We start from the raw sequence: 57,190 nt of genomic DNA, 5'->3' as shown, positions 1-57,190 counted from the left end.
TTGCAGCCGGTCCGAATCGATCCCGGCTTCGGCACATTTCCTGGAATAGAATACAAGCGTTCCTTTTTAAAACGCATATCCGGAACAGACTCTAACAGCCCTCTTGTATATGGATGCTGCGGATCTTTGAAAATGGTATGTACTGGCCCTTCTTCCACTACTTTTCCTGCGTACATGACAATGACCCGTTCGCAAGTCTCTGCCACAACCCCTAAATCATGGGTGATCAACAACACGGCCGTATTTAAGGTTTCGTTCAAGTTTTTGATCAATTTTAAGATTTGGGCTTGGATGGTTACGTCAAGTGCAGTTGTCGGTTCATCGGCAATCAAGACTTTCGGATCACACAGCAAAGCCATGGCAATCATGACACGCTGCCTCATGCCGCCAGACAATTGGTGAGGATATTCTTTCATCAAGTCTTCCGCACGGGGAAGGCCGACTAATTTCATCATTTCGACTGCCCGTTCCTGAATCTGTTTTTTTGACCAGTCGCGTTTGTGGATTTTAATCGCTTCGCGTAACTGATCACCGATGGTAAACAAAGGATTGAGCGATGTCATCGGCTCCTGGAAAATCATTGCGATATCATTCCCACGGATTGCACGCATTTTTTTCTCGCTCAATTTCGTCAAATCTTTATCTTGAAATAAAATTTCTCCCCCTGTAATTTTTCCGGGAGGGCTTGGCACAAGGCCCATAATTGATAAAGATGTAACACTCTTCCCGCACCCTGACTCGCCGACGATGCCTAGAACTTCGCCTTCGCGTATATGAAAATCAATATTGTCTACAGCTGGAATCTCTCCATCATCTGTGAAAAAAGATGTCTTCAATCCTTTAACGTCCAGTATGGTTTTCCGTTCTCTCATGGTGTCACCCCTTATAATCGCTGATTAAATCAGAAAATTCTATGTGTTTTTATTATACGTAATATTAGTATTATTGCAATAGCTTTTTCAGATATAAAGCTCTTTTTATGATACATATCAAAAAAAGACCCTCGAAATGTCCGAGGGTCTAAAGAACTATCAATTAAAATGTTGAACTTGGAATAAATTATAGTACACTCCCTGTTTTTTCATCAGTTCATCGTGAGTGCCTCTCTCTTCTAATTTCCCGTGGTCAATCACGAGAATTTGGTCTGCATGGGTAATCGTTGATAGACGGTGGGCGACAATCAATGTCGTCCGGTCGTGGGCTAACCGCTCCAAGGAATCCTGGATCAGCGCTTCACTTTCTAAATCCAAGGCAGAAGTTGCTTCATCCAAAATTAAAATCGGCGGATTTTTTAGGAAGACGCGTGCAATCGCGATACGCTGCTTTTGGCCGCCTGATAATTTCACGCCGCGTTCACCGACTTTTGTATCGTAGCCGTTTGGAAGCATTTCGATAAAGTCATGCGCATTCGCTGCCCTAGCAGCTGCGATGACTTCTTCATCGCTGGCTCCTGGTTTCCCCATTAAAATATTGGATTTAACCGAATCGCTGAAAAGGATGGAATCTTGCAAAACCAGCCCGATCTGGTCGCGCAGCGTATGGATGGTGACTTCTTTCAAGTCATGGTCATCCATTAAAATGGCGCCTTCCGTCACATCGTAAAAACGGGGGATAAGCGAAACAATCGTCGACTTTCCGCCGCCGCTCATTCCGACAAAGGCTACAGTTTCACCAGGCTTCACCGTGAAATTCAAGTTTGAGAGCACTTCGGTCTCTCCATCATTGTAATGGAAAGAAACCCCTCTGAACTCAAGCTTTCCATCCACAATCCCTAAATCCTTCGCCCCTTCCTTATCCGTCACTTCGTATTCTTCGTCGACCAGTTCAAAGACGCGGTCCATCGAAGCAAAAGATTGCGTCAATGTCGTCGATGAGTTGACCAGACGGCGAAGTGGATTGTAAAGACGTTCGATATAGGCGATAAAGGCAACCATGGTACCTAATGTGAGATTACCCTGGATGACTTGGTATCCTGCGTAGCCGATGACCAGTAACGGAGCAATATCAGTAATCGTATTAACGACCGCAAATGCTTTCGCGTTCCATTTTGTATGGTCAATCGCTTTTTCTAAAAATCCATCGTTCGTTTCATCAAAAATCTTTTGTTCGTGCTTTTCTAAGGCAAAGCTTTTAATGATGCTCATTCCTTGGACGCGTTCATGCAAATAACTCTGCACATTGGCAAGTGCCTGTGAACGCTCCCGGGTAAGATCCCTTAATCTTCCAAAGAAGTACTTGACGCTGAATGCATAGAACGGGAATGCCAAGAGCGCCACGATTGTCAGCGGCACATCCATTGTCAGCATGATGCCGATCGCGATTAAAATCGTCGCAAGATCCAGCCACAAATTCATTAAGCCGATCATCACAAAGTTTTTCGTTTGCTCCACATCATTGATGACGCGTGAAATGATTTCACCTGCACGTGTGTTGGCGTAGTAGCGCAGACTTAAACGCTGCAGATGTCCATACAGGTGCTGCCGGATATCGTACAGAATTTTGTTGCTGACATATTGTGCATAATACTGCCGGTAATATTCAATCGGCGGACGCAATAGAAAGAATAAGATCGCTGTCCCCCCGAGCCATAAATACAGCTGGGTCAGTTTTTCATCACTTGATAATCCTTCTGCCCCAATAATGTCGTCAATTACGATTTTGATCAGCAGCGGGATAAATAAGGGAATCGCGAATTTAAAAATCCCAATAACGATGGTTAACGCAATTTGCCAATAATACGGTTTTACAAATTGCATATAGCGTTTTGTCGGGCTCAATCTGTTCACTCCAATCTCTTCAAAATGAAAAACCTGTTGGCTGGCAACAGGTTTTCATTTCACTCAGTGAGCCGGTACTGCCTATGGAATTCATAGCGGCTCGTCCAAACTTCAATGAAGTCAGGGGCAAAGGGGCCTCTTCGCTGTTTAATCCAGCCGATCAATTTCTCCACGTTCCGGTGGAGGATTTGGTCGATCACTTCTGGATAGCCCATCTGCCGTTTATGATCTTCATATTCATCTTCGTCCAGCAAGGTGTACGACATATCAGGAAACACTTTAACATCCAAATCATAGTCGATATACTTCAATGATCCGTTATTATAAACAAATGGAGAACTGACATTGCAATAATAATAAACGCCGTCGTCACGAAGCATGCAAATGATATTGAACCAATGCTCCGCATGGAAATAGCAGATGGAAGGTTCCCGCGTAATCCATGTTCTTCCATCGGATTCGGTTACCATCGTCCGCTCATTTGCACCAATTACGATGTTGTTCGTTCCTTTCAATACCGTTGTTTCTTGCCAGACACGGTGGATTCGGCCGTTGTGTTTGTAGCTGTGGATCTGTATCGTTTCTCCCTCAGTGGGAACCGCCATGTCTATCACACCTTTTCGTCTAAGCCGTTTATATATTTTCTGCTATTTCATCATTATATCAATCAATTCTGAAAACATACAGTAAAAAGCCGGCTAAGCTAAAGGCTTACAACATGACTGAGCGTCCGCCATCGACAATGATCGTTTGTCCGCGGATCATATCGGCCTGGTCCGAAATCAAGAATAAAGCGGTTTTCACCATGTCATCAATTTCCACCATGCGGCCAGCAGGCGTGTTGACGCGCGCATCATTCAACAATTCTTCGCGGTTCGGAAAATGTTTTAATGCTTCCGTATCCAATGCGCCGCCAGAAACTGTATTGACCGAAATTCCTTTTGGTGCAAGTTCTACGGCCAAATAACGCGTAATCGATTCCACGGCAGCTTTTGACACGCCGATTGTCGTATAATTTTCCAAATAGCGGATCGACCCAAGAGAACTGACACCAACGATTTTTCCGCCTTCGTCCATTAATTTCGCTGCTTCCTGCGCACCGAATAGCATCGCTTTTGCATTAATGTTCATCGTCCAGTCCCAATGCGTTTCTTCGAGTTCCATAATCGGGCGCAAAACGCCGGATGCTGCATTCGATACGAATACATCCAAGCGGCCAAATTCTTCTTTTATGGTTTCGAACATGGCACGCAATTTATCGACATCTCCAACATTCGCACGGACCAATAATGCTTTTTGTCCTCTTGCTTCAATTTCTTTCACCGTATCAAGCGCTGCACTTTTGCTTCGCGCGTAGTTGACCACAATATCATAGCCTTGTTCAGCGAGTGCAATCGCCAAAGCTTTTCCTAGACCTCGGCTGCTCCCTGTTACTAATGCCACTTTTTGTTCTGCCATGTTCAAACATCTCCTTTTTGTAATAAAGCTGTTTTCATTTTCTGGGCTGGGCCTGCAATCGGCAGCAATTCCAATTCTTCAGCTGTCACCCATCTCATATGGGCAGGCAACGTTAAATCCCCTGCTTTTGCTGTGTAAGCATCCACATTCCATGTTAAATGAGAAAACACATGTTTAAAAGAAGTAAATTTTTCTGCCGACTGTATTTCACCCGCGAAACTTTCAGAAAGCTGCTCTTCAATTTCAAGCGGAAGTGTTTCTGCAGTCACTTCCATCATCGGGAATTGCCACATATTTGCAAGCAATCCTGTTGATGGGCGTTTCTCCATTAAAACTTTATCGTCTTTTTCGATGGCGAGCATAGCGAATTGATACGCTTTCGTCTTTTTCGCTTTTGTCTTGATCGGCAGCTCTTGCTGTTTACCTTCATGAAAAGCTGCGCAATGTTCCCGCACCGGGCAAAGCAAACATTTCGGGGAAGTCGGTGTACAAATCAGCGCACCCAATTCCATTAGCCCCTGATTAAAAGAAGAGGGGTCTTCATGGCTGATGATGTCAGTTACCGCCTCTTCGAAAATTTTTCGGGTTTTCGGTTTAGCGATATCTTCTTCGATCAAGAGGATCCTTGACAAGACACGCATCACGTTCCCGTCCACTGCATGTTCCGGAATGCCGTAAGCAATGCTGAGAACGGCTCCGGCCGTATAAGGGCCGACACCTTTTAAGGCAGAAATGTCCTGCCGGTTTGACGGAACAATTCCGCCATATTTCTCCGCCACTTCTTTTACTCCAGCCTGGAGATTTCGGGCACGTGAATAATAGCCCAGTCCTTCCCATTGTTTCAGCAGAATTTCTTCATCTGCTGCTGCCAAATCATATAACGTGGGAAATTTTTCGACAAAGCGTTTATAGTATGGAATGACGGTATCGACCCGGGTTTGCTGCAGCATGATTTCAGAAATCCAAATTTGGTAGGGATCGGCTGTCCGACGCCATGGCAAATCTCGCTTCTCTGCTGAAAACCATTGAATTAAATCCTGTTGAAATAAGCTTTTATTGAATTCTATGGGGATTGCCTCCGTTCGGTTTGATTATCCGCCTTTCATAGCGGGTATATACTGTAATAAAGTGCGTTAACACGTGTAAGTCAGAAACAAAATTAAGACGACGCTTTTATATGATTAGAGAGGGGGCGCGCCTATGGACACTGGAACGCATATCGTCATGGGAATAGCCCTTGGCGGCCTTGCCATGGCAGACTCGGCAGTCGCCGGAAGCACAATTACTACCACAGCAGTCATTGCTGGAACCATCATTGGTTCACAGGCGCCGGACATTGACACGGTTCTTAAACTTAGAGACAACGCAGTCTATATCCGCCATCATCGCGGCGTGACCCATTCCATACCGGCTGTCTTGCTTTGGCCGATTTTAATTTCGGGCGCTTTATGGCTGATTTTCCCGGAAGCCAATCTTCTCCATTTATGGCTTTGGACATTTTTAGCGGTATTCTTGCATGTATTTGTCGACATTTTCAATTCATATGGAACGCAGGCATTGCGGCCATTTTCCAATAAATGGGTCGCTTTAGGCGTCATCAATACTTTTGACCCCATTATATTTGGTGCGCATTTACTCGCTTTGATGTGTTGGGCATTTGGTGCAAACCCTGTATGGACCATGGCGATTTTATACATCGTCCTGTTTTTCTACTATGTAGCCCGATTTGCGGTCCAACATGCGGTAAAAAAAGCGGTGCAGCATACCATTCCGGGTACGACGAATATCATTGTCGCTCCGACGATGCGCTTTTTCCAATGGCGCATCGCTGCTGACACGGCAACCCATCACTATGTCGGCCGTGCTTACGGACGTTCGATCAATATTTACGATAAGTTCATGAAAAAGCCGCTTCCTGATTCAAACTTATTCCAAGCAGCGATGAAAGACAAGAACCTGGCGGCTTTCGTCTCTTTTTCTCCGCTATACCGCTGGGAAATCACAAAATACGATTCAATCTATGAAGTGCGCCTGATCGACCTTCGCTACCGGAGCAACGATTATTATCCATTCGTGGCAGTTGCCCATCTAGATGAAAAATGCAAAGTCCTCAATTCCTATACCGGCTGGATTTTCAGCGAAGATAAGTTAAGGAAAAAACTCGACTTTAGCCACAACTAGCAACTATAGAAAAACGCACACAGCATTGTGTGCGTTTTTTTAATCTTCTAGAAGATGTGTGTATTTGGGATTAGTCCCGGCAAATTCATGGATTTTATCGCCATAGCTTGAAATCCACTGGCGAATGACTTTTTCTACAACAGCTGTGCCTTGGTAATCGTAGCCTGCTTTGGCATAAGAGGCTTCAAAATCCGAGACGAGCAGTTCAATCCAAGTCCGTGCCTTTTCTTCTGAGAGATTCGCGTTTTTTTCAAGCAATTCCATCACTAGCTGATCAATCGTTTCATTCATCGGTTTACTTCCCTTCCTTTAACGGCCGCAGCATGGAAATTGGCAGCGCTTCTGTATGCTTTTCTCCACCCATCCGATATCCCCAAGCAAATCGGCCTTTTAAATAGTCGATTTGGAAATAGACATTCGGATCTCCTTCGATGCGATAGACTTCGCCTTTTTTGAAGTCTTTCGGATCCATCAAATAAGCAGCCGCCATTACAGCTTTTCGCTCAAGTACGGCAAATTCATTAATGATGCCCAATTGCTCCGCTTTTCTTGCTTTTTCTTTCAGTCTGGCAATTTCATTGCGCAATTCATTTTCATCCATTTGGCTATAGCGTTTGTCATCCGTCATTTTCTTGCTCCTTTTTATCCAAGTAGTCATTGATCACTTCTGCAGGAAAGCCTTTCTGATAAAGGCCTTGCTTAACTTTTGATTTCAAATCGTAGCCCGTCAATTTATGGCTGTGCTTCCGCCACAATTTATCGCCTTGTTCAGTGACAATATCGGTCCACTGGTCTTCGTCTTTTTCAAGTTCCAACCCCTCGATAGCTTGGCTGATTAAGGTATAGGAATACCCTTTTCTCATCAGGAAATCACTGATTTTCTGTTTTACCTGGCTCGGGGTTTTCATTTTTTCTTTAGCGGCAATCTTTTCGGCGAGCCCTCTGGCAATTTCCAGCTGCTCTTCTTCGGTATAGGAATCTAAAACTTCTTTTTGCATCTGTTTATCAATCCCCTTCTTTTGCATATCCTGCTGGATGGCTCGCGGTCCCTTTTTGCCTGAATTCATCTGGGTCCGCATCAATGCTTCTGAAAAAGCCCGATCGTCGAGAAACTTGTGCTCATAGAGCTTTTTGATGGCTTCATCGATGACAGCTTCCCCAAACTCTTTTTCTTTCAGTTTCGTCCGCACTTCCCCTTCGCTTCGCATCCGAAAGCCAAGGTAATGAAGGGCTTTATTGTAGGCTTTGCGAATTTGGTCTTCGAAAGCCATTTCTTCAATTGTCCATTGGTCCAGTTCTTTTCCTTTGGTGAGCTGATACCTAACAAGTACCGCTTCATCGACACTGAATGCAAATTTATCCTCAAAGAAAATATTGTACCTTTCAGGATTCTTTTTGCCTTGTGTGATTTTCGAAATAATCGGCATTTACCGGCACCTCTCTTCCTTCATTATTATACCCTTTTGAGAGCTTAATTGCATGGATTGTGGGTACTATAGTAGAAACAGGAGGGATGATGATGAAGATAGCAATTACAGGCGGTTCGGGCTTTGTCGGCAAAGAATTGACAAGGCTTTTCCATGCGGGCGGACACATCGTCTACATTTTGACCCGAAACCCGAAACCTTCTACACCAAACACGAAGTATGTTGAATGGCTAAAAGCCGGAAGTACGCCTGAACGGGAACTTGAAGGAATCGATGCCATCATTAACCTTGCCGGCAGTTCGATCAATGACGGCCGGTGGAGCGACGAACAGAAAAAAGAGATTTACAGCAGCCGCATTGAATCGACGCATGAGCTAATCCGCATCATCGATCAGCTGAAGAAAAAGCCGCAAGTATTGATCAATGCAAGCGCGATTGGAATTTACCCTGCTTCCACGACTGTCACCTACACAGAAGCTTCAGGCGACAGAGGAAATGATTTCTTGGCAAAAACCGTAATCGATTGGGAAAAACTCGCGGACCACGCTTCCGTTTATGGCGTAAGAGTAGCATTTGCAAGGTTTGGCATCATTCTTGGTGAAAAAGATGGGGCCCTCCCTTTAATGGCTTTGCCTTATAAATTATTTGTTGGCGGCACTGTGGGCAGCGGCAGGCAGTGGCTGTCATGGGTCCATGTCAAAGACGCGGCAAGGGCCATCCAATTCGCCATCGAAACTCCCGGGCTTTCCGGTCCCTTTAATGTCGCCGCCCCGAACCCGAAAACGATGAAAGATTTCGGCAAGCAGATTGGCAAAACGCTGAATAAACCCCATTGGATTCCAGTTCCGGGATTTGCACTAAAGGCGGTACTCGGGGATAAGAGCCGTCTCGTCCTTGAAGGCCAGCGTGTTCTTCCGAAAGCACTCGAGCGGCACGGATTTCAATTCGACTATCCCAGTCTGCAATCGGCACTGGCTGATATCTATAAATAAGACTATAATGGAGGGATGATTACAAAAAGGACGTGAAAAAATGAACGATAAACCCATAATCGAGGAAGGCCAAAAGTTCCCTTTAACGATTAAACGGCTAGGAATCAATGGTGAAGGCATCGGTTTCTTTAAACGCAATGTCATTTTTGTTCAAGGCGCATTGCCTGGCGAAGAAATCACCGCCCAAGTCACGAACATCAAACGGAATTTTGCCGAAGCCCGCATTTTAAAATTGCGCAAACCTTCTCCACACCGCCAGACGCCGCCTTGTCCGATCTATGATTCATGCGGCGGCTGCCAGTTGCAGCATATGACGTATGGCCAGCAATTGGTTGAAAAAAGAGATTTGGTTGTTCAAGCGTTGGAGCGCTATTTGAAAGGGGTCAATGTCCAAGTCGAAAAAACGATTGGCATGGAAGACCCGTGGTATTACCGCAACAAAAGCCAGTTCCAAACACGCTTAAAAGGAAATCGCGTAATTGCCGGGCTGTTTGCAGAAGGCTCCCATCAATTATTGGACATTGAGCAATGCATCGTCCAGCATCCGAATACGACCCGCATCACGAATGACGTAAAACGCGTATTGGAAGATTTGAAGATTCCAATCTACGACGGCAAAACGATGAAAGGCATCATACGCACAATCGTTGTCCGTACGGGAGTGGAAACAGGGGAAATCCAGATTGTCCTGATTACGACGCGCGCTAAAATTCCACAAAAAGAATTCCTGGTGGAACTTCTTAAAAACTTGGATCCGAAAATCGTGTCCATCGTCCAAAATGTCAATAAAGAAAAAACATCTTTAATTTTTGGCGAAGAGACTTTCACCCTTTACGGAAAAGATACGATTCACGAGAAACTCGGCGAACTGTCTTTCGATTTATCTGCCCGGGCTTTCTTCCAATTGAATCCGACACAGACCGTGACCCTCTACAATGAAATTAAACGTGCAGCTGATTTGACAGGTACAGAATCCGTCGTTGACGCTTATTGCGGTGTAGGGACTATCGGTATGTGGCTCGCTGATCGTGCGAAGGAAATACGCGGCATGGACTTGATCCATGAAAGTGTTGTGGATGCGAAAGCCAATGCGAAAAAGTTGGGCTATACGGCGAAGTACGTTACCGGCAGTGCCGAAAAATGGCTGGAAATCTGGCGTACGGATGGCTACACGCCTGACGTATTGACGGTGGATCCACCGCGCACCGGCCTTGGTGACTCGTTGATCCAGACAATCTTGAAAGTGAAGCCGAAGCGTTTCGTTTATACATCCTGCAACCCTTCTACATTAGCGAAGGATTTGCAGCAATTGACGAAGATCTACAAGATCGAATACATTCAGCCGGTCGACATGTTCCCGCAAACCGCGCAAGTGGAATCGGTGACAAAACTGGTATTGAAATAAGAAAAGCGGAGGCAGTCGTATAGATTCGCCGGACATTAGACGAATTGCCGAAGCGGCGCTATTTGCCGCACAGGCGAGGCGGCTTATGACCCAAGAATCTGGCTGCCGGAGTCTAAACAATAAGAAAAGGCACGGAAGCCATCCAAGCTTCCGCGCCTTTTTCCATTTAACTGTATTCCGCTGCCGCTTCTTTTTTCTTTCCGCCGAAAAGGAAGATAACCAAGAAAATGACGAGCAGCATGGCTGCGATCAGCAATAAGAAACTGAGCCCACCCGAATGTTGGACGAAAAGTCCGCCTAAAAACGGCCCGGTCAAGCTGCCGATGCTGAAAGCGATGCCGCAAAGCAAATTTCCTGTCGGAAGCAAGTCTTTTGGCATCAGATCGGCCATGAAAGAAATGCCCAACGAAAAAGTGGAGCCGACAAACATTCCTGCCAAGGCGAAAAATCCGACAGTGATCCAGGCATATTCTTCAAAAAAGCTGCCGATTCCAAATACGATTGCTCCACCGGATAAAGCGACAATCAAAACGTTTCTTCTGCCATACCGGTCGCTTAAATTTCCGAGCGGCAATTGAGTGGCAATAGCCCCCAATGAAAACGCAGCAAGCATAATCGAAACCATTCCAACATCAATCGACTGCCTCAACGCATACACGGGGTAGATGGAATTTAAAGATGCTTCCAAAAAACCGTATCCGAGCGGCGGCAAAAATGCGACCCAAGCGATAATGATTGCCGCTTTAAAACGGCCTAAGGTTCCAGTACTTGCCATGCTGCCGCCTGAAACTTCCGGAAAATCATTTCTTAAAAAGAATACTAATGACCAGGCAATCAGACAAAGGATGCCTGAAATGATAAAGGGCAGCGCTTCAAAAATATTCACTAAAGGAACAAACAAAGGCCCTGCTCCAAACCCTACGCTAAAGGACATGCCGTAAATGGCAATATTTCTGCCCAAACGGTGCTGAGGCGAAAAACTCGTAATCCAAGTTTGTGTAGAGAAATGCAAAGCTTGGTCCCCAATTCCAATCAATACACGCAAAATAAACCAGAACAATACGCTTTTCCATAAAGGAAATAAGAGCAGCGAGGCAATAACAAGCCCTCCGCCAAGGAGAATCAACGGCTTATAGCCGAAGCGCCGCAATTGCGGTTCCATGAAAGGCGCGATGATCAATGTTCCTATGTACAAGCCTGTAGCACTGAGGCCATTCAAGGTTGACGATATGCCGTCCTGCTCAAAAATAACCGCAATCAGCGGCAAGAGCATGCCCTGGGAAAAACCTGAAATCGATACAATGGCGACCAATATCCAGAACCTGGCGCGGTCGCTTTTTACAAATGTTTTCATGGATGCCTCCTTGATAAAGCGGGTTCGTTTAACTTCGGTAAGAATTCAGTTACAATTTTACCATAAGGAGGCGTTAACTAAATGAATTATTCAATGAACGAAAATGGATTTACTGGAAAATTGCCTTTTGGAGAAATGGCGATATCCGGCAACGAACAATATGGCTTCCGCCCATATCAATTGCTGGTTTCGTCGCTCGCTGTTTGCAGCGGCGGGGTGATGCGGAAAGTGTTGGAGAAAATGCGGATGCCGGCAGAAGATATTCAAATTGAAGTGAAAGAAGTGGTACGCGTCGAGGAAGAAGCCGATCGGGTTTCAAAAGTGCATATTCACTTTACCTTAAAAGGAAATATCGATGAAAACAAGATGGAGCGCGTCATGGAATTGACCCGGAAGAATTGCTCGATGGTTCAAAGTGTAAAAGATTCAATCGAAATCATTGAAACGTATGAATTGGTTCCCTCCACTTGAATGTTAAACCACAAAAGGTTCAGTCCGTATCTGCATGACAGAATGCGGCTGAACCTTTATGTTTTCATAATATCCAATTTTGTTATACCCATAATTAATTTCTTCGGCTAAGCTGCCGGTGAAATGTTCGAACCCCCTCCTTTGCCCTGTACAATGATTGGTTTCGACGATTCACTTCGGCCTCCCCTCTCATTTAATTAACATGAGCTTAACACAAAAAATAAATTAAGTAAATATTCTAAATAAATAAAATTGATAAATAATTAATTCTGCCTATATATTGTTGAAATTCCGGTCTTTTTCAGCTACTATTAACAAGCGAAACGAGGTGTATCCAATGGGGAAATCCATTACGAATAAAGAGCAGCAAGTATCTTATATGAAACAGCGATTGAATATGTTTTTAGAAGTCCTTGATGCCATTGAACCAGAAAATACTGAACTCGAAGATATCGATCGCTTAATTGCTATGGTTGATGATCTTGATGAGAAAATGCAGCAATTTAAATCACGTCCAGAAGATGAAAAATAACAACATCCCGTAAAAAAGCTTCTCCGCTATCACATCTTGATGGCGGAGAAGCTTTTTTAATCGGAACCGTTTTTATGAATGCTTTTCTTTTTGCTTCTGATCCAGGCTGTTTCGCCTGCCCTGCATCACGGCATTGATCTGGCCGCCGACCAGCAACAGCATCGCCGATAAGTAAAGCCAGATCATCAGCATGATAATGCCCCCGATACTGCCGTAAGTGGCAGAGAAAGTAGCAAAATTATTGATGTAAAGGGAAAAAATATAGGAAACGGTGATCCACCCAATGGAGGTAAAAGCAGCTCCCACCATCACGCTTCGCACATCCAGCCGGATATTCGGCGCTACCCAATAGATGACCGAACACACTGCAAAGATGATCAAAGGCGGTATCGTGAAGCGCAATTGGCTCCATACTTCTAGAAAACTATCTTCCAAACCTAAAAACGAGGAAAGGAAGAGCCCGGTTTGCTGGCCGAAAATCGGCAAGACAAGTGCCACAATCATGATAAAAATCATGAGGACCGTCGAAAGGATCGACATAGCGCGAGCAATAACAAATGGCCGGTTCTCTTCTACTCCGTAAGAATAGTTCAAAGATTTGATGAGTGCATCCATCCCTAAACTGGCTGACCAGATCGTTGCGATGATCCCAAATGACAACAGGCCGCCATTTTGGTTGGTCATAATATCCTGCAATGTTTCTTCAATGATGGCGTAGACTTCAGCTGGAGCTACTTCCTGCAAAAAGCCATAGATTTGGTCTGACGAAAGATTTAGATACGGCAGTAGTGTAACTAAGAAAATAAGCAAAGGAAAAATAGACAACAGGAAAAAGAACGCTAATTGCGCTCCCAGTCCTTGAACATCTATAACTTTAATCCGTTTGCCAAGTTCTTTCAAGAAGCCTTTGACCGTAGTTACGTCATGGCTTACTTGCAAATTGTTCGAACGCTCTTCGGATTGCCGGGATTCCTTATTAATTGGAATTACCCGTTTTTTGCAGAGCTTGAGTTAGAGGATGAACTGCTTTCATCTGTTAATGACGAAGAAGCAGAAGGGTTATCTTCTTTCAAAGCAGTTAAGACATCATCTTTTGAATCAAGAACTGCATCTTTCGTATCAACAAATGCTTCTTTTGTTTCTAAAGCCATATCTTTCACATGCGGTGTCAATTCTTTAAGTTCGTTAACTTTTTCTCCCACATAAGAGGCGTCATCGGAAATGCGGGCATATAGATTTTGAACTCTTTCCGTCTGCTGTTGGACAGCTGACACTAGTTCATCTCTGTTTGATGCATAGTATTTTGCATTGCTTGATAATTTCTTAGATTTGTCCATTACATCGTTTCGTGTATTTTTGTCGAAGAGGGATACAATAATCCCCATTGCTGCCCCTACTAATAATCCTGTTAATAATTTGTTTTGGCTCATCCTAAATTCCTCCCAATCGAATATGATACTTACATCTCTTATGGAAATTCCCTCTATTTCATAATTTTAAACTTTCATCCGTTTTTATTTTAAAAAAAAGTCTTGACTCTCGGTTTAATTTTTCGGAATATTAAATCTTAGGAGGTAATATTTTAACTGCCGAATTAGATTAGATACCTAAAGGGGATGAGAGCATGACGCAATTGGAAAATATTTTGGGCGAGATAAGTGGATTTATATGGGGCCCAGCTTTACTGGTCCTGATTGTCGGGACAGGTATTTACTTGACAGTCCGCTTAGGCCTCCTTCAGCTTCGGATGCTGCCATATGCATTAAAGCTGGTCTTCACTAAAAATCAGGATAAGACTTCTGAAGGGGATATCAGCCACTTTCAAGCTTTATCCACTGCTCTTGCAGCCACTGTTGGTACCGGTAATATTGTCGGAGTAGCGACAGCTGTTGTGCTAGGTGGACCAGGGGCTGTATTTTGGATGTGGTTCTCTGCATTCTTTGGTATGGCGACGAAATACGGTGAAGCGGTTTTGGCCGTTAAGTATCGGATCACAGATGCTAACGGGCAAATGGCCGGCGGACCGATGTATTATCTTGAACATGGGTTGAAACAAAAATGGCTTGGTGTGTTATTCGCGATTTTCGGAGCGATTGCAGCTTTCGGCATCGGAAACGGCACCCAATCAAACTCAGTAGCTGCCATCGTACGCGACACGTTCAGCGTGCCGACTTGGGTCACAGGCATTATTCTAACATTATTTGCTGGAGCAGTTATTTTGGGCGGCGTTAAGATGATCGGGAAAGTTACATCTTATTTTGTTCCAGTCATGGCATTGTTCTATATCATTGCAGGAGCTGCCATCATGCTTACGAATCTTGAGCTCATTTGGCCAGCCATCACGACTATCTTCAGTTCTGCCTTTACGGGCGAAGCGGCTGTCGGCGGTGCAATCGGTGCAGCGATCCGCTACGGAGTTGCTCGCGGGGTATTCTCGAACGAAGCGGGTCTCGGATCTGCGCCTATCGCAGCTGCTGCTGCCAAAACGGATATGCCTGGACGCCAGGCACTCGTTTCCATGACACAAGTATTTATCGATACATTGATCATCTGTTCAATCACAGGTATTACGATTGTCATGTCAGGGATGTACACGGATAAATCCCTGGAAGGTTCGGCATTGACAACTGCTGCTTTCGAACAATTCTTAGGACCGATTGGACCGATTGTTGTGGCCATCGGATTAATTTTCTTTGCTTCTTCTACCATCATTGGATGGTCGTATTACGGCGAGAAATGTTTCCAATATTTATTCAAGAACCCTGCTCTTCTGATTGTCTACCGCATTGCTTTCATTGCAATGGTATTTGTAGGAGCTACGGTTTCACTTGATTTGATCTGGATGTTCTCGGATATCATGAACGGACTTATGGCGATCCCGAACTTGATCGGATTGCTTGGATTATCCGGAGTCGTCGCTTTCGAAACAAGACGCATTGTCAAAAAAGTAAAAGAAGAAAAAGCAGAAGCCCGGGCTGGCAATTGACTTTTTTTTTGAACAGTGAAATGATGGGTTATACCCTTCGAAAGGCAGGAACCCATCATGGATCTATCAAAACCTTCAAATGAAAATATTACTTTTATGATCGAAGAGATCAAAACTAAATTGCGCATGGTCAATGTGGATGCGATGAAATCTGAGCATTTCAATGATTCCCAGTACGAAGATCTGCTCGATTTATATGAAATGGTCAAAAGCCGCGACAATATTACCCCAAATGAAATGCAGGCCATCGCTAAAGAACTTGGCTCTTTGCGCAAATAATTTCAAAACCCCCGAACTAGGCATCTGCCAAGGTTCGGGGGTTTGTTTTTATTATGTCGCTGTTCCTTAGCGAATCTAACAGGTCTCTCAGCTCCGCTTTTTGTATTGTGCAATATACCAGCTGCCTTCTTTGATGACGGTTTTGATGCCGAGCATCTGAAGGCCAGCTTGTTCTCCCCATTCTGCCAGTTCTTCTCTTGTCGGCAAACGGTAGAGATTGTCGAAGGAGGAAAAGAAACTATTGAAGACATTTGCGAAAGGGGGATCTTCTACACTTCCAGCAATCGGTGTCACGACTGAAAGGATGCCGCCGTCATTTAGCCAGCGAGCGAGTTCGGCAAAGAGCTCTTGCCGTTTTTCCAAATCGATATAGTGGATGACATTGTTCATCATGACCATATCCTGTTGCTTTTTTGGATGGTAATTCCATAAATCCGCATTTTCAATGGTGATGTTTTCATTTTCTTTCGTGTTTTCTTGAGCTTTTTCAGTTACTGCCGGGCTGATTTCGATTCCGGTAAATTCGGTATTCGGAAAGCGTTCCGCGAGCTTTTGGATATAGCCTGCTTCTCCGCATCCGATATCCAATACCGTCTTGCAATCATTCTCCCTGATTTTCTTAGACATTTTAGGCAAGGCTAACACTTCAAGGAGACGGCTTGTTTCTGCAACTGTCGGTGCATGCTTTTCTTCGTCAAAATGGTTGCGGCTTTGCTTGCGCATCATTTCGGGATAGCTTAAAAGAGTGGGAATATGAAGTTCCATCATTTCTTTCAACAGAACGCCCGAAGAATAATTCCCTTTCGGCTTTGGCAGCTTCCAAACATTGCTGATCTTATAGCGTCCTCTGCCTGCCTCTTTCAGATGGCCGATCGATAAGCCTACGCTGACCCATTGGTCCAATAAGTTTTCATCTAATTGATAGGCGTCCGCGACATCGAATTTTGACATTGGCCGTTCGAAGGCTTTAAATAAATCCAATTCGTAGCCGACATACGCATGCCAGCTATAGAGAAATGGCTCATTCCGCTTCATATACATTCTTGCTTTGAACATGTTCATTACGTCTATCATAGGAGTCCCTCCACTTTCCATGGGTAATCGTCTTCTCGGGTGAAATACTTTAATTCTTTTGTGCTTGGCGGCAAGTCTCTTATGCGGATCGGCATGATGCCGCCTTGGATAAAACGGTCACAGACATTTTCTTTCCACATGCCAAGGCCAGAAACGTTCAACATTTGCTTAAAGTGAAGGATGGGATCTTCTTCCATGCGCTCAAACGTTCTTTTCCGTAAATAACTGACGGGTTTAAATGGAAATGAGTAAGCTAAGGCCGCCAAATGGCTCAATTGGATTACATGGTCTGCCCGCTTATAGCGGACCTTTTCATACCAACTCAGATTGGAAGGATCTAATTTACCGGTCTCTTTCATATCCGCTACCAATTCACCTAGAATGTCAGCATCTTGAATGGCCATGTTCATTCCTTCCCCGGCCATCGGATGAACGGCATGGGCAGCATCTCCAATAATCGCTTTATTGTCTTTAACATAAGAAGAGACGTGATACATGATGGGAATCATCAACTGTATTTTCTTCCAATCGGTCAGTTGCTGCACATATCCGTCTACTACTGGCGCCAAATCTGTATACAATTTATGGAAATGGCTGATCGGTTTTTCTTTCAGCTCTTTATAGTCCCCTTCCGGAATCAAATAAACACTTCTCACCATATTATCCGGCAATGGGAATAGCCCAAGGAATCGATTGTATGTAGAGATGATTTTTCCGTCTTTGAAATTTTCGGCCCTTGGAAAAGTTACAGTCAGGAAATGATGGTTATAAGTCGTCTGCTTTACTTCGATTCCCATCGACTTCCGAGTAACAGATGCCCGTCCTTCCGCTCCAAAGAAAAAGCGGGCTTCCACTTCAAATGTTTCTTTGCCCTTTTGCAGAAGGGCTGTATTTTCGGTTAAGCTTTTACAGGTTGTCCCATTAAAGTAATGGAAGTTTGAAAACATTAAAGCCGCTTCTAAGATGATGGATTTCAGTTCTTCATGGTGGACCATATAAGCGGCATCGTATTTCCCAGGCAGTACACTATAATCCATGAACGATTGGTCCTGGACTTTTAAGGAACTGGACAATTCAAGCATATCCAGTACTTTTATTTCATTGGATCGATCGCAAATTTCCTCATAAATTCCGATACTATCGAATATTTGCATGCTTTTAGGCTGCAGCAATTCCCCTTTATAGGTAGGAGGTTTTTTCGAAAGCCTTTCAGCCAGCACAACATCGACTCCGCGCTGTACCAACTTCAAGGCTAATGTCAATCCGCCGATGCCGCCTCCGCTAATGAATACATCCGTTTTCATCTTCTTCAGCTCCTTATTTTTAACTACCCTTTTCCTCGTCACTTGAAAACATCTCCAAAATAAAAAAGCCCGGGAGGAAAAGCATTGCTTTTCCTCCCGGGCTTTCGTCATTGAACGTTTCTTTTTTTCTTATAGTTGGTTGTATGCAACAGCCAGTTTAGCGCCAACTTCTGCATTGTGTTTTACCAATTCAATATTGGCAACAAGGCTTGTTCCTTCAGTCAATTCTTTTACTTTGCCAAGCAAGAATGGCGTCGTGTCTTTTCCTTTGATGCCGTTCTCTTCAGCTTCAACCATTGCGCGGTCGATAATGCCATTGATGAATTCATCTTCGAGCGCGTGCTCTGCAGGAATCGGATTCGCAACAACTGCGCCGCCTTTCAAGCCAAGATCCCATTTCGCTTTCAAGACTTGTGCCAAGATTTCCGGGTTTTCTGCACTGAACGTCAAGCCGAAGCCGCTTGAACGTGTATAGAAAGCAGGCATTTCATCTGTTTGATAGCCGATGACCGGTACGCCCTTAGTTTCTAGGTACTCCAACGTCAGGCCGATATCAAGAATTGATTTCGCACCGGCACAAACGACCGCTACTCCAGTTGTCGCCAATTCTTCCAAGTCTGCCGAAATATCCATCGTCGTTTCAGCTCCGCGGTGCACACCGCCGATGCCGCCAGTAGCGAAGACGCGGATGCCTGCCAATTCCGCACAAATCATTGTAGCAGCAACCGTTGTGGCGCCAATCTTTTTCGTTGCAATCAATTGGCCAAGATCGCGGCGCGAAACTTTTGCTACATCCGGGCTATTCCCTAGAAGTTCAAGTTCTTCATCAGATAAACCGATTTTAATCTGGCCGTCCATGATAGCGATTGTAGCCGGAACTGCTCCGTTGTCGCGGATAATCTGTTCAACGATGCGCGCAGTTTCCACATTTTGCGGATAAGGCATACCATGTGAAATAATCGTCGACTCAAGTGCTACCACCGGTTTTTTTTGTTCCATTGCTTCTTGTACTTCTTTTGAATATGAAATCATTGTTGTCATTGTAATTCCTCCAATTCTTTTTTTAACTGCTCAGCAGTAAGTTCTGTTCTAACAGTTGTTTCACTTTGCAAAGTTTTTGTCGCATTCATTAAGCCGGAACGGATCGTCGCATCAAATTCCCTGCCATTCAGGAAACTGTGGATAACGCCACTTGAAAATGCATCGCCCGCACCGGTTACATCTTGCAGCGTTTCTGCCTGAAAGGCATCAAAATGCTGGACTGACGAATGGTTTGCGGCAATGACGCCTCTCTTGCCTCCGGTAATCAAGACATTTTCTGCTCCCAATTCACGCAGTTTCTTTGCGCTGTCTTGCCAATCTGCTGGCGTCTCAATCGATTTCCCCAAGTATTGTTCCGCTTCATCTCGGTTCAAAACAAGCCAGGTGATTCCCGTCAAATCTTCGGAAAGGCGATCCATTTTCGGTCCGGAAACCGGAATGACTGCAAGTGGGATATCTCGTGATTTTGCGAGCTTGCGAACATACTCGATCGTCTCTTTTGGACAGTTCAAATCGATGATGATGCATGAAGCCGCAAGCAAAGCATTTTCATTGCGCGCAACATAAGCGGGCGTCATTTTTTCATATATGTCCATATTCGCCATGGCTAGCAGCATTTCCCCGTCCGGCTCTAAAACAGCTGTATACGTGCCTGTCGAAAATTCATCAAAAGACTTGGTCAAATCCGTTGACATGAAGGGCGATGACACTTCTCCGATCAATTTCCACTCGGAATCATTTCCAGCAATCGATAATAATTTCACCTCGTGGCCAAGCCTGCCCAGGTTTTCAGCAATATTGCGGGCCACACCTCCGACACTTCCCGTAGCTGAAGCCGGATTCGAAGTCCCCATGAGCGCCTTTTTCTTCATTTTGAATTTACGGTCGACATTTGCTCCACCGATGCAAATGACCGTTCCTTCTTCAGGCAGTACATAGGCTCTTCCTAGAATCTTCCCTTCCCGGATCAATCCCGATATTAAATTCGCGATGGACGGCCTGGAAAGTTTCATCGCATCAGCCATTTCCTGCTGTGATAAATAAGGATCCCGGCGAATCAAAGCTAAGAGTTCTGCTTCTTTTTGATTCAATTCCTCGCCTCCTTTTTAAACATTTGTTTATATCATAAACTTTTGTTTTTAAAATTGCAAGCTTAAAAAGGCAAAGTGATGTTAAACCTTGCAGTACATGACTGAAGATTGCTAATATAATAATGATGAAAGGAGAGATTTACGTGACATCTTTTAATGAAAAATTAGTAAAGTATGCAGAATTGGCTGTAAAAGTGGGGGTAAATATTCAATCTGGACAACAATTGTATATCGCTGCCTCCCTTGATGCCGCACCGCTAGTCCGACTTATCACAAAACAAGCTTATGAGGCTGGCGCTAAGCAAGTCCATGTAGATTGGAACGACGATGAAATCTCTCGCCTTCGTTATGAACTGGCTCCTGAAGATTCATTCTCTGAATACCCAGAGTGGAAAATTCAAGAACGCGAACAGCTTGCAGAACAAGGTGCTGCATTTATCAGCATCATTTCGCAAAGCCCTGATCTATTAAACGGCATTGATCCGAAGAAGATTGCAGCCAATCAAAAGGCAGTGGGAACCGGATTGAAGAAATACCGCCAATACGTCCAGTCCGATAAAATCAGTTGGACTGTTTTGGCAGCGCCTTCAAAAGCTTGGGCGGCAAAAGTATTTGCAGACTTGCCGGAAGACCAGCAAGTGGATGCATTATGGGATGCCATTTTCAAAGCAGTCCGGGCCGATTTGCCTGAACCGATTGAAGAATGGGAAAAGCATAATGACACCCTTCACACAAAAGTGGATTATTTGAATAACAAAAAATATGCGAAGCTTCATTACACTTCACCAAAAACCGATTTGGAAGTGGCACTTCCAAAAGGCCATTTATGGTGTGGAGCTGGATCAGTCAATGAAAAAGGAAACACTTTCATGGCGAATATGCCGACTGAAGAAGTCTTCACGGTGCCGGATAAAACAGGCGTCAACGGTTTTGTCTCCAGCACAAAACCATTAAGCTACGGCGGGAATATCATCGATAATTTTAAAATCACTTTTGAAAACGGTAAAATTGTTGATGCATCTGCAGCACAAGGCGAAGATGTATTAAAGAATTTGATCGCTACGGATGAAGGATCGCATTTCTTAGGAGAAGTTGCACTCGTGCCGCATCACTCGCCAATTTCAAATTCGAATATTTTGTTCTACAACACGCTATTCGATGAAAATGCTTCAAATCACTTCGCGATCGGCAGTGCTTATGCATTCTGCTTAGAAGGCGGCAAAACCATGTCCCAAGAAGAATTGCTGGCTCATGGATTGAACCAAAGCATTACCCATGTTGACTTCATGGTCGGTTCAGAAGAAATGGATATCGATGGCATCTTGGAAGATGGCACTCGCGAACCCGTTTTCCGCAACGGCAACTGGGCCTTTTAATCATCAATAATTGGACACTTAATTTTTTCCGTTATATCATGTATACTGAGTAATGATGATTACAGTTCAGAGAGGAGTTATCATTATGTTAGAAGGTGTAACAATCACACTTGGTTTTATGGTCGTTATTTTCTTGTTTTTCTTCACCCTTTTGCATTTCCTTGGGAAAGAACTTCACTCTCATGATGCAGAAAAAGTAGACCCGATGCCTAAAAAGAGATTTTAAGAAAAAGCCGCTCTCCTCGGAGAAAGCGGCTTTTTTCAATTCTGCAAGACTTTCTCTTTACATTCTTAAATCATTTATTTTACATACGCATTACATTCTCTATCTATAGACCTGCCTTTTTGTAATTTTCCGCAACAATAGACCTTTCTTATGTATCATTTTATTTTTGCGTGCTTTTGAACCCCTCTTATACATGGTAAAATGCAGAATGGTAATTGTTTTATAATAGGAGGAGTTTAGGCATGTTTTCTTCAACGGATATCGGAATCGACTTAGGAACAGCAAATATTTTAGTATACACAAAAGCAAAAGGCATTATTTTAAATGAACCTTCAGTTGTTGCATTAGACACGAAGACGAATAAAGTCATCGCGATCGGCGAAGACGCAAAAGCAATGATTGGAAAAACCCCCGGATCGATCCGGGTTGTACGTCCATTAAAAGAAGGCGTCATCGCTGACTTTGATGTAACAACCGAGTTGCTGAAAATGGTTATGCAAAAAGCAGCCAAGCAAATGGGGGGATCTCTACGCAAACCCAACGTCATGGTATGCACCCCTTGTGGCGCTACATCTGTTGAACGCCGTGCCATTCATGATGCTGTCAAACAAAGTGGAGCAAAAAGTGTCCACTTGATCGAAGAACCTGTTGCCGCTGCAATCGGTGCTGACTTGCCCGTCAGCGAACCTATCGCGAGCGTAATTGTTGATATCGGGGGCGGCACTACCGAAGTCGGCATTATTTCATTCGGTGGGGTCGTTTCTGCAAATACGGTAAAAGTTGCCGGAGACCGTATGGATGAAGACATTGTCCAATATGTCCGCAAACATTATAATGTATTGATCGGCGAACGGACGGCTGAAAATATCAAAAAAGAAATCGGCTATGCGCTAATTCCGCATAAATCCGAATCGATGGAAATCCGCGGCCGCGATATCATGACTGGCCTGCCAAAAACCGTCACGTTAACATCTACGGAAATTCAGGAAACCTTAAAAGAATCCTTGCTTTCTATTTTGGAATGCATCCGGGCTACTCTTGAAAACTGTCCCGCTGAACTATCCGGTGATATCGTCGACCAAGGCGTTGTGATTTCCGGAGGAGGCGCTTTGTTGAAAGGCATGCAGCAATGGCTATCGGAAGAAATTTCCGTACCTGTCCATACTGCTCCCCAACCGCTTGAATCCGTCGCAATCGGTACTGGCCGCTCGCTTGTTATGCTGAACAAAATTGAAAAAATCTCTCGCTAATTTGTTTGAACAAACAGTTTGGAAGCCGGCGCTTCCAAACTGTTTTTTTGAATATTGAAGGTTTACAGTCGTGTTATCGGAAAATTTGTTTTAAAATAAAGGAAGTAACTTTAAGGAGGATTCACTATGTCGATGTTGGAAGATATCTTAGCTTATAACGATGAGTTTGTGAAAGAGAAGAAATACGAGCAATACATAACGACGAAGTTTCCAGACAAGAAAGTGGTCATCTTGACGTGTATGGATACCCGCCTTATTGAAATGCTGCCGAAAGCGATGAATTTAAAAAACGGCGACGTTAAAATTGTGAAAAGTGCCGGTGCGGTGATCAATCATCCGTTTGGCGGCATAATGCGCAGTTTGATCGTAGCTGTTTATGAACTGAAAGCAGACGAAATTTATATTATCGGCCATCATGATTGCGGAATGTCAGCAATCGATCCTCAATCCATTTTATCCAAAATGGAAGCAAGAGGAATTGAACGCAAAACCATTGAAATGATGCAATATTCCGGGGTCGACTTGGAAGGATGGCTTCGCGGCTTTGAAGACGTAACAGAAAGCGTTACACATAGTGTTCAGATGGTGAGAAACCATCCGTTGCTTGATAGCAAGGTTCCTGTACACGGCCTTGTAATAGATCCTACAACCGGCAAACTCGACGTTGTGGTTGATGGAAATGAAAACCGCTGAGACTTTCTCAGCGGTTTTTGTTTTGCTTTTTGTAATAGAGATAATCCAATGGAATACCCGCTTTGCCAAACTGGCGAAGAAAAGAAGTGATTTGCCCTCGATGATAGGAAGCATGATTGATGACCGTAAAGAGCATTTCTTCTCTCGTATTGTGAAATTCATCGCCGCGCAAGTTTTTAAAGAAAAGCATTTCCTGCCATTGTTCTTCTCCAAGAGATGCGAAATACAATTCCATTTCAGCATGCAAGAGCATAAACGCCTCAATCGCTTTTTCCGTCGTTGAGACCTCGTAACGTTCAAATGCCGGACTTTCTATGCCATTCATCCGCAACAGCCATAGTTTTTCCACACCAATCACATGCTCTACGGTTTTTTCGATCGACTCAAAAGAGTTATCGCCAATTTTGGTATAGAGGTCCTCCCCTATTGACTGAACATGCCGAAGACATGCCAAAGTAGCCCATTGATGATAAGAAAACAAATCTTTTCTATCCATCTCTCCTCTTCCTTTCACTGATGCCGTTATTCTGAAAACCATCGGACAACATCTTTCCACCATCTTTTATAGGCGGCCTTGCCCTTTCAAAATTCGCTTTCAAGCAAAGCAAATTGGTAATGGTCTTCCCAGACACCGTTGATGTACAAGAATTCGCGCAATAAGCCTTCATTCAGGAAGCCGGTCTTTTGCAGAACGCGGATTGATCCCATATTCCTCGGCGACACATATGCCTCGATCCGGTGCAGCCGCAATTGCTCGAAGCCGAACGTATTGACCAGCCGAACCGCTTCTGTCGCAATGCCTTTGCCGATATAAGCCTCATCGATTGAATAGCCGACCAACGCACTGAGGAACGGCAAACGTTTGATGCTGTACATGGAGATGTGGCCGATCATTTTATCCGTTCCGTGTTCAAAAATTCCAAAACTGTATTCCCGATTTTCACGTGCCTGGTAAATCGATTCCCGTATTTTTTCACGCTGCACCAATGCCGTAAAATAACTGTCTTGATGGCGCGGTTCATAGATGGCCCAGTAATCACGGTTTCGCACTAATAATTGGACCATCTCTTCCGCATCATCTACAGTAAGCGTCCGAAGGTAGCAAGTCTTTCCGTTGAATAATAGATTCATATCATTCGATAGAAGATGTTAGCGCATTAAACTCTTCTGCATCTTTCACACAAAGGGCGATGCCTTTTTCCCAGAAGGCTTCTTTTGTGATATCTTCCCCTAGATGCTTAAGCGCCAAATCTTCGGCTGTCATAATAGCGGTATCTCTCAACAATGCCATATACTTGCCTTCGAAATCGGCGCCTTCTTCCAATGCCTTTGCGTAGATGCTCAGCGAGAACAAATAGCCGAAAGTGTACGGGAAATTGTAAAATGGTACATCCGTAATATAGAAATGCAATTTTGATGCCCAGAAATGCGGGTGCGTTGATTTCAATCCGCCTGCAAATCCTTCAGTTTGCGCCTGTTCCATCAACTCGTTCAGACGGGCTGCTGGCACGACTCCATTTTTGCGTTCTTCATAAAAACGGGTTTCAAATAAGAAGCGTGAATGAATATTCATAAAGAACGCGACACTTCGCTGTACTTTATCTTCTAATAAAGCAATTTTCTCTTCCTTCGATTGGGCATTTTTTACAGCTGCATCTGCGACAATCATTTCAGCGAAAGTCGAAGCTGTTTCTGCTACGTTCATCGCATAGGAACGGTTAAGTCCATGGACTGGGTGCATCGCGTACGAATGGAAAGCATGGCCCAATTCATGTGCTAAAGTGGCCACGTTCGACATGGACCCACTATACGTCATGAAGATCCGGGATTCTTCTGCCATCGGCAATTCAGTGCAGAAACCGCCCGGTCGTTTGTTCGGACGGTCTTCCGCCTCAATCCAGCCCTTTTCAAATGCTTGAAGTGCAAATTTTTGCAGCTCCGGACCGAACTTGCCGAAATGCTCCAATATGAAATCAGCGCCTTCTTGGTAGGTAAATTGCTGCGTGCTTTCCGTTACAGGCGCATCCACATCGTACCAATCCAAGCCATCTTTCCCGAGAATTTCTGCTTTTTGATTTAAATATGCTACAAATGGCTGTTTATTCTTGCTGATTGCGCCCCACATCGCATCCAATGTTTCCTGTTTCATCCGGTTCATATGCAAAGGCTCTTGCAAGACATTGTCCCAACCACGCTTTTTATACACTTCCAAACGGAATCCCGCAATCGAGTTTAAGGTCTTGGCGAAAAAGTCCTCTTTATCTGTCCAAGCTTCTTCTAACTTCTCATAAGATTCTTTCCGAATTTCAGCATCTTTATGGGAGCTCAAGTTATTGGCTTGTCCGACAGACATCGTCTTTTCTTCGCCATCAATGGTCATTTTGATTTTAATTTCGCCCACTAACATATCATAGAGCTGGCTCCAGCCATGATAGCCATCCATACTGAGGGCTGTGATCAAATTCTCCTCTTTTTCGGAAAGCTGCATTTTCGCTTCTTCCCGCCATTCGTTCAAGAAGAAACTGAATTCTTTCAATAAATCGTGCGAAAGCAATTCTTTCCATACCGCATCATCCGTTTTCGTCAAATCCTGTTGGATTTTCTGGAGAGAAGCATCAAAACGCGCATGCAGCGAAGAAGATTCACTTTGCAGAATTGCCGCTTTCTTATCTTCCGTATTTTGTGCCATCAAACAGCCGATGAATGAACCCGATTGGCTGAGATGCTGCATCAATGCATTTACTTCTTCTAAAAGGTTTGCCACCATTTCAGCATCGCCGCTTGATGTCGGCGCTTTAAAACGCTGAGCTGTTTTTTCAAATTCATTTAACTTTGGTGTTGCCTCGTCCATATGTAACCGCAATTCTTTTGAATCGCTGCCCCCCTGGAACAACACATCCAAATCCCATACTTCCGGAAATTTAACCGTCATTGTTTTACCCCCTGGTAAACTTAATTTTCTAAAAACACTTATAAGTATACCATTTCCTGCAAAATGTCGGAACAACTCGAACTTTCGAGTGGAGGGCTTTTTGAAGAAACTCTCACACGATATTCACAAACCTTCCTTTTTATGAATATTCTTGGAAGTGATGTTTGTTGAAGCGCTTCCTGACAGGTATACTAAAATATGAGGAGGGATCTCTTATGGCTAGGATACTGCTGATGACACTCGCATATATCGGCATCATCGTAATAAACTCATTAGCGAATATTTTGCCGCTTAATGGACAAACCACTGGTGAGATTTCCAATCGCCTTCCGGTTCTGTTTACACCAGCTGGCTATGTATTTTCAATTTGGTCCGTTATTTACATATTATTGGCTATCTGGATCGTCGGGTTTTGGCTCCGTTATAAAAAAGGGGAAGTCCCGTCATTCAAAATCACTTTATTCTTCACCTTAAGCGCTGTATTTAATATTGCCTGGCTGTTCTTATGGCATTATGAGTTTTTTGCTTGGTCTGTTCTAGCGATCTTTGCCTACCTGGTGTCCTTGATCGCCCTGTATTTGCAATACAGCAATTCCGAGCGCAAACTGACAGAACGCCTTCCAATCTCTATTAACATGGGGTGGCTCAGCGTCGCAGCGATTGCTAACACGAGCTTTGTCTTAACTTCTTACAACTGGAGCGGCTGGGGGCTGAGCGATCAGTTATGGACAGTCATCATGCTTACGGTAGCGACTGCGTTGGCACTTCATATTCGCTTCCATCATTTTGACATTCCGTACGCGCTCGTTTTCGTTTGGGCATTTATCGGCATTGCCGTGAAACATGGCACCAACGAACTGCTGGTCACAACCGCTTCCTTATTTTTAAGCGGCGTCATCTTAACGGGCATTCTGCTCATCAAAAAAAGATCCTGATAGACAGGATCTTTTTTGTGTTTAATTCAGTTTTGTCAGCAAGATCGGTTCCCCTTTAGTGACAAGGACCGTATGCTCAATCTGTGCGACCAACGATTGGTCAGGTGTAATGAATGTCCAGCCGTCGCCAGATTCCACAATATGCTCTGCTTTTTGGGAAATGAATGGCTCAACAGCCAAAACCATGCCTTCTTTTAAGATCGTCGTTTCCCAGGCATCATAATAGTTCAAGACATGCTGCGGTGCTTCGTGCAATGATTTTCCAATGCCATGCCCTGTCAAATTCTTGATGACGAAAAGGCCTTGCTGCTTCGCTTCACGCTCTACCGCTTTCCCGATTTGGTTCAGCTTTGCGCCTGCTTTGACTTTGCTCATTGCCCGGTCAAATGCAGATTCTGCTACTTGGCATAATTTTTCTTTTTCCGGATGGCCTTCGCCAACCACAAAAGAAATGCCCGTATCTGCAAAATAGCCTTCATAAGAACCCGAAACATCAATATTCACGATGTCGCCATCATTGATAACGCGTTTGCCTGGCATGCCATGGGCCACTTCTTCATTTACGCTGATGCATGTAAAGCCCGGGAAATCATATTCCGCTTTCGGGCCGGACACGCCGCCAAGTTCCTTGAACATTTTGCCGCCCAATTCATCTAATTCTTTTGTCGTAACGCCTGGTTTCGTCGCTGCTTTCATCGCTTCGCGAATCTCAGCTACCATGCGCCCCGCTTTCTTCAGCATTTCGATATCTTTTTCATTCGTTGCAATCATTTAATACCCTTCTTTCAAATTGTCTACTGAAAATTATAGCATACGAAAAGCGCAAGCGCCCGTTTGAAGAAGGTAAGCTAAAAGCGCGACATCGTGTTGCAACGCTTACATGACCCGCATCCTGCGGGCCTTCCACAACGAAAACAGCCGCTGGAGAAACTTCGTCTCCAGCGGCTGTTCTTTTTTATCCTTTTAACTATTTCATTGGACTTCCGCATCCACCAGTTTCGGTGCAGCGGTGAAAAGTGCTGAGCAAACTGCAGCGGCCAATAAGAACACGGGAATCATATACGTGGCATTGTAGACAGCCGAATAAACAAACACATTGCCTTCAGCAAACATTCCGAAGAATAATACACCCGTGATTACATGCATCAGATAGCGCAAGAGAGAAGCAATCAATACGCCGATTACTACAGCGGCAATCATGCCGCCTGATTTTCCTTGCTGATGGGCTTTCAAATAATTACCGCGCAGAAGCCCTGCAAAACCGACTACTCCGTAAGCCACCAGGTAATCTAAAATCACTTGCATCACGACAAAACCGAATGACAAAGGCGTAACAGAAATGACGCCGGTTACTATTTGCAGCAGCCCGACTAACAGCCCTGTTAAAATTCCAGCTGCCATGCCTCTTCTAAACGCCATCAATACAATAGGGATCATGACCAAGCTGACTGATCCGCCTTGCGGCATTTTAAAAGCGACAAAATCCAGCACGTACCCGAGTGCTCCGAATATCGCAATTTCCACCATTAACAAAACACGTAAATTTCTCATGACTTCCTCCTTGTGTTGTGCACATCACCAGAAGAGCCGCAGAAAAAAACCATAAAAAGCGGCGCCAGGACAGATCCTGACGCCGCATAAAGGGCAGGTTTCTATCCACATCCCTGCGCAAGCGTTAACTTACAGGTTCAAAGGGTAAGAACAAAAGTGTTCACTCTCAGCAAAAGCTCCCCTTGTGGTGTATACAATAACTATTCTTTCAACTTTCATTGTACACAAGGTCGAATGTGAAAGCAATTCGTTTTAAGCGCTGTTCATAGGGTACACTTTTAATGATGAATCATTTTGAAGGGTGGTGAAAGCAGCAAGAATCCATTTTGCTGCTCAGGACATGATCGATTTACTAAAGGATTTGATTAAAATCAAAAGCGATGACCAAGAAGGTGCCAATGAAGCATTAGTATTTTGTGCCAATTGGTTGAAAGAAAAAGGGGAAACCGTCACAGTCCACGAAAACAACGGCTTCATGATGCTTACCGCAATCAAGGGCTCTGGCGATGAGACTTTGATATGGAATGGCCATGTGGATGTCGTGCCTGGCCACAATGAACAATTTACGCCGTTTGAAGAACTTGGACGTTTATACGGCCGCGGAGCCGCTGATATGAAAGCAGGCGTAGCGGCGATGATGCAGGCATTTGTCGAACTCGATGCTGCATCCTTGGAGAAAACGGTTCAACTACATATTGTCACTGACGAAGAAATTGGCGGCCGCAACACATCGAAATGGTTGGTTGATCAAGGCTACCATGGCGATTTCGTCATTTGCGGTGAACCGACCGGCTTAAAAGTCGGGCTTCAATCGAAAGGCATCTTACGCATGGATTTGACATTTAAAGGAAAACCGGCGCACGGCAGCCGTCCTTGGGAAGGCATCAATGCCATCGAGTCTGCGATGAAATACCATATGGCCATAAGCGAATTGCCTTTCCGAAAAGAATCTACGGAATACTACGAGCAGCCTTCCGTCAACTTGCCGATCATCAACGCTGGCGACCGCTATAATGTGGTTCCGGAAATTTGCCAGATGTCCTACGATATCCGCTTTATGCCGGGCCAAGACAAAGAAGAAATCATCCGGCAGATGGCTGATCTCGCTGATACGTTAAACGTGGATATGGAGTATAAAGCAAGCGGCTCTACACCAGCTTTAACGACCACTCAAGCAAATCCTTATATCCAAACTTTACAGCAGGCGATTAAAACGGTGACAGATCAGGAAGCGATCCTGTTCGGCCAGCACGGGGCTGCGGATACCCGCTACTATGCGGCGGTTACCGGCGGTGAAGGCGCGATTGAATTTGGTCCGAGCGGCGATGATTGGCACGGCAATGCCGAATATGTTTTAATTTCCAGCGTCCATGAATACAAAGATATTCTCTTAGCCCATGCCTTAACAAAATGAAAGAGGTTTGCGTTTCACGAAATAAGGGAAATCATTTACTAGCGAATCTATGATGGGAGCGATGAATATGGGAATCGGACGTATCGTGAAGACGGCAATTAAAATTGCACCTATTGCCTATCCAATTATTAAAAAAGTAATGAACAGCAGAAAAGCCGGAAATACGACACCTTATAAGACACCAAACTCCAAACGATAAAAAGAAAGCCGCAGCGATTAAAATCGCTGCGGCTTTCTTTTGGATCAAATATAAGGAAGGGCTTCACGCAAAGCTAAATAATCCACATCCATGTCTTCAGACGGACGCATAGCGGATGTATTTTCAAGCGCGGGCTCTTCTGCTTCTTGTGCGCCATCTTGTTCCTGCGCTTGGAGGATTTGTTCAAAGCTTAACGGATTCGGTGCAGGCAGTTCGTTTTTTTCAACTTTCCACCCTTTTTGGTAACGATCTAAAAAAGCATTGGCCATCGCTTGATAACCTGTGAAATTCGGATGGACATCTGCAGGGTTCGGCACTTTATCGGTTGGTGATGCGCCAAAAGCGGCGTCAACCGAAATAAACTGGGCGCCTGCCTTCGCAGCAGATTGTTTTAAAATCGCATTCAAGCGGTCCAATTGTTTGCCAGTGCCTTCTTTTTGCGAATCCCGGACATGCGGATAAGCAAAATAATAGCCCATGACATAGACATCCGCTTTCGGAGCTCTTGTTTTCAATTCGGCTAAAATAGATTCCATGTTCTGCCGCGCTTGGTTCAATGCAAAGTCCGCCTGGATTTGCTGGAAAGTCAGCGACCCCTCTGTTGGGTTTACTTGCACTAAGCGCAGTAAGTCATTTGCCCCGGCAGATAATGTGATGACATTGGCCGAAGCCAATACTTCTTTTGCTTCCGGAGACTTGATTCTTTCCAAAACATCTTCTGTTGTAAATCCCGGAAATGCCAGGTCTTTTGTGAATAAAGCGACCGGCTGATGGCGTGCGAGCTCTCCGGCAATCATGTCGGCATACCCCGCATCAATTTGGGAATTGGGTGTTTGCCCGGCAGCTAGGGAATCCCCCAACGCCACATAGACCGCTGGTATTTTAATAGCTGCTTGTGCTTGCACCGAAGAACCGAAAAACATCAAAAGCAGCATCAACGCAATTCCTATTTTCTTCAATTTGCTCACCTCTTAAAATGCCCAGTTTCCATTCCGGAAAACCGGTTCGCTTGAACCATCTTCATGAATTCCGTCAATCGACATTTCGCCGCTGCCGATCATGAAGTCTTCGTGGACAATCGATGTATTTAATCCGATCGATTCCAATTGCGTACGTTCCAAATCACGCGCTCCTTCGTAGCAAGTCGGATACGAATCGCCGATTGCCAAATGGTTCGAAGCATTTTCATCGAATAATGTATTGTAGAAAAGAATATTGGCGTCTGAAATCGGCGATTCATGCGGCACTAATGCCACTTCCCCTAAATAAGCTGCCCCTTCATCAGACTGGATCATCTCATCCAACAGTTCCTGGCCGACGCCAGCCACCGCTTTTACAATTTTCCCTTTTTCAAAAGTCAGTGTGAAATCATCAATGATATTCCCTTGGTATACAAGCGGTTTTGTATTGCGGACAAAACCTTCCACCCCATATTTAGTCGGGACTGTATAGATTTCTTCAGTCGGCATATTGGCGATGAACGAATTGCCTTGCGGCGTTTTCGCTGCACCCGTCAGCCATAAATGTTTTTCCGGAAGTGAAATCGTCAAATCCGTGCCTGGTGCTGTGTAATGCAATTTCGCGAAACGTTTTTCATTCAATTGTGCAGCACGGGTTTCTAAATGTTCTACATGGTCTGTCCATTTCTGGACAGCATCGCCTTCGCCGATCCGCACTGTTTTAAAGATGGCATCCCAAAGAGCTTCAATTTGCTGATCGCCCTCAAGATTTGGGAATACTTTTTCAGCCCATTTCTTTGAAGGAATGGCAATGATTGACCATGCAATTTTATCCGATCCAACAGCCTGGCGGTAATTTTCCAACGCCTTTCCTGCTGATTTCTGTGAATCCGACAATCGTTTTGTCGGGATCCCGGTCAATAAATCCGGATCCTCTGCATCGATCCATAAGAACGAACCGCCGGTTTTAATGATTTCATCCCGCTGGACGACTGACCATTCCGGATATTCGTTAAACGCGTCGTCCGGCGCCAATTCGTAGTGGTCGCGCGTGTGGACAGGATCAGCGTAATTGACATGGACGCGTTTAGCTCCGGCTTCATACGCCTTTTTGACAACTAAGCGAGTAAACTCGACTGTATCCGTCGTTGTATTGATCAAAATGATTTGCCCTTTTTGAACGTTTAAACCGACATGGACTGTCAGTTCTGCGTATTGTTCCATTTTCTCTTGAAAAGTCATTATTTTTTCCCCTTTTCAGAAATTGTTTTGCTGTTGCCTGCCACCAATTGGCCGCCATGAAGAATTTTTTGGACCGGTTTAGACGGCAATTCCTTGGTGAATTTCTTGTAATGCCGTTCATCTGCATAAGCGAGCAGCGTCAAGACTTCACCATCTGCACCTGCACGGCCTGTCCGGCCTGAACGGTGCATGTATTGTTCAACCGATTGCGGCACATCCACATGGATAACATGCGTTACGGCGTCAATATCCAAACCTCTTGCCGCCACTTCCGTCGCGATCAAAATGGAAACTTCTCCTTTACGGAACGAATCCAGCGCTTTTTTCCGTTGGTCTTTGTTCATTTCAGAATGCAAAGTCACGATTTTGGCATCGCGGAATTTCAATTTATTTTCTTTCATCAGCAATTGATCCAAGTTATTGACGAAAGCTAGGCCTTTCATTCCTTCAATATGCGAAATTCTGCGAAGCAGATCCGTTTTATCGCGTTCGTCCACTTTGATGAATGAATGAGTGACTTTCCCTTGCATCGGCATGTCTTCCGCTGTAACACGAAGGCGTGTCGGATGGTTCATCAAACGGTCAGCCACTAGTTCGACTTCTTCCGTAATCGTCGCTGAAACCAATACAAGCTGGCGGTCATGCTGTGTTTTTTCAATCAAGTCCTTCATCAAGTTGCGGTGTTCGCGCGCCATCAACTGGTCGCCTTCATCCAGCACCAATATCCGGATTTCATGCATTTTCAGTTTTTTGGTTTTCACCAATTCGCTCAAACGGCCTGGCGTTCCGACGACAATTGCCGGTTTTTTCTTGAGCTTTTCCAGCTGCCGCTGCATGTTCGCGCCGCCGATCAATTGGGTGACAGTAACGTCCGTACCTTCAGTCCAATCGCGCAATACGTTGACGATTTGCATCGACAACTCTTGAGAAGGTGCTACTATCATCGCTTGGATGGATTTTTTCTCCGGATTGATGCGTTGCAAAATCGGCAGTACGTAAGCCAAAGTTTTTCCGGAACCTGTCGGAGACTCGGCTACGATGTCATTGCCCGCAAGCATTTCAGGAATCATCTGCTCTTGTATCGGCATTGCTTGTTCAAATCCAGCATTTTTCCATTTTCCTTGCCAAATTGGATCCAGTTCATTTATAAAATTCATCTCTTATTCCACCTTCTTTTCGATGCTAATAGTGTACCATATTTGGCGCCCTAGCTGGACATTTTGAAGAATCCCGGCAAGCGTTTCGTTTCCATCAAAAAAGCCAGCCCTTTTTCAGGCTGGCTAAGATTATTCGGTTGCTTGCTTTTGTTTATAGACAATTTCTTTTTCCGCTTCGGTTGCTGGGCGCGTTGGCTTTTTGATAAACAAGGCTAACAGCAGCGCCACTAACGCAATGAACGTGGAAACAAAGAATGAGAAGTTGATGCCTTCAAGCATCGCCATATTCAAAATTTGCTCCGGCGGTGTTCCGCTTAAAGCTAAATCTTTTGCTGCGGATTCTGTGCGGGCATTCATAATGGAGATCAAGAATGCAGAACCGACAGCTCCGGCTACTTGCTGCAAAGTATTATTGATCGCCGTACCATGCGGATACGATTTCAACGGCAAGGTGTTCAACCCGTTCGTCATAACCGGCATCATGACCATTGAAATCCCGAACATCCGCAGCGTATAGATAAGCATGATATTTACAAAGCTTGAATCGATGCTAAGCTGGCTGAACATGTAAGTGGTGGCGGCTACAATCACTAATCCAGGAACGGCAAGAACTTTTGCGCCGAAGCGGTCAAACAATCGGCCCGTTACCGGTGACATGACACCCATTACTAAAGCACCCGGCAACATCAATAAGCCGGAATTGATCGGTGAAATCCCTTTGATGCTTTGGATGTAGATTGGCATCAAAATCATCGCCGAGAACATCGACATCGATACCACGACGGAAATTGCTGAAGACAAGGCGAACATCGGATATTTGTAAATGCGGATTTGCAATAAAGGCTCATCCAATTTCAGTTGGCGGAATATGAAAATGACTAACGATACAATCCCTACGGCAATCGTCGTCATGACGACTGGATCGGTCCAGCCCATTGTTCCGGCAGAACTGAATCCGTAAAGGATGCCGCCGAAGCCCAAAGTAGAAAGAATCAAGGATCCGGTATCAAGCGAGATGTTGCGGTCTTGGAACGTCAAGTTCTTCAGTTTAAAGATACCTAATGCGAGTGGAATGACTGCCACAGGCAAGACGATCCAGAACAAGACGCGCCATGAATAATGTTCAACGATAAATCCGGAAAGCGTTGGTCCGATAGCTGGAGCTACGACCATAACTAATCCAAATACGCCCATCGCCTGTCCGCGCTTCTCAACTGGAAACGCTGCAAGCATAACGTTCATCAATAACGGCATCATCAAGGCTGCACCTGACGCTTGGATCATGCGCCCTATTAAAAGGACGCTAAATGCAGGCGCTATTGCCGCTAATAAGGTACCTGCTGCAAATAACGACATCGCTACGATGAAAATCGAGCGATTTGAATAGCGTTGGATCAAATAAGCACTGGCAGGGATTAAAATCCCGTTGACCAGCATATAAGCGGTCACGAGCCATTGCGCGGTCGAAGCATCGATTTCAAAATCTGCCATGATCGACGGCAAAGCTACGTTCAATAAAGTCTGGTTAAAAATTGCCACAAATGCTCCGGTAAAGAGTATGGCAATAATGCCATAAGGCGGTTTTTTCTGTTCTGTCATTCTTTTATTCCTCCGTAATTTCTTGCGTGATTATGGTTCTTTATTTCTCCATTGCATTATTCTATACCGCTCGTCCAATTTAATCAAGAAAAATATACCGACAGTACAAAAACATTGATTTGAAAGTGTTTTCAAGCTATGATGAGACTAGACTACGAGTACAAAGGTGAATGAAATGAATTCTAAAAAACAAAAAATTACGAACGCTGCGTACAAGCTTTTCATCAATCAAGGATATAATTCTTCTTCCATCCAGGACATCCTTGATGAAGCGGGCGTATCGAAAGGCACGTTCTATAATTATTTTTCCTCCAAAACGGAATGCCTGATTGCCATTATGGAATCGGTGGGCAGCGAAATTCGCCAGAAACGGATTGCGGCCTCAGTCGGAAGGCCGCTCGATGACTTGGACGTTCTCGCCGAGCAAATGTACATCCGCATCCAGATGAACCGCGAGAAAAATCTCTTCGCTTTGTACGAAAGCATTTTCTATTCCCAGGACGAAGAACTGAAGAAATATGCACGGGAAGTATACATCACGGAATTGAACTGGATTGCTACCCGCATCACTGACGTCTTTGGTGACGAGGCTAAGCCTTTCGCTTTAGATAATGCAGCGGCCGTGCACGGCGCTATCCAGCAGCTGATCAATTTATGGAAAGTCACGTCGACTGAGGAGTTGCCGACTAAGGCACTTTCTTCTTTCGTTTTGAGAAGATTAAAAACGAATATAGCGGATCAAATCAAACAAAATGACCGTTTTATCCAAAAAAACAATTTAACGGTTTCCTCCCCGCTTCCGAAAATGACACTTCCGGAATTGAGCGAGAAATTAAAGGATTTGGTGTGTCAAGAAGACGAACCGGATGCCAGGGAATTGGTTATTTTCCTCGCGGACGAACTTGTAGCCAAAGAGCCGCGATATGTATTAATGGAAAGCGCGCTCGCTACGCTTTCCAACAGCCATACGTACGAGCTGGAGTTGGTGGCGGCGCTTGAAAAAGTATGGAATATCTTACAGGAACGCAAAAAAGAGGCAAAGCGCTGAACGCTTGCCTCTTTTTCATGGTTTTTTTCGTCTGTTGCCCGCTTGTTCAAATGCATAGGCATATTCAATCAATAGCGGTTCGGAAAATGCATTCCCTGTAAAGGCAACGCCGAAAGGTTCATTGTCATCTGTGAAGCTGAATGGAACAGTTATCGAAGGCGCTCCTGCAGCTGCCCCTACATTGCAGCCAAAATCCTGCGGCAACAGCAGCGCATCTGCCCCTACTTCTTTTAAGGTTGCGCTGATTCCATTTTCAGCTGCAAGATAACGGTTGCGCTCCAACGCTTCCACATATTCGCGCTCCGTTAATTGGCCGCTCATGCTATTCGCTTGTTCGAGCAGATTCTGCCCGAACTTCAACATCGTTTCAGCATGCTGATTGTGATAAGCAATCAGATCATCCATGGATCGAATCGGATTCTCAGGATTCGATTTCGCTAAATATGCGTTTAAATCGGCTTTAAACTCGTGAAGGAGAACCGCAAATCCGAGATCGTCCTGGTCAGAACCTAAATCGATGGGATCGATGATTTCAGCTCCGCATTCCCGCAGCTTATCTATCGCCTGTTCAAATAACTTCATTTGGTTAGCCGGAATCGCTTCTTCAAAAAGAGCGCGCGGCACGGCGAGTTTCACTCCTTTTAACCCATCTACTTTATAATGGGCCGACCAGTCATAGCCTTCAAACTTCATAGCAAAAGCCGTAATGGCATCTTCCAGATCTTGTCCGATCAATGCAGCAAATACCGATACGGCATCTTCTACTGTCCGGCCGAATGTACCCGGAATATCCTGTGTATGGGAGAGCGGAATGATTCCGGTCCGGCTAATCAGGCCAATGGTCGGTTTGATGCCGACTAAGCTGTTCTGGGCTGCCGGATTGATGATGGAACCTGAAGTTTCTGTTCCAATCGAAGCAGCTGCCAAATTCATCGTGACAGCTGCAGCTGAGCCGGAACTGGAGCCGCCCACATCAAAAGGGCCGTACGGATTTTCCACTTGGCCGCCGCGTGAACTGTAGCCGTTGGTCATTTTATCCGACATGAAATTGGCCCATTCGGTCATATTCGTTTTTCCTAAAATGACTGCTCCTGCTTCCCGCAATTTTTTTACGACAAATGCATCTTCTAAGGCGTAATGATTTTTCATGGCGAGCGATCCCGCACTTGTATGCATTTTATCGCCCGTATCCATATTGTCTTTAATAAGAACCGGGATGCCATGCAATTGCGAGCGTGCGCCAGTTGTCCGCCTTTCAAAATCCAATGCCTGGGCAATCTGAAGCGCATCCGGGTTTATTTCCAATATGGCGTTTGTATGAGAATCACGGACTGAAATGTTTTCTTTATACATTAAAACGAGCTCTTCGGAAGTGACTTTTCCTTCCTCCAGCTCTTTTTGCATTTCAGCGAGCGTCATTTCGTCCAAGCGCTCGTTTCGGTAGGCTTCCAATTTTTTATCATGCATCTGATTTCCTCCCATCCTTCCCCACGTTGTCCACCCGTTTGGCAAATGAAAAAAGCCGGGATTAACCGACTTGGTCTTTTTCTGTATATGTTTTCATCAGTTCATAAAGAGATAATTCGTAAAGCTGTCTGCCGTTGATCTTGAACACGTTTTGAGCCACCAACTCTTCAATCACATTCGAACGTTTATCTTCAAATTTTGATTCAGGTATCTGTTCCATGTTGTCCATTCTCTCCTTGTTAAGTCTTCCCTTTTCTTTACCCTTCCTAAAAGAGATTTAAAACCTGTAAGCAAGAGAATTTGTGACAACTTTTTACAATGTCGCCATCTATTTTTATTCAGCCTTATCCCTATTTTCAAAAAGAAAAGCTATCCTTGCCGCTCGGCAAATGGATAGCTTCTCTCTTATGATTTAATTGCGATCACTCAACCGGAGCCAACTCCGCTTGTTTTAGCAATTCGCGCACTTCAGCTGTCGATTTTGTGTTCATCAATTGGTTTCTCAGTTCTCCCGCTCCGCGGAACCCTTTGACATAAATCTTGAAGAAACGGTGAAGTCCTGACATCGAACGCGGCAATTCTTCCAGGTATTTATCATGAAGGTCCAAATGCAGTTTTAATAAGTTGAGCAATTCTTTACTGCCATGCTCTCTTGGCTCTTTTTCAAAAGCGAATGGATTTTTGAAAATCCCGCGGCCGATCATGACGCCGTCCACTCCGTACTGCTCGACAAGTTTCAAGCCGGTTTCACGGTCGGGAATGTCTCCGTTGATGGTCAATAACGTGTCAGGTGCAATTTCATCCCGCAATTTCTTGATTTCCGGGATCAGTTCCCAATGCGCATCCGCTTGGCTCATTTCTTTTCGCGTCCGCAAATGGATGGACAAGTTGGCAATGTCTTGCTCGAAGACATGTGTCAGCCAGTCGCGCCATTCTTCAAGCTCGGAATAGCCAAGGCGAGTTTTCACGCTGACTGGCAATCCGCCCGCTTTAGCTGCCTGGATAATTTCTGCAGCCGCTTCCGGGCGAAGGATCAAACCGCTGCCTTTTCCTCTCGATGCAACATTCGGCACCGGGCATCCCATGTTAATATCAATTCCTTTGAATCCCATTTCTGCCATGCCGATGCTCATCTGGCGGAAGAATTCCGGCTTATCGCCCCAGATATGCGCGACCATCGGCTGCTCGTCTTCCGTAAACAGCAATCGGCCCCGCACGCTTTTCATCCCTTCCGGATGGCAATAGCTTTCCGTATTGGTAAATTCCGTGAAAAACACATCGGGTCTGCCGGCATGGCTGACGATGTGGCGGAATACGACATCCGTCACATCTTCCATTGGCGCCAGCACAAAAAATGGACGCGGCAAGTCGCGCCAAAAATTAGTTGTCATGTTGAATTTCATTCCTTTCATTCTCTTACTAATTCAGAAGGAAAGCAGACGGCCATCGAAAGCGCAGGATATCCTGACTAGACCGTCTGCTTTTCATTTATCTTCAGCTTGCTTACTCGGCAAGTTCGAGCCACGCAACTGCTTCACAATGAGTGGATTGCGGGAACATATCGACCGGCTGCACTTCTTTTGTGCGATAGCCGCCGTCTTCGAGTATGCGCAAGTCGCGCGCGAGTGTCGCTGGGTTGCACGAAACGTAAACGACGCGATTCGGCTGTTGTTTCAAAATCGTGCGAAGCAATTGCTCGTCGCAGCCTTTTCTCGGCGGGTCGACCATTAAAACATCTGCCGTGCGCCCTTCTTTATACCAACGGGGAATCACTTGTTCAGCTGGACCCGCTTCAAATAAGGTATTGGAAAAGCCGTTCAGTTTGGCGTTTCGCTTGGCGTCTTCAATGGCTTGTGGAACAATTTCTACACCCATGACGAATTTTGCCTGTTTAGCGAGGAACAACGAAATCGTCCCGATACCGCAATACGCATCGATGACGGTTTCATTTCCCGTTAAATTGGCGTATTCCAGTGCTTGCCCGTAAAGAACTTCTGTTTGTTCCGGATTGATCTGATAGAACGAACGCGCGGAAATTTCAAAACGGACGTCGCCTATCCGGTCTTCAATCGCATCTTTGCCCCAAAGCGTCAAGGTTTCATCGCCGAAAATGACATTCGTCTTTTCAGGATTGACGTTCTGGATGATCGACGTCACTTCCGGAACCAGCGAACGAATCTTTTCAATTGTCTGCTCCGCTTGCTTGAATTTCTTTTTCTTCGTCACGAGGACGACCATGATTTCTCCGGTTGCCCGCGCTTTACGCACCACGACATGGCGTAGCATGCCGCGGTGCGTCGCTTCCTCGTAAGGTTCAATGCCCAGTTCATGCAGGCTTTTTTTCAAGCCGACCATGATGGCATCCGCTTCTGGGGTCTGGATCAGGCAGATATCCGTATCCGCAATATTATGCGACCGCGTCTGGTAAAAACCGGCTACTACCCGTCCATTATCGGTGCCGAACGGAATCTGTGATTTGTTTCGGTAGCGCCATGGATCATCCATGCCTTTGACCGGATGCACCGGTACGTCCGGCAATTTGCCGATGCGGGTAATGGCATCACGCACCAATTTCTGCTTGAAAGTCATCTGCCCTTCATAGGAAAGATGCTGGATTTGGCAGCCTCCGCACGTATCAAATACCGGGCAAGGTGCCGTCACACGGAATGGTGAAGCTTGTTCTATTTGGATCAATTTGGCAAAGCCATAGGATTTTAAAGTTTTCAAAACATGGACTTGGACGTCTTCTCCGGGCAGCGCGCCTTGGATGAAAAGCGGATAGCCTTCCACTTTGGCAACGCCTGCTCCGTCATGGGTCAAATCTTCGACATGGACAGACAGCCGATCATTTTTTTGTACTGGTTTCAAAGTGTTCACTCCATTTCACATTGCTTTATCATACAATAAAAAAACGCGGCAGGCAAAACCTGCGCGCGCTTCTCGCTGCCAAACCATCAGCAGCTCTTCTGCCTTCTTCAACAGAAGGTTTATTTTTGTTCGTCTTTCGTCACCGCTCCGTCTTTCAGGGAAATCCAGAAACCTACGACGATGGACGCAATCAGTACGATGAATGGTGCATAAAATATTAAGAAATCCTGCATATCAGTTTCCTCCTTTATGCATGATAATCCGATTTTCCTTTAACATACTCTTTATCGAATAGGAATAGGCGGAACAAGAGATACAAGGAAGGCAGCAATAGCCCTAGCCCTGCAATAAACGCGACAATCAAAGCAATCGCCATGGTCTCATTCGTGAAGCTGTCATAAATCGTTAAATACGGATACAGCAAATACGGAAAATGCGAGAATCCGTAAGCGAAAAATGCGGTGAAGAACTGTCCGACCAATAGAATAAAGGCCAAGCCATAATTTTTTCTCTTCCAGATCAAGTAGACCGTTCCAGCGAATAACAGGAATGAAATTGCGAATACCCACCAAAGACCGATTAAGTTTTCGTAATGTTCAGGGCTGTGGCCGCGCAGTTCATAAATGATGCCGGTTGCTGTAATAATAGCAGGCCCCGCCCAGATCAACGCGTATTTGCGCATGAGATCCGTCGCTTTCACATCACCGGCTTTATTGGCGTACCACGTCAGGAATACAGCTGAGATGTAGAGCACAGCCGTCAAACTCAATACAACAATGCTCCACATGAGCGGACTTGTAAACAGAGCCCAATAATCGAGCTGCGGATTTCCATCAACCATATTGATGAAGCCCCCTTCTGATATGGCGAGCACCGGCGATAACGCTGCCGGCAGCAAAAGTCCGGAAAGGCCATACATGTAGATATAGCCTCTATGGTTGATCTTCGCACCGTATGTCGCAAATGCGTAATATGAGCCGCGGATCGCGAGCAAGACAAGTGCGATGCTCGCCGGCACCAGTAAAGTGGTTCCATAATAAAAGGCGGTTTGCGGGAAGAACCCGATAATGCCGACAAAGAAGAAAACGAAGAAAACGTTCGTCACTTCCCATACCGGCGATAAATAACGCTGGATAATATTCGTCAAAATATGCTGTTTGTTTGTAAAGGCACTATAGGCGTTGAAGAAACCGGCGCCGAAATCAATCGACGCCACAATGACGTACAAAAATAGAAACAGCCACAGAACTGAAATCCCGATGATTTCTAAAGTTAAAGTCATTCTTTTCCACCGTCCCTTTGAGCTTTGCGGTCAGCCAATTCTTTTTCGATCGGATTGCGTTTGTACATGCGCAGCAGAACGACAATTGTTCCGATTCCGAGAATAAAGTACAAGCCAGCAAACAAGATGATCATCAAATCGACTTGACCACTTGTCGTCGCGGCTTCTTCAACGGTCATATAGCCCCGTAAAATCCATGGCTGCCGTCCGACTTCTGTAAACCACCAGCCCGCTTCAATCGCGACTAATCCGAGCGGCCCGCTGATCAAGGTCAGCCATAGGAACCATTTCTGCTTGATGAATTTCCAGCCTCGCCAAGAAGCGACAACATACACGAAGGCGATGAAAGCAAGCCACATGCCGATGGAGACCATGGTATCAAATAGATAATGGATCCAAAGCGGTGGAACTTCATCTTTCGGAAATTCATTGAGTCCGGTTACTTCTGAATCCGGCAAACCATGCGCCAAGATGCTCAACGCATAAGGAATTCGAATCGCATATTTCGGCTCTTCGCCGTCCAATACGCCGAATAAGACAAGATCTGCCCCTTCTTCGGTTTCAAAATGCCATTCTGCAGCCGCTAATTTCTCCGGCTGGTATTCGGCCAAATATTTACCCGAGAAATCTCCGATAATGGCGGTTGCAATCGCAAAAACCAATCCGAGCTTCATCGTTAAATGCAAGGCTTTTTTATGGTAGATATGGTTTGAGCCTCTGATCATGCGCAGTGCAGCAATCGATGCAAGCAAGAATGCACATGTTAAGAAAGCTGTTGCCACAACGTGCGCTACTTTCGTCGGCATGGCTGGGTTGAAAATAGCTAAGAACGGACTGACATTGACCAGTTCGCCATTCAACACTTCAAAACCTTGCGGTGAATTCATGAACGCATTGACGATCGTGATGAAAACAGAGGACGCTGCTGCTCCAAGTGCTACTGGAATCAGCAATAGCAAATGTTTTCGCTGGTCTTCAAAGCGGTCCCATGTATAAAGATAGATTCCAAGGAAAATAGCTTCAAAGAAGAAAGCGAAAACTTCCATGAACAGCGGCAGTGCGATGACGTTCCCTGCCACTTGCATAAAGTTCGGCCAAAGGAGCGATAATTGCAGACCGATGGCCGTACCCGTTACGACTCCGACCGCTACGGTGATGACAAACCCACGCGCCCAGCGGCGAGCCATTAAGATGTAATGGTCGTCATTCTTTTTAATGCCGACCCATTGCGCGATCATGATCATGAGTGGAACGCCAACCCCGATCGTCGCATAAATAATGTGGAAAGAAAGCGTCAATAAAGTTAAGATTCGACTCAGTAAAGCAGTATCTTCAAATACCATTTACGTTTTCTCCTTTCAAAATAACCCTGTACCCCCGTGCCCCTTATATACCCCTATTGTACCTTATCTCTCCTTCTCTTCTCTTTCTTAAACCATCCGAAACTTCAACTTTTTCCATCAGCTATGAATAACTTGTGACAAAAGAGGGTATATATACATTGTAAAATTTCTAAATATTTAGTATTCTAATTAGAATAAAAAAAAAGGGTGAAACATCATGGAAACTAGACGGAAAGTATTTGCTTACATTACTAGAGGGCCAGAAGAGAATCGGGAATTATTAGTATTTGAACATAAAGGTGAGCCAGAAGCAGGACTTCAAGTTCCGGGCGGCACTATTGAAGACGACGAAATGCTGATCGATGCCCTTTACCGGGAAGTGCTTGAAGAAACCGGCTTGCCGCGTGTCGTTTTGGAATTTGTCGGGAAAGTGCACAAATATAATTATTACCCAAACCATAAGGATAAAGTCTATGAGCGCAATATTTTCCATTTTGAATATACAGGAGAACCGGTCGATTCATGGGAACATGTCGTTGTCAGTGATGGACAAGACAACGGCCGTACTTTCCAATTCCATTGGGAACCGGTCGACCATTTGCCGAAGCTGGCTGCTGAACAAGATAAAGCGATCGAATTGCTGTAATCACATTAGCTATTTTTTTAGATGATCATTTTAAAAAGCGCATGGATTTTCATCCATGCGCTTTTGCTTTTTTTATAATCCAGTCTTCCGCTTTTCTTTGTCCAGACTTCAGCGCCTAGCTCCTCAGGTCATAAGCCGACCCAGCTGTGTGGCAAGGAACGCCACTTCGCTGTTCCTTCTTATGCCCGTCAGAGCTGGATAGGCGCTTCCGCTTTTCTTTGTCCAGATTTCAACGGCCAACTCCTCGGTCTTAAGCTGCTCTTCCTGTGCGGCAAACATGCCGCTTCGGAAGCTCAGCTTAAGTCTGCCGGAGCTGAACGGCCGTTTCCGCTTTTCTTATTTACGGTCTTTTTCACTGATTGAATCGATGGGCACCATGACTTCAATGTGCCGGGCCAGGTTTTCAAAAGTGGCCGGCAATAAGCCGCCGTATTCTCCGTCCAGATTCAACAACACTCGTTCGTCGGAAGTGACAGCAATCTTGCTCGCTTTTGCATAAATGACATGCGGATCGGATAAATGCTCTCCACGCAGCGCCAACGTCGCTAAGCGAATGAATTCCGCCATATTGACTTCTTTTAAAATCAATAAGGTGAACTTGCCGTCGTTGATGCTGGCATCCGGCGCCAATTTTTCAAAACCGCCTACCGAGTTGGTTAAACCGATCAAGAACATCATCGCTTGGTCTTCAAAAACGTTGCCATCGTATTCGATGCGGACACGTGATGAACGGATAGATGGCAACATTTCAATCCCTTTTAAATAATACGCCATCTGGCCAAGAACCGTTTTCAATTTACTTGGAACTTCATAAGTTAATTCGGTCAGCCTTCCGCCGCCGGCAATATTGATAAAATGGCGATCTCCCATCAACCCGACATCCACCGGGATCGAGTCCCCCTGCAAAATGATATCCACTGCTTTATTGATATCTCTCGGAATATGGACGGCACGGGCAAAATCATTCGTCGTCCCCATCGGGATCAAGCCGATTTTCGGCCGGTCCTCAAATTTAGAGACGCCGGAAACCACTTCGTTTAAAGTGCCATCACCGCCTACTGCGACAATCAGATCGTAATTCCGTTCAACTGCCAAAGAAGCTGCATGGATGGCATCCCCTTCTCCCGTTGTAGCATGGCATGACGTTTCATATCCTGCCTGTTCCATTTTCTCCAGCACTTCAGGCAAATGTTTGCGGAATAATTCTCTCCCGGAAGTTGGATTATAAATAATTCGTGCACGTTTCATACGATTCAGCCTTTCTCGACGTTCTGCGTTCAATATAAAATAAGACCTGTTTCAGACAAAAGAAGTTCCCTTTAAAATAGAAGATAAATTCCAAGAAAAAAACCGACATCACGCCGGCCTCTTCTTCTTTCCCTTATTACTTCAAGATTTCGAAGAAAGTTTTGCGGATATCTTGGTAGACCGCACTCCAAAATTCTTCATTCCATACAAAGCCGTCCGAAATTTCGCCGTGCACAGTCTTTTGGTGCAACTCGAATTGCGGATCGTCTTTTTCAGGCAAACGGGATTTTTTCTCCATAACGAATTCTTGGACTTTTGGTGCACGTGGACCCCAATCTCCTAAAACTTCGCCTTCTTTGGACAAGAAAATATACTTTGGAATCGAACGCCCGCCGTTTGTTAAATAGCGATCCATCAATTCCAGATTTTCGTCGCGGTAGACACAGTGGACTTCAATACCCGAAGCTTCTGCAATCTTACGCAGGATCGCATTATTCATCATAGCATCGCCGCACCAATCCTCGGTAATTACTAAAACGTGAGGCTGCTTCTCTTTCAATAGCTCCATAAATTCCGTGTCTTCCGGAAGATTGAACTTTTCATAAATCGAATAGGATTTCTCCTGGTTCGACTCCATCAATGTCATGTATTTTTCTAGGGTGATGGCATTCTCAAAGTATTGTTGTTCCGTTGTCATTTGGTCATCACTTCTCCTTTTCCTGGCAAGCAGTGGATCCCTCAAGGACCCCAAAACTGAAATAAATTATTCTTCTTCATCCCTAGTTTACTTGTTGAAAGATAAAGCTTCAAATGTTTTATCCGTTTTAGCGGGTTCCTGAAGCAAAATAAGGCAAAAAAAGGAACCGGAATCGCAATGAGCGATTCCGGTTCCACCTTTTATAGACCTCAATTAACGTTTAGCAATTTCTTCAAGCAAGATTTTATTGAGCAATGGCGGGTTTGCCTGCCCTTTCGTCTGCTTCATGATTTGGCCGACTAAGAAACCGATTGCGCGGTCTTTGCCGTTTTTAAAGTCTTCAATCGATTGCGGGTTATTGTCGAGTGCTGCAGTAACGAATTCACGCAATGTATTTTCATCCGAGATTTGGACAAGCCCTTTTGCTTTAACGATGTCGTTTGCGTCGCCGCCTTTTTCAATCAATTCCTTGAAGACTTTCTTCGCGATTTTCGAAGAAATCGTGCCGTCGGAAATCAATTTGATCATGCCGGCGAGTCCTTCCGGAGTTAGCGCCGTCTCACTTAACTCTTTCTGTTCAGCATTCATATAAGCCGAAACTTCACCCATCAACCAGTTAGATGCGAGTTTCGCATCAGCGCCAGCTTCAACTGTTGCCTCGAAGAAATCAGAGATTGGCTTTGCAAGTGTCAATACCATAGCATCGTAGGAAGACAAGCCAAGTTCAGCTACATAGCGAGCTTTGCGGGCATCCGGAAGTTCAGGGATTTCCGCGCGGACACGTTCAAGCCAAGCGTCATCGATGACAATGTCCACAAGGTCCGGCTCTGGGAAGTAGCGGTAATCATCCGATCCTTCTTTTACGCGCATCAATAGTGTTTTGCCTGTTGTTTCATCGTAGCGTCTTGTTTCCTGTTCGATGATGCCGCCTGACAAAAGCACTTGTTCTTGGCGAACTTGTTCATGTTCAATGCCTTTGCGGACATAGTTGAATGAGTTCAAGTTCTTCAATTCCGTTTTTGTACCAAATTGCTCTTGGCCGTATGGACGAAGCGAAATATTGGCATCACAGCGAAGTGAGCCTTCTTCCATCCGCACATCCGATACGCCTGTATATTGGATGATGGCTTTGATTTTTTCAAGATACGCATACGCTTCGTCTGCAGTCCGGATGTCCGGCTCAGAAACGATTTCGATCAACGGTGTGCCTTGGCGGTTAAAGTCGACTAGCGAGTGGCCGTTGCCTGTATGCGTCAGTTTCCCAGCATCTTCTTCCATATGAAGGCGGGTAATGCCGATGCGTTTTTTCTCACCATTGACTTCAATTTCTACCCAGCCGTGTTCGCCGATTGGCTGATCAAATTGAGAGATTTGGTAAGCTTTCGGGTTATCCGGATAGAAATAGTTTTTGCGGTCGAATTTCGTGTGGCGGGTAATTTCACAGTTTAATGCTAGCGCCGCTTTCATTGCCCAGTCCACTGCCGTTTTGTTGACGACCGGTAAAACACCTGGATAGCCAAGGTCGATGACGTTTGTGTTCGTGTTCGGTTCCGCACCAAAATGGGCCGGTGCAGGAGAGAACATTTTCGATTCTGTTTTAAGTTCTACGTGGACTTCAAGTCCAATGATCGTTTCAAAGTTCATTGTGCTGCTCCCTCCCAAATCTGAGGAGTTTGTTTATGGAAATCGGTTGCTTTTTCAAAAACATCCGCAACACGATAAATCGTTTCCTCATCAAAATACTTGCCGATGATTTGTAAGCCAAGCGGCAACCCATTTTCAAATCCACATGGAATCGAAATTGCCGGTACGCCTGCCAAGTTGACTGGAATCGTCAAAATATCATTGGCATACATCGTTAATGGATCATCAATCTTTTCACCGATTTTAAATGCCGGTGTTGGCGTTGTTGGTCCGATGATGACATCGAATTTTTCGAAAGCATCGTCGAAATCTTTTTTGATCAAAGTCCGGACTTTTTGCGCTTTTTTGTAATAAGCGTCGTAGTAGCCTGAACTTAATGCATAGGTTCCAAGCATGATGCGGCGTTTTACTTCATCACCGAAGCCTTCAGAACGTGTATTCATATAGAACTCCAGCAAATTGCCTGCTTTTTCAGTGCGGTATCCGTAACGGATTCCGTCGAAGCGGGACAAATTGGATGAAGCTTCTGAAGAAGCGAGCAAGTAATAAGTAGCTAGTGCATATTTAGAATGCGGCAACGAAATCTCTTCCCACGTCGCGCCTCTTTCTTCAAGAACTGCAAGGGCTTCGCGAACCGCTTGTTTCGCAGCTTCGCCAACGCCTTCAGCGAAGTATTCTGTAGGAACGCCAATGCGCAGCCCTTTAATATCGCCAGTCAATGCTTCCGCGAAATTCGGCACTTCGATATTTGCAGAAGTCGAATCGCGTTCGTCATGCCCCGAAATCGCTTCAAGCAATAACGCGTTGTCTTTTACGGTTCTTGTAATCGGTCCGATCTGGTCTAAAGAAGACGCATAGGCAATCAAACCGAAACGGGAAACCCGTCCGTATGTCGGCTTCATCCCGACCACGCCGCAGAAGGCTGCCGGCTGGCGGATCGAACCGCCTGTATCAGAACCTAATGTGAAAGGCACTTCCCCTGCAGCAACCGCTGCTGCCGAACCGCCTGAAGATCCGCCCGGAACCGTTTCTAAGTTCCATGGGTTTTTCGTATTTTTATAGTACGAGTTTTCATTGGAAGAACCCATCGCAAACTCGTCCATATTCAATTTACCGACTGTGATCATTCCAGCAGCTTTTAGTTTTTCTACAACAGTTGCGTTGTAGATTGGATTGAATCCTTGAAGGATTCGGCTAGAAGCTGTAGTTTCAATGCCTTCGGTTACGATATTGTCTTTTACTCCGATTGGCAGCCCGAATAATGGCCCACGTTCAGCTAAAGGCGTTTTATCCATTTCTTCTGCCTGCTTTGTTGCCTGTTCTTTATTCATCGCCAAAAATGCATCCACTTTTGGATCCAGTTTTTCAATACGGTCAAATGCCTGTTTCGTGATTTCAGCAATGCTGACTTCTTTTTTATGTATCAAGTCCTGCAATTCTGCTGCTGTCTTATCAACTAAGTTCATTTATTTCCCTCCTCACAATTATTCTAAAATCGTTGGAACTTTTACTTGTCCCGCTTCGTGTTCTTTCACGTTTTTCAAAACCAGTTCCCGGTCTAATCCAGGGACGGATTTGTCTTCCCGCAATACATTGACCATTTGCAATACATGCGTTGTCGGCTCTACATTTTCCGTATCCAATTCATTAAGCAATTCCATTGCATTCGTAATTGCTTCCAATTGATCCGCAAAATGTACTGCTTCCTCATCAGTAATGGCCAAGCGCGCCAAATGTGCTACCTCAATTACTTCTTCTTTTGTCATTTTCGCCATTTCTCTACACCTCCGGATTCAGTAAACATACGCTCTATCATATCATTTTTTTAGGAAAAGCGGAAGCGCCCGGGTAGATTCGACAGGCATAAGACGCTTTGGCGAAGCGGCGTTCTTCAGCCGCACAGCCGGAGTGGCTTATGACCCCGAGAATCTGGGCGCTGGAGTCTGGACAATCCGAAAAGCGAAAGCGGCTATCCAGCTCCGACGGGCATAAGACGGAACAGCGAAGCGGCGTTCTTTGCCGCATAGCTGAGCTGGCTTATGACCCGAGGAGCTAGCCGCTGGAGTCTGGACAATGCGAAAAGCGGAAGCGCACGGGTAGATTCGACAGGCATAAGACGCTTTGGCCGGATAGCTAGGCGCTGAAGCCCGGCCAGAAAAAATGAACAGGGACAGCCGGATGGCTGCCCCTGTTTCTCTCACAGATTAGTCATAAATATGAACAACTGGTTCTGTTTGATCGATTTTCCGTAGAATCAGCGCTTCTGGCCCATTCGTTGAAGTTACACTGATTTCAACTTGGATGTTCTCCGGAAAATGCTCTAATACCAATCCGGTCAAGTATTGGGTAAACCCAATGACTTCAGCGGATCCATAAAACTGGATGGGAATGTCAATCTGCATTTTGCGGATCTGGTCTTCCTGATAAAATCCAGTGCCGATAACGCTTGTGAAGTTAGAAAAATACTCTTCCACATCTTGCTTAAAATTGCGGAATTTCGTATCAATGGCCCGGTACTTTTCTTCCGTATTCGAAGATGGGAAAATGACGTATTCTTCATTGACCGAATTCCAATTTGCGACTGCCCCTTGTCCACCCGGAGCTACACCATAAGAAAAATAAGTTCCAGGGGCAATTGCGCCTCGGGTATTCTGCTTAAACAAACCAACCATGATCGGTACGTCTTTCATGCCTTCCTTTTCACGGAGGCGTTTTACAATTTCATCTGCCATCCGCTTTCCTTCTTTATCCAATTGGGCTTGCGGCACCGACTCTTCGTAGGTAGCACCGTCAGAAGTGTTATAGTAAACCGAATTCAGTGCAAGTCCGATCGACACACCGCCGAGCCGAATCGTTTCATTGTCCGTTTTGACTAAGTAATTCTGTTCGATGATATGCGCTAAAATTTCCGCAGAAGGATGTTCCCCCGCTTCTTTTTGTGCCGCTGTCCGTCCATCAGCCGGATTTAACCCAAGCGGATTCTCTTCCGTCTTGCGTCCTAACCAGTTTGTCGCGTCTTCTTCTGTTATTTTCTGGCCTTCTTGGAAATAATAATCATCCGGAGAAAATTGGTGCTGCGATATGCGGAGAAGCCCGCTTTCCGCTTCTTTGATATCATAGCGTGAATAAATCCGGTTAATGATTTTTCCGCGCGTGGCACTTTCTTTATAAGGCAGCAGCGTCCGATAATACGCTGCATCCAGCTGGATGCTCGGAATGATTGCCGTTTCCACTTCTTCCTCTGTATTAAGCACTTCTGTATCATCTGACACAGAAGGCACACATCCCGTAAGCAACAATAAACTGACCGGGATCCACCAAATGCGTTTCATGTTAAATCTCCTCATTTATTCAATTCTTCCAGAAGACGTTCCTCGTCCCAAACATCGACTTTGAGTTCCATCGCTTTCGCCAGTTTTGAACCGGCCTCTTCTCCAGCGATAACCAGGTCCGTCTTCTTGCTGACAGAGCCTGAAACGGTTCCACCCAGCGCTTCAATACGGGCTTGCGCCTCTCCGCGCGTCAATTGTTCCAATTTCCCCGTCAATACAATTTTCTTGCCGGCGAAGCTGTTGGCACCCGCTTCGACGCGGATACGTGTTCCGGTATACGTTAAATTGACGTCAGCTGCAGCTAAACGTTCCATCAATTGCTGAACTTCTTCTGTTTCAAAATAGGAAACAATCGAATCCGCCATTTTTTCGCCGATCTCGTGTATTTCGATCAATTCTTCTTTCGAAGCTTTCATCAATTTTTCCATTGAACCGTAATGCTCGGATAAGATGCGTGCGCCTCTTTCGCCGACATGGCGGATTCCAAGGCCGAATAATAGCTTTTCCATCGAGTTGCTGCGGGAAGCGTCGATCGCCGCAATCAAATTGCCGGCCGATTTTTCGCCCATGCGGTCAAGCGTCAGCAATTGCTCTTTCGTCAATTTGTACAAATCGGAAATATCGGCAATCAGGCCTTCGCGGTATAATTGCTCCACCACTTTTTCGCCTAAGCCATCGATATTCATCGCATTGCGCGAAACGAAATGGATGATGCCTTCTGTGATCTGTGCAGGGCATTGCGGATTGACGCAGCGAAGCGCCACTTCCCCTTCAATGCGGATCAGTTCACTGTCGCAAGCCGGACAATTTTCAGGCATGCTGAAAGGCTCTTCCTCACCAGTGCGCTGCTCGATCAAAGCAGACACCACTTCAGGAATGATATCGCCCGCTTTGCGGATAATCACGCGGTCACCGATGCGGATATCTTTTTCTTTAATCAAATCTTCATTGTGAAGCGAAGCCCGCTGTACAGTTGTTCCTGCTACGGACACAGGATCCAGGATGGCGGTCGGTGTCACAACGCCGGTACGGCCAACACTCAATTCAATATCACGGACAGTCGTCATCACTTCTTCTGCCGGGAACTTATAGGCCGTTGCCCATTTCGGACTTTTGGCAGTAAATCCAAGTTCCTGCTGATGAAGATAGCTGTTCACTTTGATGACAATCCCATCAATTTCATACGCCAAGCTTGAACGCTCCGCACTCCATTTCTCTATATAAGCCAGCACCTCTTCTACGCTATTGCAGACTTCCCGTTCATTATTCGTTTTAAAACCAAGCGCCTCGATGTATTGAAGCGTTTCTTCGTGTTCACTCAAACCGTAGTTTTGCCCGTCGCCTCCAAGTGCATAAATGAAAACATCCAGATTGCGGCTAGCCGCAATTTTCGGGTCAAGCTGACGAAGCGATCCGGCTGCTGCGTTTCGAGGATTGGCAAAAAGTTCTTCCCCACGCTCGCCGCGTTCCCCGTTTAAATTATGGAAAGATTTCTTCGGCATGAATACTTCGCCGCGCACTTCAAGGGAAACCGATTCTTTGATCTTCAATGGAATCGTCCGCACGGTCCGAAGGTTGGCAGTAATGTCTTCTCCGATCCGTCCATCTCCGCGGGTGGCACCTCTAAGAAATTGTCCATTTTCATAAATAAGCGAAACGGCCAATCCATCAATTTTCAACTCACAGACATACTGAATGTTCTCGCCTGCACCATTTCTGACACGCTTATCGAAATCCCGGATGTCCTGCTCGTTAAAGACGTTTGACAGGCTGAGCATCGGCTGGTCATGCGTCACTTTTTCGAATCCTGAAATCGGTGTCCCGCCGACGCGCTGCGTTGGCGAATCCGGGAAGATCAAATCAGGATAAAGCGTTTCAAGTTCAATCAATTCATGCAGCAATTGATCATAAACAGAGTCCGGGACTGCCGGCTTATCCAATACATAATAAGCGTGGCCATACCCACGAAGCTGTTCGTTCAATTCAATAACGCGCTGCTCTGCTTTTAAACGGTCCATAAAGGTTCCTCCCGGCTATTCTTTTTCAATTGGTGCGAATTTTGCCAACAGGCGTTTGATGCCTACCGGGCTTGGGAAAGCGATATCGAGCTCCATCTGCTCCCCTTCGCCTTTCACACTGACAACTGTACCCGTACCCCATTTTTTATGTTTGGCGCGGTTTCCAGGCTGCCATCCAAGTTTATCTCCACCCGATTGCTGGTAAGCCGGGCGGGTCACTGCGGCGCGTTTCGGAGCTTGTCTGTAGCTCGTCGGAGCGCCTGCCCGGTAATTCGCCATCGTCTGTTCAATCAACTCTTCTGAAATCTCGCTGATAAACCGGGAAGGCATATTGTAATTGCTTTTGCCGAAGAGGGTACGCGACGTCGCATGCGTTAAATAAAGGCGATGCTCTGCCCGCGTAATTCCGACATAGGCCAAGCGCCGTTCTTCTTCCAATTCATCATCATCCAGATTTGAACGGGAATGCGGAAAGACGTTTTCTTCTAAGCCGATGATGAAAACAACCGGGAATTCAAGCCCTTTTGCCGCGTGCATCGTCATTAAGATGATCGGTCCATCGGCATCTTCCTCGTCATCCAACGAATCGATGTCGGAAATCAACGCCAAGTCCGTCAAAAACGCCACTAAGGATTTATCATCGCTTTGCTTCTCAAATGCTTTTGTCACCGATAAGAACTCTTCCAAGTTTTCCAGGCGGCTTTCGCCTTCAATGGTTTTATCGTTTTGCAGCATTTGGCGGTAGCCTGATTTCTTCAGCACTTCTTCGACCAATTCCGTTACAGATAAAAATTCCTGCATTTGGGTGAAGCCATCAATCATGGAACGGAATTCAAGGACTGTCTGTGCCGTTTTCGCTGTCAGCCCCATAAAATCAGCTTCTTGCAAGGCATCCATGATGGTGCGGTCTTGGTCGATCGCGAAACGGGCCATGCGTTCAAAAGACGTTGCCCCGATGCCGCGCTTCGGCTCATTGATGATCCGCGCAAGCGATAAATCATCGTCGTTATTCGCAATCAACCTTAAATAAGCGAGTAAATCCTTGATTTCTTTGCGGTCATAGAACTTGGTGCCGCCGACGATGCTGTAGGACATATTCGATTTGACGAACATTTCCTCCATGACACGCGACTGGGCATTCGTCCGGTAAAGAATGGCAAAGTCAGATGTTTTATAGCCTTCTTCTTCCATCAATTTCTGGATAGTCTGTACGACAAATTGCGCTTCCTGCCGTTCATCTCCCGCTTTATGGAGAATGATTGAAGGGCCTTCATCGTTATCTGTGCGCAGTTCTTTTGGGTAGCGGCTTGTATTCTTTTTAATGACATCATTCGCTGCCTGTAAAATCCGTTTCGTCGAACGGTAATTCTGCTCAAGCATGATGACTTTGGCATTCGGATAATCTTTTTCAAACGAAAGGATATTCGTGATATCCGCCCCGCGCCAGCGGTATATCGACTGGTCAGAATCCCCTACTACGCAGATATTCTTGAATTTGCTTGCCAGTTTCTGCACCAATTGGTATTGGGCATTATTTGTATCCTGGTATTCATCCACATGGATGTACTGGAATTTGTTCTGGTAGAATTCCAATACGTCCGGTACGGTATTGAACAATTTCAATGTCGTCATGATCAAATCATCGAAATCGAGTGATTGGTTTTTCTTCAAACGTTTTTCATAAGCCACATAAACTTCCGACACGGTTTTTTCATATGGATTATGCGCATTCATATTCGCTGCAAATTCACTGGCATCGATGCATTCATTTTTCGCCGAAGAAATGGCATTCAGCATCGTCCGCGGCTCATACTTTTTCGGATCCAGGTTTTGCTGCTTCAATACGTTTTTAATAACCGTCAGTTGGTCTGTCGTATCCAAGATCGAAAAGTTTTTCGAAAATCCAAGCTGGTCGATGTTCCGGCGTAAAATCCGCACGCACATCGAGTGGAATGTAGAAACCCACATCCGCTCCCCTGTTCCGTGGCCAAGGAGTCCATCGATCCGGCTGCGCATTTCACGTGCTGCCTTGTTTGTAAAAGTGATCGCTAAAATATTGGAAGGATAAACCTCTTTTTCCAATACCAAATAAGCGATACGGTGAGTGAGCACGCGTGTCTTCCCGGATCCGGCACCTGCCATGATCAAGAGCGGCCCTTCCGTCGTTTTTACTGCTTGTTCTTGTTCCGGGTTCATTCCTCTAAGTAAATTCTTTGTAATGATTTCCATTTCGCACCACCTCGAACATCTGTTCTTTCTATTATAGCGAGTTGTTGTCTAGTTCCGCAACTGCCTGGACAGTCGCTAATGCCTGTTCCAAGTCTTCATAGAGGATGTTGCCGACCACCACTGTGTCCGCAATATGCGCCATTTCCTGCGCTTTCGGCACCGAATCGATGCCGCCTCCGTAAAATAACCGCGTCTGGTCAAGGACGTTCTTAACTTGCCCTACCAATTCACGGTCGCCATAGGCTCCACTGTATTCCATATAAAAAATCGGCAGCCGGAAAAAATGCTCCGCCATTCTCGCATAAGCGAGTACATCTTCCGCCGATAAATCCGTTTTTGCCCCAGTCAATTCCGCAGCTTTGCAAGCTGGATTCAAAATGCAATACGCTTCCGGAATGAGTTCTTCCCAATCCATAATTTCTCCGTATTCCCGGATTGCTTCATGATGAAGCCCTTTAATCCAAAGCGGATTGTCGCTATTCAACACTGTGGGAATAAAATAATAATCGAATCCCGGAGTCACCGATTCAATTGTCGAAACTTCGAGTACGACCGGAACTGTAAACCGGCGGACTCGCGCCATTAAATCCAAGACATTGTCGAGTGTGACATTATCACTGCCGCCAATCAAGATGGCATCAGTCCCAGATTCGCAAATTCGTTCCAACTGTCCATCTGAAATTGACTTTGCCGGGTCTAATTTAAATACATGCCGCCATGTTTGAAAGTCCATCATCGTCCACCTAACTTCGCTTCTCTATTCGCTCTTTCATTATAGCAAAAAAAGGGCTGTCCATTAAGCCGAATAGCAGACTCACTGGACAACCCTCTTCTTTTTCTCATGCCAAAGCCCGATAGGAACAGTGCTTCTAACAGGCCAAGCGGAAAACTCCGCTTAAACCGAGCCCATTCAGACGACTTTATGCCTTCCCATTTTTCAGCCTTTCGGCAGCTCAAACGGCTTTTCGTCTGGATACAATCTGCCCAGCATTTCATCATAGCCATCATTGCCATAATTCAAGCATCGACGGACTCGCGAAATCGTAGCAGTGCTGGCACCTGTTTCGTTTTTGATCTTTTCGTAGGTCTTTTTCATCCGCAGCATATGAGCAACTTCTAGGCGCTGCGAAAGTGATTGAATTTCACTGATGGTGCACAAATCATCAAAAAAGCGATAAGCTTCTTCTTTGTCTTTCAGCGCAAGAATCGCTTCAATTAATTGGTCTGTCTGTGCGCCTCGGATTTTATCTACCTGCATACAGTTTCACCGTCCTTTCATTTCAAAATATTATGGCGTGGCACTGACCATTCCATCCAGTCCTGGATTTTCCGGAATGAGATGGATCCATGTTTTGCCTGGCGCCAATTTTACAGGTTCGCCATTCTGAACCGGGACCAGCATTCCATTTTCAACGGTCCACTCGGCTTCAAGCCGGCCGCCTCCGTGGAACACAAGCGCATCT

58 protein-coding genes and 1 riboswitch (2 of these 59 only partly in view) are annotated in these 57,190 nt (G+C 45.3%); of the genes, 16 read left to right on the top strand and 42 right to left on the bottom strand.

The features are described 5' to 3' along the window. From AC2EXB_RS05245 to mutY, 5 genes are all read right to left on the bottom strand, one after another. Nucleotides 1-872, bottom strand: partial view of an ABC transporter ATP-binding protein gene (locus tag AC2EXB_RS05245; protein WP_235198615.1) — the 5' portion only. The gene continues 148 nt to the left of window position 1, outside the view; only the first 872 of its 1,020 coding nucleotides appear in the window; it begins with the start codon at nt 870-872; its stop codon lies beyond the left edge, outside the window. A 159-nt stretch (nt 873-1,031) separates the two neighbouring features. Then, complete coding sequence (locus AC2EXB_RS05240; RefSeq protein ID WP_483604012.1) at nt 1,032-2,777, bottom strand: ABC transporter ATP-binding protein; 1,746 nt, start codon at nt 2,775-2,777, stop codon at nt 1,032-1,034. Nucleotides 2,778-2,836: 59 nt separating this feature from the next. Further along, the gene (gene ntdP, locus AC2EXB_RS05235) at nt 2,837-3,382 is read right to left on the bottom strand and encodes a nucleoside tri-diphosphate phosphatase (protein WP_052652382.1); all 546 of its coding nucleotides are present in this window, start codon (nt 3,380-3,382) and stop codon (nt 2,837-2,839) included. A 106-nt stretch (nt 3,383-3,488) separates the two neighbouring features. Beyond that, nucleotides 3,489-4,235, bottom strand: a complete 747-nt coding sequence (fabL, locus tag AC2EXB_RS05230; RefSeq protein ID WP_483604011.1) for an enoyl-[acyl-carrier-protein] reductase FabL — start codon at nt 4,233-4,235, stop codon at nt 3,489-3,491. 2 nt (nt 4,236-4,237) lie between these two features. Next, nucleotides 4,238-5,236 (bottom strand): A/G-specific adenine glycosylase, encoded by a 999-nt coding sequence (gene mutY / locus AC2EXB_RS05225; protein WP_483604010.1) that lies wholly within the window; start codon nt 5,234-5,236, stop codon nt 4,238-4,240. A 199-nt stretch (nt 5,237-5,435) separates the two neighbouring features. On the opposite strand from mutY, the gene AC2EXB_RS05220 reads away from it, so the two are divergent. Further along, nucleotides 5,436-6,416, top strand: a complete 981-nt coding sequence (locus tag AC2EXB_RS05220) for a metal-dependent hydrolase (protein WP_483604009.1) — start codon at nt 5,436-5,438, stop codon at nt 6,414-6,416. 39 nt (nt 6,417-6,455) lie between these two features. On the opposite strand, the gene AC2EXB_RS05215 is transcribed toward AC2EXB_RS05220, so the two are convergent. Genes AC2EXB_RS05215 through recX form a run of 3 tightly spaced genes read right to left on the bottom strand, consistent with a single transcriptional unit; the run spans nt 6,456 to nt 7,843 of the window. Beyond that, complete coding sequence (locus AC2EXB_RS05215) at nt 6,456-6,707, bottom strand: YfhJ family protein (RefSeq protein ID WP_483604008.1); 252 nt, start codon at nt 6,705-6,707, stop codon at nt 6,456-6,458. 4 nt (nt 6,708-6,711) lie between these two features. Continuing rightward, entirely contained in the window at nt 6,712-7,044 is a 333-nt protein-coding gene (locus tag AC2EXB_RS05210) for a YfhH family protein (RefSeq protein ID WP_235198610.1), read from the bottom strand. Then, nucleotides 7,034-7,843, bottom strand: coding sequence for a recombination regulator RecX (gene recX, locus AC2EXB_RS05205; RefSeq protein ID WP_235198609.1), 810 nt, complete (start codon nt 7,841-7,843; stop codon nt 7,034-7,036). The genes AC2EXB_RS05210 and recX overlap by 11 nt, the downstream gene beginning before the upstream one ends. Nucleotides 7,844-7,935: 92 nt before the next feature. Between recX and AC2EXB_RS05200 the strand changes: the two genes are divergently transcribed. Both AC2EXB_RS05200 and rlmD (AC2EXB_RS05195) read left to right on the top strand, forming a co-directional pair. Beyond that, nucleotides 7,936-8,835 (top strand): TIGR01777 family oxidoreductase, encoded by a 900-nt coding sequence (locus AC2EXB_RS05200; RefSeq protein WP_483604007.1) that lies wholly within the window; start codon nt 7,936-7,938, stop codon nt 8,833-8,835. A 40-nt stretch (nt 8,836-8,875) separates the two neighbouring features. Beyond that, a complete protein-coding gene (gene rlmD, locus AC2EXB_RS05195; protein WP_235198607.1) occupies nt 8,876-10,240 on the top strand; it encodes a 23S rRNA (uracil(1939)-C(5))-methyltransferase RlmD in 1,365 nt (454 codons plus the stop codon). Nucleotides 10,241-10,406: 166 nt separating this feature from the next. On the opposite strand, the gene AC2EXB_RS05190 is transcribed toward rlmD (AC2EXB_RS05195), so the two are convergent. Next, a complete protein-coding gene (locus AC2EXB_RS05190) occupies nt 10,407-11,594 on the bottom strand; it encodes an MFS transporter (RefSeq protein ID WP_483604006.1) in 1,188 nt (395 codons plus the stop codon). Nucleotides 11,595-11,675: 81 nt separating this feature from the next. On the opposite strand from AC2EXB_RS05190, the gene AC2EXB_RS05185 reads away from it, so the two are divergent. After that, nucleotides 11,676-12,065: an OsmC family protein gene (locus AC2EXB_RS05185; RefSeq protein ID WP_235198605.1), complete on the top strand. Its 390-nt coding sequence runs from the start codon at nt 11,676-11,678 to the stop codon at nt 12,063-12,065. Between the two features lie 337 nt (nt 12,066-12,402). After that, the gene (locus AC2EXB_RS05180) at nt 12,403-12,597 is read left to right on the top strand and encodes an SE1561 family protein (protein WP_052652402.1); all 195 of its coding nucleotides are present in this window, start codon (nt 12,403-12,405) and stop codon (nt 12,595-12,597) included. 72 nt (nt 12,598-12,669) lie between these two features. Here AC2EXB_RS05180 and AC2EXB_RS05175 read toward each other — a convergent pair whose 3' ends face one another. Together AC2EXB_RS05175 and AC2EXB_RS05170 are read right to left on the bottom strand one after the other, a co-directional pair. Continuing rightward, nucleotides 12,670-13,536 (bottom strand): YihY/virulence factor BrkB family protein, encoded by an 867-nt coding sequence (locus AC2EXB_RS05175; protein WP_483604005.1) that lies wholly within the window; start codon nt 13,534-13,536, stop codon nt 12,670-12,672. Between the two features lie 47 nt (nt 13,537-13,583). Then, a complete protein-coding gene (locus AC2EXB_RS05170; protein WP_483604004.1) occupies nt 13,584-14,027 on the bottom strand; it encodes a YtxH domain-containing protein in 444 nt (147 codons plus the stop codon). A 194-nt stretch (nt 14,028-14,221) separates the two neighbouring features. Here AC2EXB_RS05170 and AC2EXB_RS05165 point away from each other — a divergent pair, with 194 nt between their 5' ends. Then, on the top strand, nt 14,222-15,583 hold the full coding sequence (locus AC2EXB_RS05165; RefSeq protein WP_483604003.1) for an alanine/glycine:cation symporter family protein: 1,362 nt from the start codon (nt 14,222-14,224) through the stop codon (nt 15,581-15,583). 57 nt (nt 15,584-15,640) lie between these two features. Beyond that, a complete protein-coding gene (locus AC2EXB_RS05160) occupies nt 15,641-15,862 on the top strand; it encodes a DUF1128 domain-containing protein (RefSeq protein ID WP_235198601.1) in 222 nt (73 codons plus the stop codon). 87 nt (nt 15,863-15,949) lie between these two features. Here AC2EXB_RS05160 and AC2EXB_RS05155 read toward each other — a convergent pair whose 3' ends face one another. From AC2EXB_RS05155 to AC2EXB_RS05140, 4 genes are all read right to left on the bottom strand, one after another. Beyond that, nucleotides 15,950-16,936, bottom strand: a complete 987-nt coding sequence (locus tag AC2EXB_RS05155; RefSeq protein ID WP_235198600.1) for a class I SAM-dependent methyltransferase — start codon at nt 16,934-16,936, stop codon at nt 15,950-15,952. After that, the gene (locus tag AC2EXB_RS05150; RefSeq protein WP_483604002.1) at nt 16,933-18,240 is read right to left on the bottom strand and encodes an FAD-dependent oxidoreductase; all 1,308 of its coding nucleotides are present in this window, start codon (nt 18,238-18,240) and stop codon (nt 16,933-16,935) included. The genes AC2EXB_RS05155 and AC2EXB_RS05150 overlap by 4 nt, the downstream gene beginning before the upstream one ends. A gap of 129 nt (nt 18,241-18,369) precedes the next feature. Next, entirely contained in the window at nt 18,370-19,281 is a 912-nt protein-coding gene (locus tag AC2EXB_RS05145; RefSeq protein ID WP_483604001.1) for a pseudouridine-5'-phosphate glycosidase, read from the bottom strand. Continuing rightward, nucleotides 19,278-20,372 (bottom strand): carbohydrate kinase, encoded by a 1,095-nt coding sequence (locus tag AC2EXB_RS05140; RefSeq protein ID WP_483604000.1) that lies wholly within the window; start codon nt 20,370-20,372, stop codon nt 19,278-19,280. The genes AC2EXB_RS05145 and AC2EXB_RS05140 overlap by 4 nt, the downstream gene beginning before the upstream one ends. A 143-nt stretch (nt 20,373-20,515) precedes the next feature. On the opposite strand from AC2EXB_RS05140, the gene AC2EXB_RS05135 reads away from it, so the two are divergent. From AC2EXB_RS05135 to AC2EXB_RS05120, 4 genes are all read left to right on the top strand, one after another. Next, complete coding sequence (locus tag AC2EXB_RS05135; RefSeq protein WP_483603999.1) at nt 20,516-21,748, top strand: aminopeptidase; 1,233 nt, start codon at nt 20,516-20,518, stop codon at nt 21,746-21,748. 85 nt (nt 21,749-21,833) lie between these two features. Beyond that, entirely contained in the window at nt 21,834-21,974 is a 141-nt protein-coding gene (locus tag AC2EXB_RS05130) for a hypothetical protein (protein ID WP_235198596.1), read from the top strand. A gap of 242 nt (nt 21,975-22,216) precedes the next feature. After that, nucleotides 22,217-23,224, top strand: a complete 1,008-nt coding sequence (gene mreBH, locus AC2EXB_RS05125) for a rod-share determining protein MreBH (RefSeq protein WP_483603998.1) — start codon at nt 22,217-22,219, stop codon at nt 23,222-23,224. 126 nt (nt 23,225-23,350) lie between these two features. Next, nucleotides 23,351-23,917, top strand: a complete 567-nt coding sequence (locus AC2EXB_RS05120; RefSeq protein ID WP_483603997.1) for a beta-class carbonic anhydrase — start codon at nt 23,351-23,353, stop codon at nt 23,915-23,917. A 7-nt stretch (nt 23,918-23,924) separates the two neighbouring features. Here AC2EXB_RS05120 and AC2EXB_RS05115 read toward each other — a convergent pair whose 3' ends face one another. From AC2EXB_RS05115 to AC2EXB_RS05105, 3 genes are all read right to left on the bottom strand, one after another. Then, nucleotides 23,925-24,413 (bottom strand): DinB family protein, encoded by a 489-nt coding sequence (locus AC2EXB_RS05115; RefSeq protein ID WP_235198594.1) that lies wholly within the window; start codon nt 24,411-24,413, stop codon nt 23,925-23,927. Between the two features lie 86 nt (nt 24,414-24,499). Continuing rightward, on the bottom strand, nt 24,500-25,048 hold the full coding sequence (locus tag AC2EXB_RS05110; protein WP_235198593.1) for a GNAT family N-acetyltransferase: 549 nt from the start codon (nt 25,046-25,048) through the stop codon (nt 24,500-24,502). A 1-nt stretch (nt 25,049) separates the two neighbouring features. Continuing rightward, complete coding sequence (locus tag AC2EXB_RS05105) at nt 25,050-26,849, bottom strand: M3 family oligoendopeptidase (protein WP_483603996.1); 1,800 nt, start codon at nt 26,847-26,849, stop codon at nt 25,050-25,052. A 215-nt stretch (nt 26,850-27,064) separates the two neighbouring features. Here AC2EXB_RS05105 and AC2EXB_RS05100 point away from each other — a divergent pair, with 215 nt between their 5' ends. Continuing rightward, on the top strand, nt 27,065-27,784 hold the full coding sequence (locus tag AC2EXB_RS05100) for a tryptophan-rich sensory protein (protein WP_483603995.1): 720 nt from the start codon (nt 27,065-27,067) through the stop codon (nt 27,782-27,784). Between the two features lie 21 nt (nt 27,785-27,805). Here AC2EXB_RS05100 and map read toward each other — a convergent pair whose 3' ends face one another. Together map and thiT are read right to left on the bottom strand one after the other, a co-directional pair. Then, a complete protein-coding gene (gene map, locus AC2EXB_RS05095; RefSeq protein WP_235198591.1) occupies nt 27,806-28,555 on the bottom strand; it encodes a type I methionyl aminopeptidase in 750 nt (249 codons plus the stop codon). A 201-nt stretch (nt 28,556-28,756) separates the two neighbouring features. Then, the gene (gene thiT, locus AC2EXB_RS05090; RefSeq protein WP_483603994.1) at nt 28,757-29,335 is read right to left on the bottom strand and encodes an energy-coupled thiamine transporter ThiT; all 579 of its coding nucleotides are present in this window, start codon (nt 29,333-29,335) and stop codon (nt 28,757-28,759) included. A 93-nt stretch (nt 29,336-29,428) separates the two neighbouring features. After that, nucleotides 29,429-29,528: riboswitch (TPP riboswitch) on the bottom strand. Between the two features lie 147 nt (nt 29,529-29,675). On the opposite strand from thiT, the gene AC2EXB_RS05085 reads away from it, so the two are divergent. Both AC2EXB_RS05085 and AC2EXB_RS05080 read left to right on the top strand, forming a co-directional pair. Continuing rightward, on the top strand, nt 29,676-30,749 hold the full coding sequence (locus tag AC2EXB_RS05085; protein ID WP_483604721.1) for a M20 family metallopeptidase: 1,074 nt from the start codon (nt 29,676-29,678) through the stop codon (nt 30,747-30,749). Between the two features lie 67 nt (nt 30,750-30,816). Continuing rightward, nucleotides 30,817-30,948 (top strand): hypothetical protein, encoded by a 132-nt coding sequence (locus AC2EXB_RS05080; RefSeq protein WP_260107733.1) that lies wholly within the window; start codon nt 30,817-30,819, stop codon nt 30,946-30,948. A gap of 44 nt (nt 30,949-30,992) precedes the next feature. On the opposite strand, the gene AC2EXB_RS05075 is transcribed toward AC2EXB_RS05080, so the two are convergent. The 4 genes from AC2EXB_RS05075 to AC2EXB_RS05060 all read right to left on the bottom strand — a co-directional run bounded on the left by AC2EXB_RS05075 (nt 30,993) and on the right by AC2EXB_RS05060 (nt 35,905). Continuing rightward, nucleotides 30,993-31,916 carry an SGNH/GDSL hydrolase family protein gene (locus tag AC2EXB_RS05075; protein WP_483603993.1) on the bottom strand — a complete coding sequence of 308 codons (924 nt, stop codon included), beginning with the start codon at nt 31,914-31,916 and terminating at the stop codon, nt 30,993-30,995. Between the two features lie 3 nt (nt 31,917-31,919). Beyond that, on the bottom strand, nt 31,920-33,149 hold the full coding sequence (locus AC2EXB_RS05070) for an aminopeptidase (protein WP_483603992.1): 1,230 nt from the start codon (nt 33,147-33,149) through the stop codon (nt 31,920-31,922). Further along, a complete protein-coding gene (locus AC2EXB_RS05065; RefSeq protein WP_483603991.1) occupies nt 33,149-34,306 on the bottom strand; it encodes a DEAD/DEAH box helicase in 1,158 nt (385 codons plus the stop codon). Before AC2EXB_RS05065 ends, AC2EXB_RS05070 begins: the two co-directional genes overlap by 1 nt. Before the next feature lie 129 nt (nt 34,307-34,435). After that, nucleotides 34,436-35,905 carry a DHA2 family efflux MFS transporter permease subunit gene (locus AC2EXB_RS05060; RefSeq protein ID WP_483603990.1) on the bottom strand — a complete coding sequence of 490 codons (1,470 nt, stop codon included), beginning with the start codon at nt 35,903-35,905 and terminating at the stop codon, nt 34,436-34,438. Between the two features lie 175 nt (nt 35,906-36,080). Between AC2EXB_RS05060 and AC2EXB_RS05055 the strand changes: the two genes are divergently transcribed. Next, nucleotides 36,081-36,953, top strand: coding sequence for a TetR/AcrR family transcriptional regulator (locus tag AC2EXB_RS05055; protein ID WP_483603989.1), 873 nt, complete (start codon nt 36,081-36,083; stop codon nt 36,951-36,953). A 15-nt stretch (nt 36,954-36,968) separates the two neighbouring features. Here AC2EXB_RS05055 and AC2EXB_RS05050 read toward each other — a convergent pair whose 3' ends face one another. From AC2EXB_RS05050 to AC2EXB_RS05020, 7 genes are all read right to left on the bottom strand, one after another. Continuing rightward, nucleotides 36,969-38,420, bottom strand: coding sequence for an amidase family protein (locus AC2EXB_RS05050; protein WP_483603988.1), 1,452 nt, complete (start codon nt 38,418-38,420; stop codon nt 36,969-36,971). A gap of 61 nt (nt 38,421-38,481) precedes the next feature. Then, the gene (locus AC2EXB_RS05045; protein ID WP_234398963.1) at nt 38,482-38,640 is read right to left on the bottom strand and encodes a Fur-regulated basic protein FbpA; all 159 of its coding nucleotides are present in this window, start codon (nt 38,638-38,640) and stop codon (nt 38,482-38,484) included. Between the two features lie 202 nt (nt 38,641-38,842). Continuing rightward, complete coding sequence (locus tag AC2EXB_RS05040) at nt 38,843-39,811, bottom strand: tRNA dihydrouridine synthase (RefSeq protein WP_483604720.1); 969 nt, start codon at nt 39,809-39,811, stop codon at nt 38,843-38,845. A 112-nt stretch (nt 39,812-39,923) separates the two neighbouring features. After that, a complete protein-coding gene (rlmD, locus tag AC2EXB_RS05035) occupies nt 39,924-41,288 on the bottom strand; it encodes a 23S rRNA (uracil(1939)-C(5))-methyltransferase RlmD (protein WP_483603987.1) in 1,365 nt (454 codons plus the stop codon). Between the two features lie 119 nt (nt 41,289-41,407). Further along, nucleotides 41,408-41,521, bottom strand: coding sequence for a cytochrome bd oxidase small subunit CydS family protein (gene cydS, locus AC2EXB_RS05030; RefSeq protein ID WP_397443516.1), 114 nt, complete (start codon nt 41,519-41,521; stop codon nt 41,408-41,410). Nucleotides 41,522-41,535: 14 nt separating this feature from the next. Beyond that, nucleotides 41,536-42,570, bottom strand: a complete 1,035-nt coding sequence (locus tag AC2EXB_RS05025; protein ID WP_483603986.1) for a cytochrome d ubiquinol oxidase subunit II — start codon at nt 42,568-42,570, stop codon at nt 41,536-41,538. Next, a complete protein-coding gene (locus AC2EXB_RS05020) occupies nt 42,567-43,913 on the bottom strand; it encodes a cytochrome ubiquinol oxidase subunit I (protein WP_483603985.1) in 1,347 nt (448 codons plus the stop codon). The genes AC2EXB_RS05025 and AC2EXB_RS05020 overlap by 4 nt, the downstream gene beginning before the upstream one ends. Nucleotides 43,914-44,130: 217 nt before the next feature. Between AC2EXB_RS05020 and AC2EXB_RS05015 the strand changes: the two genes are divergently transcribed. Next, entirely contained in the window at nt 44,131-44,559 is a 429-nt protein-coding gene (locus AC2EXB_RS05015; RefSeq protein ID WP_483603984.1) for an NUDIX hydrolase, read from the top strand. Between the two features lie 336 nt (nt 44,560-44,895). On the opposite strand, the gene AC2EXB_RS05010 is transcribed toward AC2EXB_RS05015, so the two are convergent. From AC2EXB_RS05010 to AC2EXB_RS04960, 11 genes are all read right to left on the bottom strand, one after another. Beyond that, on the bottom strand, nt 44,896-45,807 hold the full coding sequence (locus AC2EXB_RS05010) for a diacylglycerol kinase (protein WP_235198581.1): 912 nt from the start codon (nt 45,805-45,807) through the stop codon (nt 44,896-44,898). Nucleotides 45,808-45,943: 136 nt separating this feature from the next. After that, nucleotides 45,944-46,504: a thioredoxin family protein gene (locus AC2EXB_RS05005; protein ID WP_235198580.1), complete on the bottom strand. Its 561-nt coding sequence runs from the start codon at nt 46,502-46,504 to the stop codon at nt 45,944-45,946. 213 nt (nt 46,505-46,717) lie between these two features. Continuing rightward, entirely contained in the window at nt 46,718-48,148 is a 1,431-nt protein-coding gene (gene gatB / locus AC2EXB_RS05000) for an Asp-tRNA(Asn)/Glu-tRNA(Gln) amidotransferase subunit GatB (protein ID WP_235198579.1), read from the bottom strand. After that, complete coding sequence (gatA, locus tag AC2EXB_RS04995; protein WP_483603983.1) at nt 48,145-49,614, bottom strand: Asp-tRNA(Asn)/Glu-tRNA(Gln) amidotransferase subunit GatA; 1,470 nt, start codon at nt 49,612-49,614, stop codon at nt 48,145-48,147. The genes gatB and gatA overlap by 4 nt, the downstream gene beginning before the upstream one ends. An 18-nt stretch (nt 49,615-49,632) precedes the next feature. Beyond that, nucleotides 49,633-49,923 carry an Asp-tRNA(Asn)/Glu-tRNA(Gln) amidotransferase subunit GatC gene (gene gatC, locus AC2EXB_RS04990; protein ID WP_052652458.1) on the bottom strand — a complete coding sequence of 97 codons (291 nt, stop codon included), beginning with the start codon at nt 49,921-49,923 and terminating at the stop codon, nt 49,633-49,635. A gap of 429 nt (nt 49,924-50,352) precedes the next feature. After that, the gene (locus AC2EXB_RS04985; protein WP_235198577.1) at nt 50,353-51,480 is read right to left on the bottom strand and encodes a CamS family sex pheromone protein; all 1,128 of its coding nucleotides are present in this window, start codon (nt 51,478-51,480) and stop codon (nt 50,353-50,355) included. Nucleotides 51,481-51,491: 11 nt separating this feature from the next. Then, nucleotides 51,492-53,498 carry an NAD-dependent DNA ligase LigA gene (ligA, locus tag AC2EXB_RS04980; RefSeq protein WP_483603982.1) on the bottom strand — a complete coding sequence of 669 codons (2,007 nt, stop codon included), beginning with the start codon at nt 53,496-53,498 and terminating at the stop codon, nt 51,492-51,494. Nucleotides 53,499-53,513: 15 nt separating this feature from the next. Next, a complete protein-coding gene (gene pcrA, locus AC2EXB_RS04975) occupies nt 53,514-55,727 on the bottom strand; it encodes a DNA helicase PcrA (protein ID WP_483603981.1) in 2,214 nt (737 codons plus the stop codon). A 31-nt stretch (nt 55,728-55,758) separates the two neighbouring features. Then, a complete protein-coding gene (gene pcrB, locus AC2EXB_RS04970; protein ID WP_483603980.1) occupies nt 55,759-56,460 on the bottom strand; it encodes a heptaprenylglyceryl phosphate synthase in 702 nt (233 codons plus the stop codon). A 204-nt stretch (nt 56,461-56,664) separates the two neighbouring features. Further along, nucleotides 56,665-56,985, bottom strand: a complete 321-nt coding sequence (locus AC2EXB_RS04965; protein WP_235198575.1) for a YerC/YecD family TrpR-related protein — start codon at nt 56,983-56,985, stop codon at nt 56,665-56,667. A gap of 30 nt (nt 56,986-57,015) precedes the next feature. Then, nucleotides 57,016-57,190, bottom strand: partial view of a DUF3048 domain-containing protein gene (locus AC2EXB_RS04960; RefSeq protein ID WP_483603979.1) — the 3' portion only. It continues 878 nt past the right edge of the window; only the last 175 of its 1,053 coding nucleotides appear in the window; its start codon lies off the right edge, out of view — the gene reads right to left on this strand; its stop codon occupies nt 57,016-57,018.

This window comes from Planococcus alkaliphilus (genome assembly GCF_057031095.1).
The sequence above is the reverse complement of the archived record's forward strand: the minus strand, read 5'-3'. Positions and strand labels throughout refer to the sequence as shown.

Bases quoted from the DNA above. Each gene is read 5' to 3' on its own strand.
- AC2EXB_RS05050 (WP_483603988.1), bottom strand. From the start codon at position 38,420: ATGCATGATAAAAAATTGGAAGCCTACCGAAACGAGCGCTTGGACGAA.
- AC2EXB_RS05110 (WP_235198593.1), bottom strand. From the start codon at position 25,048: ATGAATCTATTATTCAACGGAAAGACTTGCTACCTTCGGACGCTTACT.
- AC2EXB_RS05120 (WP_483603997.1), top strand. From the start codon at position 23,351: ATGTCGATGTTGGAAGATATCTTAGCTTATAACGATGAGTTTGTGAAA.
- thiT (WP_483603994.1), bottom strand. From the start codon at position 29,335: ATGAGAAATTTACGTGTTTTGTTAATGGTGGAAATTGCGATATTCGGA.
- recX (WP_235198609.1), bottom strand. From the start codon at position 7,843: ATGCCGATTATTTCGAAAATCACACAAGGCAAAAAGAATCCTGAAAGG.
- AC2EXB_RS05005 (WP_235198580.1), bottom strand. From the start codon at position 46,504: ATGACAACGGAACAACAATACTTTGAGAATGCCATCACCCTAGAAAAA.
- ntdP (WP_052652382.1), bottom strand. From the start codon at position 3,382: ATGGCGGTTCCCACTGAGGGAGAAACGATACAGATCCACAGCTACAAA.
- mreBH (WP_483603998.1), top strand. From the start codon at position 22,217: ATGTTTTCTTCAACGGATATCGGAATCGACTTAGGAACAGCAAATATT.
- AC2EXB_RS05190 (WP_483604006.1), bottom strand. From the start codon at position 11,594: ATGAAAACATTTGTAAAAAGCGACCGCGCCAGGTTCTGGATATTGGTC.
- AC2EXB_RS05020 (WP_483603985.1), bottom strand. From the start codon at position 43,913: ATGGTATTTGAAGATACTGCTTTACTGAGTCGAATCTTAACTTTATTG.
- map (WP_235198591.1), bottom strand. From the start codon at position 28,555: ATGATTGCAACGAATGAAAAAGATATCGAAATGCTGAAGAAAGCGGGG.
- AC2EXB_RS05010 (WP_235198581.1), bottom strand. From the start codon at position 45,807: ATGAAACGTGCACGAATTATTTATAATCCAACTTCCGGGAGAGAATTA.
- AC2EXB_RS05185 (WP_235198605.1), top strand. From the start codon at position 11,676: ATGAATTATTCAATGAACGAAAATGGATTTACTGGAAAATTGCCTTTT.
- AC2EXB_RS05070 (WP_483603992.1), bottom strand. From the start codon at position 33,149: ATGACTTTTCAAGAGAAAATGGAACAATACGCAGAACTGACAGTCCAT.
- AC2EXB_RS04985 (WP_235198577.1), bottom strand. From the start codon at position 51,480: ATGAAACGCATTTGGTGGATCCCGGTCAGTTTATTGTTGCTTACGGGA.
- AC2EXB_RS05180 (WP_052652402.1), top strand. From the start codon at position 12,403: ATGGGGAAATCCATTACGAATAAAGAGCAGCAAGTATCTTATATGAAA.
- AC2EXB_RS04965 (WP_235198575.1), bottom strand. From the start codon at position 56,985: ATGCAGGTAGATAAAATCCGAGGCGCACAGACAGACCAATTAATTGAA.
- pcrA (WP_483603981.1), bottom strand. From the start codon at position 55,727: ATGGAAATCATTACAAAGAATTTACTTAGAGGAATGAACCCGGAACAA.
- AC2EXB_RS05115 (WP_235198594.1), bottom strand. From the start codon at position 24,413: ATGGATAGAAAAGATTTGTTTTCTTATCATCAATGGGCTACTTTGGCA.
- AC2EXB_RS05150 (WP_483604002.1), bottom strand. From the start codon at position 18,240: ATGAAAACGGATGTATTCATTAGCGGAGGCGGCATCGGCGGATTGACA.
- AC2EXB_RS05210 (WP_235198610.1), bottom strand. From the start codon at position 7,044: ATGACGGATGACAAACGCTATAGCCAAATGGATGAAAATGAATTGCGC.
- AC2EXB_RS05060 (WP_483603990.1), bottom strand. From the start codon at position 35,905: ATGACAGAACAGAAAAAACCGCCTTATGGCATTATTGCCATACTCTTT.
- AC2EXB_RS05015 (WP_483603984.1), top strand. From the start codon at position 44,131: ATGGAAACTAGACGGAAAGTATTTGCTTACATTACTAGAGGGCCAGAA.
- fabL (WP_483604011.1), bottom strand. From the start codon at position 4,235: ATGGCAGAACAAAAAGTGGCATTAGTAACAGGGAGCAGCCGAGGTCTA.
- AC2EXB_RS05130 (WP_235198596.1), top strand. From the start codon at position 21,834: ATGTTAGAAGGTGTAACAATCACACTTGGTTTTATGGTCGTTATTTTC.
- AC2EXB_RS05025 (WP_483603986.1), bottom strand. From the start codon at position 42,570: ATGACTTTAACTTTAGAAATCATCGGGATTTCAGTTCTGTGGCTGTTT.
- rlmD (WP_235198607.1), top strand. From the start codon at position 8,876: ATGAACGATAAACCCATAATCGAGGAAGGCCAAAAGTTCCCTTTAACG.
- gatB (WP_235198579.1), bottom strand. From the start codon at position 48,148: ATGAACTTTGAAACGATCATTGGACTTGAAGTCCACGTAGAACTTAAA.
- AC2EXB_RS05100 (WP_483603995.1), top strand. From the start codon at position 27,065: ATGGCTAGGATACTGCTGATGACACTCGCATATATCGGCATCATCGTA.
- AC2EXB_RS05220 (WP_483604009.1), top strand. From the start codon at position 5,436: ATGGACACTGGAACGCATATCGTCATGGGAATAGCCCTTGGCGGCCTT.
- AC2EXB_RS05170 (WP_483604004.1), bottom strand. From the start codon at position 14,027: ATGAGCCAAAACAAATTATTAACAGGATTATTAGTAGGGGCAGCAATG.
- AC2EXB_RS05215 (WP_483604008.1), bottom strand. From the start codon at position 6,707: ATGAATGAAACGATTGATCAGCTAGTGATGGAATTGCTTGAAAAAAAC.
- AC2EXB_RS05145 (WP_483604001.1), bottom strand. From the start codon at position 19,281: ATGACAACAATGATTTCATATTCAAAAGAAGTACAAGAAGCAATGGAA.
- AC2EXB_RS05080 (WP_260107733.1), top strand. From the start codon at position 30,817: ATGGGAATCGGACGTATCGTGAAGACGGCAATTAAAATTGCACCTATT.
- AC2EXB_RS05105 (WP_483603996.1), bottom strand. From the start codon at position 26,849: ATGACGGTTAAATTTCCGGAAGTATGGGATTTGGATGTGTTGTTCCAG.
- AC2EXB_RS05200 (WP_483604007.1), top strand. From the start codon at position 7,936: ATGAAGATAGCAATTACAGGCGGTTCGGGCTTTGTCGGCAAAGAATTG.
- AC2EXB_RS05055 (WP_483603989.1), top strand. From the start codon at position 36,081: ATGAATTCTAAAAAACAAAAAATTACGAACGCTGCGTACAAGCTTTTC.
- AC2EXB_RS05160 (WP_235198601.1), top strand. From the start codon at position 15,641: ATGGATCTATCAAAACCTTCAAATGAAAATATTACTTTTATGATCGAA.
- AC2EXB_RS05040 (WP_483604720.1), bottom strand. From the start codon at position 39,811: ATGACAACTAATTTTTGGCGCGACTTGCCGCGTCCATTTTTTGTGCTG.
- AC2EXB_RS05085 (WP_483604721.1), top strand. From the start codon at position 29,676: ATGATCGATTTACTAAAGGATTTGATTAAAATCAAAAGCGATGACCAA.
- ligA (WP_483603982.1), bottom strand. From the start codon at position 53,498: ATGGACCGTTTAAAAGCAGAGCAGCGCGTTATTGAATTGAACGAACAG.
- gatA (WP_483603983.1), bottom strand. From the start codon at position 49,614: ATGAACTTAGTTGATAAGACAGCAGCAGAATTGCAGGACTTGATACAT.
- AC2EXB_RS05155 (WP_235198600.1), bottom strand. From the start codon at position 16,936: ATGATAGACGTAATGAACATGTTCAAAGCAAGAATGTATATGAAGCGG.
- cydS (WP_397443516.1), bottom strand. From the start codon at position 41,521: ATGCAGGATTTCTTAATATTTTATGCACCATTCATCGTACTGATTGCG.
- pcrB (WP_483603980.1), bottom strand. From the start codon at position 56,460: ATGGACTTTCAAACATGGCGGCATGTATTTAAATTAGACCCGGCAAAG.
- AC2EXB_RS05065 (WP_483603991.1), bottom strand. From the start codon at position 34,306: ATGAATTTTATAAATGAACTGGATCCAATTTGGCAAGGAAAATGGAAA.
- AC2EXB_RS05165 (WP_483604003.1), top strand. From the start codon at position 14,222: ATGACGCAATTGGAAAATATTTTGGGCGAGATAAGTGGATTTATATGG.
- gatC (WP_052652458.1), bottom strand. From the start codon at position 49,923: ATGGCGAAAATGACAAAAGAAGAAGTAATTGAGGTAGCACATTTGGCG.
- AC2EXB_RS05045 (WP_234398963.1), bottom strand. From the start codon at position 38,640: ATGGAACAGATACCTGAATCAAAATTTGAAGATAAACGTTCGAATGTG.